Here is a 57,671-nt window from a genome sequence, read left to right on the forward strand (position 1 = left end):
TTAATAATTCCTCAAATTCTTCAAACTCTGCTTGATTAAATTCCTCAGTTTGCGGGTCAATTTTCTGCCATTTCCAACCACCATTCTCATCAGGAGTCATCACATAAGCTTCTTGACCAATTGACAATTTTAATCTCTTATTTATTTCATCATCAATTGCTAACCCTATCGAGTCCAATACAAATTTTAGATAAGGAGCTATCACTGCTCTGGCAAAGTATTCACTGCTTTTGGCATAAGCAGAACTCAATTGTAAATGTCGTTCATCAAACATAAGACTATTAGTTGATAATTTTTAATCTTTATACCGATATTTTAATGCCACCTATTGGCGATGAGTTCAGTTTTTCTTGATACCATTGAGATAAAGATTTTTGCACAGCCTGAGAACAGGATCTTTGGAGGATTTCATATTGTTTCCAATCAGCTCCCACGCAGGCTAAATCAATAAGTTTACCTGACGGAGTAACGCGATTAAAGATAATATGTAAATGAAGACAATCAGGTGTAATTTCCAAAAAGCTAATAAACTGTAAATCATTCCAACCAATACCATGAACATATTGATTTAAAATTTGTTGGCAAGATTCTTCTGTCAGAGGCTGATGAAGATTTTTTAAAGTAATTATGGTATAAATGCCAACTTTTTTAAGTTTTGGCCTTCGATAAGAGAGAGCTTGAAAACTGGCAATGATTTCGGAAGTCTCAGCATGAATATCTAAAAAGCTGACTGAGCAAGTCTTTCGATTCCATGCTATTTCTTCAAGGATACTAAAACTCTCAATAGCAGATTCTTCAATAATCATTCGCATAAGGAAAAGTTCTCAATGAAAGGGAAATAGGGAATAAGGAACTTTTAACAGGGATAATGGAAACGAGGATTTATACCCATCTACAATTCACTACTGGCTCTTTTAAATAAAAACATTTAATTCAACATCTATCAATGAACTAACCTCAGACATATCCAAAGGCAAAGAGTTATTAGAAACTTCTGGAGTATTTTGAGATAAAGGGAACCGATTGTTAATATTAGCAATTCGGATATCTAAGTCTTGCTGAGTTGGAAATTTTTGAGTACTTTTTCGAGCTAAAAGACTGACAACGTTAGCCCATCGCTGCTGGTTATATTCTTCAATATCTCGAATAGCTTGAGGTATTTTGAGAGATTTTAGCAAAGGAACCGACCCCTCATTTTTATTAGAATAAGCAGGATTAATGAAGACACATTTACCTGGAGGCAACTTCAAAAACTGGGCTGACTCAAAGAGTTTTTTAGTTTTTTCCTGCTCACTAGTAGTAGTGTTTGCTTTTCCCCCGCCTGTAGAACGGCTTTTATGCTTGTACTTGATTTCCTCGTCGCCCAAGAAACTGGAGAATAATTGTGCAGACTCATTTTCACCAGGATTGAAAACAAACTTAGTCCCGCAAGCCCCAAGAATAGTCTTAGCAACTTCCTTTCCATAATTTTTCTCAAGCTGCCCCATATTCTGCCAGCCCAGGATACCGCAGAACCCCTCAGAGCGTGATTCGTTCAGCCATTTGAATAAGTCTGGTAAGTACAGAGAAGGCAGTTCATCGAGTGCAACTATAAGAGGATCAAGACGCTTTTTAGCAATGTTCCGAGCAATTGTCATGTGTAAAATGCTGGTGAGCAAAGGGCTAACTGCGTCCCGACGTTCTCTGTCTAGCCCGAAGATAATCATCTGTTTACCCTTGATTGATAAGGGAAGAGTAGTCTTACCAATGAAACAACCAATAGTATTTTTGGCCATGAAGCGAGTGAACATGATGCTAGCGGTAGATACAATGCCAGCAACAGTTTTTTCACTTGCGGCGGAACTGAACAACTGACCAAAGGCAATTTTAATCCAAGGATTGAGATTAGCTGCCATCAATCTTTGCACCATAAGTTCAGAAGAAAGGATGGCGGCACTAGTCATAACATCAGCGCATTCGCCAAACTCTTTAGTCAGCATCAAGATAGCTTGTGTCAACTGATCCCCTGCTGGAGCAAAGAAACCATCTTCATTACTATTACTAAGAATGCGGAAGTTTTTATTAATTACAGTAGCGATTTGCCTAGCTGTTTCAGCATCACTACTGTCTCGTAAAAAGTCCAATGGATTACAAACTTCCGATTCTGGAAATCCTGGGGCGAAAATGTGAACATCATAGCCCTTACCCTTAGCGTAAGCAGCTATTTTGGCTTGAGAGGGATACTTAAAATCATAAGCAATTATCGGAAATCCTTGGTCAATGGCAGAGTAAATTGCGGGGTTAATAGCACTGAAAGTTTTACCACTACCGGGAGCGCCAATTGCCGCCGTTCCTCGTTGAACATCAGGAATATAAAAAGTAGTGCCAGCGCCACTTTCTTGTTTAGCACCCTTGCATTTATGCTTACCTATGTAAAGTGCAGCACTATCACATTTGGGTGAATTTATTTGTTGTAGTGCCTTTTTCTTGGCAGCAGCAGTTTCTTTAGTACCTCCCCAGTAACTAGTAGCAATCTTCTTTTTATTACTGCCATCGCCAAAAAATACTCTCATTAAAATGTAAGCAGCTAACATACTTATAATTGCTAATCCACTTGGTTTAAATAAATGATGAGTGTACTTACCAATGTCACTATGTGGATTTTGTAACTGTTCAAAATGAAATGGTTGGTTGTTTGTAGAAGTAGTCAAATTATTGCTCATCACGCAAAAATTCAGGAATTAAGAATAGTTAATTAGGAACAGTAGAGGGACTACCAAAAATAATTGGGTCTTTTTCGTGATAATTGATAAACGGAACTGGCCCAATAAAGTAGGGAGTACAAGTCCGACCAACAAAAGGAATAGTCTTGCAGAAACGGAAAAACATAGCAGTGTTAACGGAACCGCTTGATTCATCTATATCCCAAACAACTTGTTTAAATGATTTACCAAAGGGATGACGACCTGTTGGCTCAAGACCACCATTAGCTACAGCTAAAATTCCATAGCCACCTTTTACTTTTTGGACTTTACCCGAAATCCATTGCGCTCCAGTGGTCTGCCCAAAACCTGAAGCTTCAAAGTGGACGCAATTATTTTGATTGCAAGGGACATTAAAACCCTCTTGATAACTGCCAGAAATGCTGCGAATCCGGTTAGCTTCTATATCTCCCAATGGCAAATCTACTTGACCAACGAAAGAAAGATCCGGCTCTGGCACATTAGGAAAATTATTCCAAGATAAATCCTTCAATCCGGGGATGTCTGAAATTAGAGTATCTTGCCAATTAGCAAATTCATCAAATGATGAGTTTTCAATCCCCGGAATCGATGTCAGCTTGTATTTAGACAAATCAATTTCATTGCCGAGAGGGATATTATCTAAATTGTAATAGTTAGCAACATTACCAATTCTTTGATTAGTGCTGATACCCATTTGGCGAAAAAAGTCAGCTATTGGTGCTACACTGCTGGCTGATTGATTAGCTAATTCAGGTATAGCTTTGACTAAATCGCTAAGGGTTTGAGTTTTGATGATTCCAAAATCGTCAAGTTTTAAACCATCTAAATCAATAGCTAATGCCTGAGATATCCTCGAAAGGGTAAGCTTTTCAATATTCAGATTGGCATCTTCAAAATCCCCAAGCTCCATAAAATCGCCAATACTTTGTCCAGCTTGCCAATTTCTAGTCTGATTACCTCGGTCAGTTGGGTAAGTCACATTACCAGATTCAGATACAATCATGTCTTGAAACTTCATTTTTGACCAGTCTGGAATCAAGCCATTGTTGCTACTGACAAATGGGACTTGTGCTGAGGCTTTGGGCAGCAGAAATCCAATTACCTGATTCATAATTCCATACTGACAAAAACTGTGAATAAACAATCCTCCTAGCAATCCAAACAGTATTAAATAGCGAATCATGTCAAAAGTAATTTTGGGCGAACGATTTGATAATTTCATATTTGTCCCTCTGTCCCGTTTTTTTGTCCAAGCTCGACTAATTTGTTAACTAATTTAAGTGAGACACCAGCCTGATCAGCAGCAATAGGCATTTGCTCTCCAGCTTGAAAATGAGTCAAGAATTGCTCAATCCGATTGTGAAGTTCATCAGATGAAGAGAGCAAACCATTACTAATCGCTACTCTCATCCCCGATCTGATTTGTTTTATGGTGTTGATAGTTTGTACTAAGGGCGATAATCTCGGTCGAGCTACTAGAGAAAATGGCTTGTCGTTAATAATTGACACTTGACTATATTCAGGACGGGAATTAGATGGGGTAACTTGAAAGTGGTAAACTTTGCGCGAGCCAGAAGCAGTTTGAGTAATCACTGTAAGCAAAGTTGCACTTGTTTGCGGCAGTCCTGGAACCGGAAGCTTTTTAATCCGGCGTAAGTGAAGTAATCCAGCACTACTGTTTTGACAGTTCTGGTCGATTCCCTCTAAACAACCATCAGTGTCAATCAGAACTTGCGAGGGATCGTCAATCCACACCCGCTTCACCATCTCATTGACTTCATAAAATGAAATTGATACGCCTGAGCCATTCCAGACCTTAATTTTTTGCAGCTTGGCAGTGCTGCCACTAACCTGAGATTGCTTTATAGTGCGGACTGTACTTTGAGCATAGGTTTTGACTGGAACTAGACACATTGCCAAAAAAGCAGCAACCCCAAGCTGGAGCGCTGTCATGAGTTTTAACTTCTTCATGGCAACTCCAGAGAACGATTCACCAAAAACGTAATCTTCGTCCCCTGTGGGATATACCAAACATTGGGACGAGCGGTCATTTCTTGGTTAGAAGTTTCTGCACGACGAGCAATGATGTCACTAAGCTTGCCAAAAGCACCTTGTAAGAATGCCCCGCCAATATTGCGCTGGCTGTTTGAAGTCGTGCTAGAGCTAAATGTCCCTGTAGCAGAATTAATTACACTGCTACTGGAATCAGATTGATTCAGGATTGTTCCTACTTGGCCCAAACCACTGACTAATCCCACAGTCAAGTCAGAACCTCCCCCTTTCTTATCTTGGAACTGTTTAGCTAACAACGGTTTCCCACCTTCTCCTAATACAGAAATTGCACCGCTACTAATTGGGTACTCAGTGTTATCTTTGATAATGCTCGTGACTTGCACACTTACATAAGAGCCACCATTAACCTGTAGGGGTTCAACGGCCAATAAAGTGCCTTTATGAATTGCCACATTTCCATAGTTGTCATGTAAATCAGCCGTTAATCTAGCAACATAGCGTTTACTATCATCTGGAGCCTGCTGTTGTTGGAAGCGAGTATTTTCGCTTTGCTGCTTGACCACTGGAGTCACTAAAACACCATTTGCGAATTCCCCAACGACTAAATAGCGAGTTTTACGCTGTTGCAGAATTTGGTTTTCTTGAGACAAGTAATTACCATCTGCTATTTGTTTATCAGATTTAGAATCGGCTAACCAACGAGGGCGAATTTTCTCAATTTCTGTGGATGTACTGTTAGAGAAGTTAGGGCGTGTTTGCTGTGTTGTATAAGCACTATTGGGTGGCTGTACTTTAATTTCTGTTGTATTCGGTGTTTGAAAGGATGTCGCCTCTGTTGATATCTGCTGGTTATTTGAAGTAGGTGTATAAGCGATTTTTCCGTAAGATCCTAAGCTGCGAAGTCGATTAAATTCAGCTATCACGTCTGTTGGCGTTTCTGTTTTCGGCGTAACAGTCCTAAAAGGATTACTAATTCTTGGCAATGTTTGATTACGAGGTGGTGATGAAATAGTCGGGTTAGTTCTACTCGGAACGTAATATCGTCTAGGGCTATAACTTTGTGTTTGTGCAACAGGTGTAGCTGTTGGTGTTGGTGGTGAATCTGCAACACTCACAGGTTTATTATTAACTTTAACTTCCTGCTTACTCTGATTAATCTTATTTAATTCATCTTCTTGCTGATTCAGCGCTAACTTAGCGTAAACATCCCCATCTGTTTGCTCAACTTGTTCTTTAGTTTCTGAAGACTTTGGTTCTTCAATAGTTTTAGTAGTATCGCGGCTATCAGGATTAAAAATCCCATTCAACAGCCAAAATATAGCTAGGAAGGTCAATCCAAAAGGGAGTGCTATGACCAACAATCTTGACCAGGGAGAAGTAATTACTGTATGTTTAGTTGTGACTGATGGATTATCTAATTCTTGCTCTGACGTAATTTCCCTTGGGCTGGAATCTGAACTCATTGCTGAAGATTTTAAATCATCATCTATTTGGAGAAAATCATCTACAGTTGATGAGCTATTAATATGAGTATTTGTCATTGTCTGTTAGCCAAATTTAAATCGACGATTTGCGTAATTTCTAATCCAGCTTGCCTGACTTGATATATTTTCTTTGCCAGAGCAGTAGTATCATTAGGGATGTTTTGCGGTGTACTAATGGCTTCTACAGTAATAGTTTTGTTAAAGGGTATACCTTTGCCTGCATTATCAACTCTTGTAAAAGTAACGAGAGTAGCTACTAAATCTACTGACCATTGACCATCTTTAATTTTGCGAGGTGATGAAATGAAGCGGGGAATCAAAGATACTTGTGTATCACCGTTAAATACCCCTGCTGGGGTCATTTGAGCTAGCTTACGCAAAAATGCTGTCCGAAAATCATGCTTTTCACTGATTGCATAAGCAGCTTCATAAGAAGAAGTAGTTACTCTGCCATTAGAACGTTCAGTTCTACCTACATCTATACCAGCATCTTGTTTAGTAATGGGTTCTCCTTTTTCATTAAAAGTTTGAACAAGTCCATCCCAGTTAAACATCTTGATAAATGTGTTAGAAATAAACTTTTTAATAACTTCATCTGAGCGTTCATTCGGCTCTACTGCTTGTGCAACGACTGATTCTCCTGATGACAATTGTACTAGCGCTAACTGCTTTTTACCTAAACTACTGACTGCCCCATAATTAAGGATTTGTAGTAATAAAGAGAACAAAGCCATCGAAAACCCAGCCAGTGAAATTATTCCGATTCTAGTTGGGACAGATTTGTTATATTGCAGAAGCTGTAACGGCTCTGGTTTCGCCTTTGTACCATTCTTTGTATTAAACATTGTCGGTTTGTTGAAGAGGGAACAGGGAACAGGGAACAGTAACAAAGTTCATGATTGTAGCTTTTTAATAAGAGCAATAATCATTCGACTCTCTTCTCGAAGTAAAAAACTAATCGGCTCTACCTATTCCCTCTATCTACTGAATTTTGATACTAGACTGCCACCAGATGTTGCTATAGCTTTAGTAGCATCAATAGCGATTGTGCTATAGGTTTCAGCCGCTTTGTTGATTTGTTGAAGTACAGCTAAACCACCACCAGCCGCTAATCCAGTTGCTAAGAAAGGAGCAAAAATCCCAATTGTAAAAAGAAAGAATAGAGGTTGATCTGCTCTAGAAGTAGCAATCAATTGTCCGGCTAATCCGGCAATTACGTTGAAACAAAGTTTTGCCATTCCTACAGCGAAATAACCCGTAAGCCAAGTAAAAATTGCTTTTCCACCATAAGGTAACAAAGAACCACCTACAGCTAAAGGGCCGAGAAGTGCTGTTAACAACATCGTTAGTTCAATCGCCCATTGGTAAGCTCCGTTCAACCCAATCAGTACAATCGAAACAATTTCGATGACCGAAGAACCAATATAAGCACTGAAAGGGGAAAGTATTACTTGTATAGGATTAGCCCCACCTTTAATTGCCTCTATTGGAGCTTGAATAATTCTGTCTATTTTTTGAATGACCCACGAAAACGGGCCGCTTTCACCAGTAAAATAACTCGGATAGTCTTGTTGAAGTCTATTCTTAGCGTCCGATAAACATTTAACAGATTCTTCTGGACTCAAAGACGAGGTTTTGCAATTTTCTATTTCTTTCGCAATAGCTCCACGCACCGCTTCTACACCCAAAGCTTTTTGATATGCAGCTCTTAAATCAATACCTTTTGCTGTACGTGTTAGCATGTATTGGTTTGTATTGTTAATGTAATTTCTGATTCCGAGAGTACCTGCTCCTAAAGCTTTGCCATTATTTGCTAGGAGTACTATAACTATCAACACCCAAATAAAATCTGTGTATGCACGTTGTTCATCACCTAAGAGCATTTTCTTTGTCCACTCAACCATGAAAAAAACAAATGTTGCAACGGCGAATAATACACCGACTTTGCACATAGCAGCATATAAATCACCTGTGATAGTTTCTTCCCAAGTCTGATTAAAACCTTGAGCAATAAAATCTGCTGTATTACTTGCTTGTTCAAGTAAATCTGCACCAGCAAACTGAGATTGAGCGAATAAGTAATTTTTTGAAAGCATAAGGGTGAATTGATGATAAGGAATCAGGAAGATGTTAAGAGTTTCCTCTCCTGGTTAATTTTCTTGCGTTGGATCTAAACGAGATATACCGATAAGTTCATGAGTCAAAGAAAGAGTACCTAATTCATTCAAATCTTGTTTTTTGCGTGCATTTGCTGTGTTTTCTGCGACTTGAGTCAGCATGAGATTGGAGTATGAATTATCCTGCCTTGCTTGCAATGAATCAGTGCGCTGTTGTGCCAACATGGAAACCACCAGGCCATTTTGAGCGGCGATCGCTTTCAGGACATTTTGAGAAGCATCCATGTCTTGAGCCTGGTCAGCAATGGTTTTTGCGTCTTGAGCTATTTGTGTTGTTTTCTCTATTTTTTGAGACGTATCTGCTTGCCCAGTTTTACCTACAACACTGATGATTGAAGCTCTTGTGAGTTCTCGCTCTAAATCTTGCCCCTTTTCCTTAGCGACTGGTAAAGAGTAAGTATCAGCAATCCGATTTTTGAGTTCATCGCTACTAGCAATCGGATCTGGCGCTCCCATCTCTCCGACAGTATTATCAATTGCAGCTTGAGCATCTTCCTTAATCCCAGCCCAACTCTGATCTATTTGCGATTTTGTCCAAGTTTGGATCTGACTTACTTCACCTTTAATATCATCAATTATAGAGCTAAAAAAATCACTAATGACTAATCCATAACTGGGTGTAGCTAGTAATAAACTTACTACAGTAGCAGAAAGTAGTACAGCAACTTTTTGACGATTCTTCATGGTTATGCTACCTTTGTTTTTTGTAATTGAAACATCAGTTTTTTAGCTTCCTCAGATAATTCTTCTGACCGAATCATTTCGATATAATCCTCAGTAAACCTGACCATTCCTAACAAAGGATTATCTTGATAATTTTTCAGAAAAAGAGTCCGCAATTCTTGCTCATGGGGATTGTTAGCAACAGATGCCAGTAAACAGTGTGCAGGATAATAACGGCAGAAAGTGAGCTTACCGTTATCATCAAGCAACCATTGAGAGTAAATCCCCGATTTTTGAGGATAGAAAGCTTCTGTACTGTTAACCCGAATGATTTCGGCAGGATATTTAAATCTATCTATGAAGGGGTCTACTGCTGAGGTTTGTATCCTCCCGACTAATCTAGTCCCAATATTTGCAAAAATCTTAGATGCTGCCTTGCTTTGATAAATACTCTCTGGCTCTTGGGCAGATAGGATTACGCGAATTCCCGCTTTTGCACCATTTGCACACAATCTACCAATCAAATCTGCAATTGATTCAAATTGAAATAAGATTGGTGCTTCATCGAGGAAGAAGATACTGACTTTCGATGCTAACGCTCGTCTGAGTGCAGCAGCATAAGCGCTCAGAGCTAAGATGGCTGCATCCGCTTCACTTGATAAATTTCTTAATGCAAAAACAAGTAATTTTGCATCAGTTCTAAAACTAGAAGGGCGAGAAATGGACTGTCCAACTCTTGTGCTTAACCAGTAATTAAGTCTCAGTCGAATTTGTTCTAAAGCTTCCATGATGTCTCGACTGTTACTGGCAATAGAATCTAATTTAATAAAGGCTGGGGAACAGTATTTGTAAAAGTCTTGCAGTGTTGGAGTCTCTGCCCATGCCTTAGTTCCCACTCCTGATAAGAGCGCTAACTTATAGCGCATTTTGATTTCATCATCGTTGAAAAATATTTTTAATGTTAAAGCAATGATTGACTCAATATTGGTAATCATCCCAGGACTAACCCCAACCATGCTAGTTCCAATCACCATTGTCATCAGCACCGATTTCAAAAATTCCTTGAAATCATTCAATCTTTCATTGATAATTTCTGGTTCTAGCCCTTGCAAATTCGGTAACTCAAAAAGATTGTTGTATTCTTTAGAAATATCAAAGTAAGCCCCGTCTTTCCCCAACAAATTAGTGTAGTCAGTGAAGGTAGATGTACCATCTGGTTTGGGGTAATCTAAAGCGACAACTGGGATATCTTGGGCAAGTGCTGGTGTAAGAATTCCAGCTACCAGTACTGATTTCCCCGAACGAGTTGCACCGAAAACAGCTAGATTCTTGTGATTTTGGTACAAGTCTAGATATACAGGTGTTCCGCCCTCTTCTGCAATTAACTCAAACCCAGTCCGATCTCCTGTGGCTGTGCAAATCAATGGCATCAGCCCTGGTGCTTCCGAACTAAAATATGGCAGTCTGCGGTTAAAAGGCTTGGTTAACAGTGGTTCCCAAACAAATGGACAACACTGCAACCATGTCTTCCAAGCGTATTCTATTTCTCGGTCAACTGCCGCCGGACGCAAGAAGTAACTCGCAAGATAACGGCAAGCTTCATCTAAAGAGCGTGTTGATTGACGGTGTACCAGAAAAACTACAGCCGTGTGTACGACAACATTTCCTTTGTAAATCGTCTTTTGGGCTTCTACTGCTGACTCAATATTCAGTCCCGACTTGACATCAATATTACCTTTATCACTGGATAATGTCGTAGAAGTAATCGATTGTTTAGTTAGCCTTTGCAGATTAGTTTTTGTGATTCCTTGGTTAGCTTTCGTAACTTGACAGATGATTTCAGTATCGAAAATACTATCTCTAGATATCAGTGACCAGAGATATCTTAGTTGTCCCTGTTCGTCTATCCAGCCCCCTGGTTTTTGACTAAAATTCAGCGCTCCAATATATTTATCTTGGATTTTTACCCATTGACGATCCAAAAATGGTAAAGACTGCTCATCTTCTAGTAAATGATGCCGGATGTGAAAATCACTTGTTTGGGTTTCAATTAGTCCATTTATTTCATCTATTTTTAAGGGATTTGGGATTGCTGTTGGTGGAGAATGGTTAAATTGCTGCCAGATTACCGTCCAGAGTTCTTCAGGACTCAAAGCTTTAATCCCTAATTTCATCTTATTACTAAGCAAATTCTCCCATGATTGAAAACCATCATTAAATGAATTTTGCAGAATATTTTCAATCTTGGTATTATTAATGTAGTGAATCTCTCCAGTAAATTTGTACCATAATTTCTCCAATTGTTTAATAATAGACTCAACAAAATCTTGATTTCGTGACTCATCAGAAGCAACAGTATAAGTACACCATAACCTCAAGAATTTGTTTTTTCGGATTCCACTTTTGGTTAATCCTTTGATTCGTAATCTTTCACTACGAATCAAGAGTTTAAGTTGTTCGACTGAACAAGTATTCTCAATTTGCTTAAGTTCTTGTTGCCGTTCATAATCCGAAGTAAATGAACCAAAATGTATGGTCATTGATTCTTGCTCTGGGATTTCCTTAAGTCCGGCTTCTATCCCCTCGAATATCGGTAATATTTGTTCATTGGCTAAATTCGGATGAATCCCTAAACAATCAAAACAAAATTTAATCTGAATAGATTCGCCTCTTTTGAGAATCAATGCACCTATGCCTTTTCTCCCGCCTAAATTCAAGTTGCAAATCCCTGCTAAATGAATAATGTCCTCAAAGGGAGTCAAGACTTTAGCAAACTCAATTTGCTCTTTTTCTAATTTTTTCTTACCTAATTTGTCTGGATATTTAGATTGTTTCGGAGTTTTCATTATGAAGGTACAAATTATCTACGATTGGTGGATGATTCAAATTATTTACTGTTACAAAACAGGGAACTCTTAACTCTTAAGTGGGAACGATAGAAAATGAGAAATTCAAGAAGAATTCAGGAGCAGAGCCGGAGATGCTACGAAGCACCGCTTTTTCGGTCTATTACATTCCTGAATTATGATCCAACTCTTGGAGAAGCTACGCCCTAAGCGTAGCTATGCCGCAGGCTTTACGACAAGCTCAGGGCATCGCCCCTGACGGAGTGAATTTTGACTCTCAACCTACTTCTTTAATTCTGGGGATTCCTCTGTTCCCTGTTACCTTTTAATTCTGATTTTTGTATTCTTTTTCAATGTTTTAAAAGGCATATAACCTCTACTAATTCGTGGTACGCCGATAAATTTTCCCAAAAAATCTTTATTCGTAGAAACTACCCACCATGTTGCCCATCCCCAAGCAATACTTAATCCAGTTGCTAACCATCCAGCTTGAAATGTATAAGAAACAACAAATACATTCACTACTCCTATTACTGACCAAGGAAAAATTTGGTCGGCGGGAAATGGGCCTAATCTGGGTCTGTCTCCCAAAATTCTATTTACAGTCCGAAATTTATTTTCATTTTTCATGATCTCAAACTATTTCAGCATGAAAAGACTGTATTAAATCAGTTATCAGTTATCACAGTTTCAGTCAAATAGTTTGACCCTAACTGTTACCTACTAATGAGTGAGAAATGGGGGACTCTGACGATGCAGATAAATACATCACTCTCTACTGATAACTGTTTACTGTTGGTTATGCCGCACCTCCACCAACAATCAAGCCAGTAACTAAATCTCCTACAAAAACTGAAAGGACAATAATTAATGGAGTTCTGGCTAATGTTTGCCAATCTTCATCGTTGCGGGCCGCTTGAACAACCCGGACTAGGCTGATGCCTACGTAGAGTAAGAACAGACCCCTTAATACGTTGAAGAACAATGCTACAACTGCTTGTGTTTGTCCGTTCCCAGCATTACCAAAGGTATTAGTCATCCAGGTTTGAGCAGTGTTAAAAAACTGTGCATCGGCTGGCGAGGAAGCAAAGTCAAGTAGACAAACAACCGTCAAAATCGTAAACAACACCGCATAAAGATTGACTCCATACTTGCGTTGTATCTGCTCAAAATTAGTCAACAGAGCTTGAGATTGCTTTGGTAGTGCTATAGCGATCGCCGTAGCAATCATCAATCCACCTAAGAGGATGTTATGGACTGACATCGACACGATCATTGCCGCACCCGTCGCTCCCATTAGTACTAGTGTACTATTTGTTATCGTGCTGTTCTTTTTTTCTGAAGCCAGTACAGCAGCAGTATCGGTATTAACAAACCTTTCAGTCTCGTTGCCGTAAGTATGCATTTCGTTCTCCTAAAACGATACGCATATTATTCGGGTTTTCACCCACAAAACCTACAAACCAAAGTACTAAAAAAAACCGTACCTTTGCCTACATAGAATATTTAATACAATCTATTTTACAGCAAATCTAGCAAGTAGACTGCTTATATAGATGTTATAGCTGTTTATTATCAGTATTTAAAATTATATAGGTATACAATTTTATATTCATTGATGAAATTTAGAGAAATAAGCGCCAGATTGCCTATTGACTTTTTTCCCTTTGTTGGTTTTCTCATCAGTATGGAACCGATAACGGCTGGATGTTGAGCTTGTCGCCGACTTGAATTTTAACAGTACTAGAGGGCAGTTCTAAAACCTGAGTAGCAACACTACCCTTGTAAATTGGACAAGGATTTTTTGCACAGGGTGGAGCCTTGTAAATAACTGTCGTCACCACATTGTCTTTTATAAAAATGATGTCCAAAGGAATTTTAACCCCCTCCATCCAGAAGGGGACAGCTTTATACTCCTTGCCCAAATTAAACAACATCCCGCGATCGCTGGGCAAATGATTGCGAAACTTCAACCCCTTCTTTAATTCAACAGGTGTGGTGGCTACTTCCAACTTGAATGTGCGATTGTTGTAGGTGAGCATCTGCGTTATGGGTAAATGCTGGGGACGAGTTTGCAAGTAAGCGATAGTTGTTGAAGCGACAATAATTGATATTCCCGCAATTGGGCCAAGAATATTTAACAGTTTGTAAGCCGCAGCATATAAGTCGATGGTTGTGGGAATTTTGACTAATTGCATAATTTAACCAAAAATATTGACATTGCCGACACTATATACACTTGAGTCAAGGGGACTGGACGGTAAACCTTGTAAATCAGCTTTGTTTCGCATACCCTCAATCCGTTCAGCTTCCCGGATTGCCAGAGGATTCATATTATTTCTTGCTGACAATAATGCTTCAAGTCTAATTTCTAGCGGCGGCAGTTCACCCATAGGTGGAACATCGTCTGTGAACATCAGGCAAAAAGTAGAGATAGCCGCCCTTTCCACAATTGCTTGGATTTCCGCACCTACACAGCGATGGGTCGCTTTGAGCAGTCTACGCCATTCTTCATCACTGAACCCATCTCTATCACGGAACCGATAATCAAATCTGGCAAGGTGAATTTTAAAAATTGAGTGTCGCTCCCCATTATTGGGTAAATCCACCTTAAAAATGTCGTCAAATCTCCCGCTTCTGGTCAGTTCTGGTGGTAGCCATTCAATGTTGTTGGCAGAAGCAATAATTAATACATCACTAGTCCTTTCTTGCATCCAGGTTAACAGCATCCCCGCTAGTCTTCGTGATAAATCATCATCTCCCGCAAATCCCTTATCGAAGTCGTCAAAGTATAATATTATACGATTAATCCTATCTGCCAGTGCCAATAATTTTTTGAGTTTGTATTCCGCCATGTTGCCGTAACTGCGAAAGTTACCCCACTCTACGATCATTAATGGTATTCCCATCTGCTGGGAACAAGCTTTAGCTGAGTGAGATTTACCTGTGCCTGGTGGCCCGATTAATAACACTCCCTTGGGTAATCGCAAATTATAAGCTCTCGCCAGTGGTGAGAGCAGCCGCTTGTATTTCTTAAATGCTTCTTGCATCAGTTCTAAACCCCCGACTGCAATTGTCACTGGTTGCAAGAATTCTATGTTGTAAACTCGCTTAAGTAAGTTGATTTTGTAGGCAGACAGTTTTTTAACCAACTCTTGACCATGACTTTCACTATCTAGCCTACTCACGCTTTTGATCAGAAACTCAATATCTGCTATATACATCCCTACAGATGCTTGAGCTATTTCCTTGATTTCCTCTTCGCTTACCTCTGTGGGAAGTATTGATGCTAAGTAATCGCTGATTTCCTCCTCTGTTGGCAGTTGTTGAACTATTGTCGGCGCAAGTGCTGCAATGTCAGATGACAGACTGGCATTTGACCCCAGTAATAGGGCTGTTTTGTTTGAACTGGTGTTATAAAGCTTTAAATTAATCAAGGCAGACTTGATCCACTCGCTAGTCAAAAAGAAATCAGGATCGCTTGTTCCTGTACCAATCCAGGGAAATATACCCTCTACTATCAAAATTCCTTCTAAGTGGGTAGTTTTCCAGAACCGCAAAATCTCAAAATAATCTTCTCGCCTATTTTTAGCGTTGGCTTGATATTCAGCTACTGGCAAAAGGTTTAAGTCTTGCCCATTGCAAAGCAACTGATGCAGATGGTCATCTTCCAGTGTCCACAAATAACAGTTAATATTCTGGTAAGCACACATCCTCGCCAGATTTGTTAAAAATCTAAGCCTCTCTTGCAGTGGAGATTCTACCGCAATCAAAGGATTTTTTAGTTTTATCAGCTCAAATACTTGCTCTATCAGCCCAGTATTCATCAGTTTTTTAGGTGAAGTTCATCCAGATCATAAAAGTTGTGAAAAATTCTTTCTACAGATAAAAGTATTGAAAAATACAGTACTTTTACCTCTTGCTTTTTGACTACAATATGCCATTCTTTCTTAACTTATCCGCATTGTCTAAGTGAGCAATTTTACTTAAATTCACTGCTATATGATCAGTAAACTGCAAGTTATATTAGTATTTAAATCTCAATTGTTTTTCATATTTACTATTTGCTATATCTATCCATAAATCAAGCAAATATATTTAATGAAATTGATTTTTAACCTTAATTAACTGCTAAAATAGTGACAAAATATTATGCTGAGTTGGGTGTTTTTATGAGATTCAATCTTAACAAAAACCAGATTTATGTACTTGCTTTCCTGTTAAGTTTGGGAGTGTCTTCATGCCAATCACCAGAACAAAAAGCTGCTTCTGCTCAAAAAGCAGTAGAAGCAGAGCGAGAGCAAAAGTTCAAACAGTTTGTCGAGAGTACGCCTGATTTATACAAAGTAACTTGGAAAGTTTGTGGGAATGCTGGCGTAGATTTAAATAGAAAAATAAATTTGGGCTGTGATGAAACTAAAGATATTCCTACTCAAGGTTTCCAAACACCCATTTATGTATGGGGCCCTGCTGGAGAAATAAAGTTTATCACTAAGCCTAGCTTCTTTGCTGATATTTCATCGGACTCAACTCTTTTTGTCAAATCTAGGGGATGTCTTGCATCAGGTACTGCTAAACAAGAGCAATTATATGTTGTCAGAGAATTTCCACTAAAGAAAGGCAGTAATCCTCAACCTAAAGATGCGAAAATAGAAATCGTGCCAAAACAGGAAAAAGAGAATATATTGCGAGATGCTGTCGCAAATGCACAAATAGAAAATGCAACTCTTACAAATTTTGGTGTATCCTCCAATGGACTAATTCCTACAGGGAAAGCTTGTCAATCATTTGATGAGTGGAAGAAAGCTAATTAGGAACTCTCTTTCAGTTTAACTAATATTGGGGTCAAGTCCGAATGGCACGAAGAAAACGTGAAACCTCGTCTGGGCTATCTTGATTGGGGGTAGGGTTGCAGCTTCGTGTGTTTAAGAAAATTGAATTTTAATTCTACCACTTGGGACTTTACCACCCGCCTGCTCCACTGCCTGCTTCCACGCTTCTATTTGAACTTCCGGCTCTAACGGAATCAAAGGTCGTAGCTGATATTCGTTGATTGGTAAAACTTGTCCTTCACTAGAGTCTGGGGTAGATGTGTCCGCTCCTGAATCATTTTGTGTCCTATTAGGACACATTTTCATGAGATTATCTACGACTACCGTACTTTCCATTAACCTGTACGGATAACGACGCTCAAAACCAAAACGTTCTCGACAGTAGTCCTCAAAGGTTTTGTGCGTGCTACGATAAAGCTTTCTGTCTCGTAATTCCACCAACGCCTTCCCTGCAAGGTAAAATGCTTTTTCTACTTGTCGTTCTAGGTGTAAGCGATCGCTCGACTCATCCTCAGTCAACTCCGGCACTTCGACTGAGCTTACGGTAATTGTAGCTGTAGCTGGGTTTTCTTCAAGGTCTTGGTTATTTAGTGGTGTGCCGTCGCTGGATGCAGAGATGGTGGCTTTTTTGCCTTTGCGAGGTAGTTTGTTCACCAATCCACCTCTGCCTGAACAGTAGTTGAAAGAATATGAAGTTGTGCCATGATGAAGATGTAACTATATTAAAAAATTTATTCCCCAAACCTTTTGCTGAGGTTGGGGTTTTTTGTTCGCTTGTTATATATTTGCATCTGTGGGAATCACTCTTGTTGCTTAGTCAGATGAATGCATTGTGTCGATACAGGCAAACAAAGCGCAGGTCAACTCACTGTCCAACTTACAAACAGCGATCACCTACAGTGGGCGGTTACGCCATCGCCTGGGCGTGGGCGCTTAAGCCGGGAGCATCCAACCAGACTACTGCTTAACTTACACTTTTAACATCTATGGGTATTCCAGCAACACAGTTAAAGATCGGCCAATCGGTGAAGTATCTGATCGGTAAAGAGAAGCGGCATGAGTGCGGCAATAACCGATATCAGCAAATCATCTCTTAGTCTCAAAAATACTCATATTGTTACTTTGACCTTTGATGATGATTCATTGCCAAACCACTTAAAAACACAACAACTAACTGTTTATGACGAATTGCTTGAAGGTTGTGAAATAATCACATTTTAAAAAATTAAAATTGGCAACAGCAGAGCGCACATTCGCCGCGATAAGTTGAAATTAATCAAAATACTAACTTGCTGGCTGATAGAATCCCGTATTTTGGTTAAATTCCCATCCCAACCCTGCTCTATCCTTGTTCTTACACCATGCTACAAAAAGCGGTGGGGGAAGATTAATTCGCTCCTTGCGTACAGTTTCCTCACTTACACCAAGCCTCTTGGCCAAACCTTCTTCAGTTAACGGTTGCATTCGCGGACTTTGCCCAGGATAGGATGAATTGTTGTAGTACGATTTTTGGCCCCGCTTTTGTTGGTTGTTGAGATAGTCTTGAATTTTAATGATCGCCTCAGCCAACTGTGTCATTCGAGCTGCCATTCTCTCCACTTTTTGTTCTAAATTGGCGAGATTATCAATTGCTGTGGTTTGGTTGCTATTAGATTCATTTGAAAACTCTGACTCGAGCTTATCAAGTCTTTCGCAAATAGCTCTTATCGTTTCATTAGTCGGACTGCTGTGATTTTTATTACTCTCAACCAAGTACTTCTCTACACTTGCCTTAATCTTTGAATCTAGGCGTTCGTCTAAATCGTTACCACCTATTGCATCAACCTGATCTTGGGAATCGCCTAAGTAGAGTTCGATAAATTCGAGCAGCGTGGCTGTTGCTGTTGTGCCTTTCGAGTTGCAACAGGCGATAAACTGCTCCCACTTCCTTTGGTCACAGTTGAAAGATGCTAATTTTTTTTTCCGCCCTGTATTGCTCATGGAAAGCGTATCATCTAGGTAAACTTGGACTGCTCACGCTTATTAAATCGTGTAATTCATCATGATGAATTACCTTGATAGTATCATCGCCAAATGTGTCAGCGCATCTTCAAGCAATGGTTTTTGTAAAGAGATGCTACTGCCAACGGCTACCATTGGCGATCAAAAATTATCTCAGGCTTAAACACTTGCAGGATTGCTTTATCTAATTTTTGCTCATCGAAACAGTGCTGAGTACCTAGTTAGATTGCTGAGTAAGAAAGCAATAATTGCATACAGTACAGTAAGTCTGTACACCTACGGGGATCTTGCTACGCATAGCGTCTCTAAAAGTTGCCCCTGCTTTTAAGCCCTGGTGTCCATTAAAGAATTAGTTGTCAGTTTTAAATAATTAGTGTCCAAACGCATCGGAGAAAAGTTTGAGTTTTTGGGGAGCAAGTTTTACCCGTCCGTTTTTTGAAGAATTTTTTATAGAGGAATCAAACCACTCTCAAAAAATAAACTTAAAATGACTCTATAGTTTTATGGCGTGATAGCGATTAAATAGCGGGCTATTCCGATAAGGGGAGACCGCAAAAAAAAGATACCAGCCGTGTTTCGAGTTTATTCGTTGTGTAGCGTGGATCTTGGTTGTGACGGCTGGTATCTTTTTTCAAGGCTTGTGCCTAAGCTTGATTTGGCATGAAAGCAACAGAAGCAGGGAAGAATTTTGTACAAGTTTCTTAAAATAAGCACCTTTGCCCGTTTTCTTTAACCCAAACCTACACCTGTCATATTTGTGTAGTTAATTAACTGTTAAGAGTATGCTCTTTAAATTCTTATATCACTTATTAACTATAAAGCCATTTTTAGTTTATTTTTTTCACCTATCTTTAGGTTTTTCAATATAGGGGCATTGGCTATAGCCGAATGGCACTAAGAAAAGCTGAAACCTCTTTGCTGGCAGGGTGTGGGAGGATGGGGAGGCAATTCAGCATTTGTTGATATGCAGTTATTCAATTTCTCCTCTTTCTCCCCACACTTCCCACACTCAAAAAGCAAGTTATATCAGGGCTTTGCGATTAACTTAGTGCCATTGGGCTATAGCCCAATGGCATGAAGAAAGGTAGTGGCTAGGTAAACTGGGACGAAGAGTGATTGAGTCAACCGATCGCTCATCATGATAAAGGTGATTATTGCTTGTGCAGCACGAGCGATGGCAGTCCCAAATGGCAATCGGCTTTTTCTCCAGTGCGCTTAAATGGCAGGGGAATAGTACAGCATTAGTACACCGTTCTGGCTACAGGTGACGGGGGTATTCTGTTGCTGACCGAAGAGGCGGAGGGGCAGGGGGCAGGGGGAGCAATAGAAAGCCCCGAAGCCGTGAAGCGGAGCTGAACATGGGTATCAAGCCCCGCCCTTCCTCTCTCGTTCTCGATTGGTCGGAGTACAAGATCCGTTACTACTTCCCCCCAGCTAATAGCTCCCCGCTCCCCTGCCTCTTTTGACAAACTGCCACAATTTTCACTTTGTCCGTGAACAGGGAAAGGGAAACGGTAGAGAAACTAGTACACATTGCAGTACAGTTCCACACTTTTTTCACCGAAATAAATCCTGGGACGGGAGCATCGGCGATAATGATTAACTATCGGGGGTTCGGGGCTGTGAAAATTGACCGTCACGGGAAGGCAAAGGTTTTGTCGGCAGAAGAAATCCAGCGTCTGTTTACTTTGGGGTTAACCACAGAGCGAGACAGAACCCTAATAGGCGTGATGCTGTACACGGGTTGCCGCGTCAATGAAGCAGTTACCCTAAAAATTAAAGATGTTTATAACAGCAAGGGACGGATCAGAGCAGAGCTGATCATCCGTAAAGGGAATACAAAGGGAAAGTTAGCTACCCGCAGCATTCCGATTTTGTCAGAACTAAGGTGCTTCCTAGCTACTTACAAACCGACAAACTCCCGTGACGGTTTTTTGTTTCCTGGTCGATGGGGGCGCGGTCACTTGCACTCAGAATATGCAAGCCTAATCTTCCGACAAGCTTGCGAACGTGCGGACATCGAAGGAGCAAGCACACACAGTTGCCGCAGAACTGCACTTACTTTCATGAGCAATGCCGGAATTCCATTGCGAGTTATTCAAGAAATCAGTGGACATCGCAGCTTAGAGCAACTGCAAAATTATCTGGAGGTGGAACCATCCCAAGTCCGGGGTGCGATCGCGGCGTTATCGATGCTATCACCGCCATCCATTAGCAGCAACAATCAAGACATGCAAAATGCGGATAACACGAAGTTATCAACGGAGTCATAGATCAGGAAATATGATTTAGTTGATCTAGACAGGACTGAGAGTAAATAAAGGCTATAAGGATTTTCCCAAAAAGCCATTTACAATTCCATAGGCAACACCTCAAGCGATAGCCATTGATAAAAATGAGGCACAGATTGCTCTTTATTTACGTAGCTCAGTCGAGGCTTTGCCGCCTTCGACATCGCCGACTTTATCCCTCCATAGGCAACACTTCTTCCAAGAGCCATTCATAAAATTCAGGAACTTGAGCTTCCACAAGTCGCAGTTCATTTGCCGCGATCGCTTCAAGTTCCAGTACTGTCTCCCAGCGCAAATCCCCAGTCCATCGTTTAAGAATGCCTTTGATTGCGTCCACTCCACGAGAAATACCAGAGCGAAGTATTTCTACACAGTGGAGTAGCGTAACGCGATCTGTCGGAGGCGACTCAAATTCGGTAGTATCCTCCCCCTGGCAATGGGAGTTCCCTATAGCATTAGGGGGGGGTGTGGATACGGCCTGCTGATTGGGGTTTACACTATATGCAGCAGGGGTTTTGGGGGCATAATAGGTTCGATTTTCTTTTTGATTGCGCTTCGTTTCACGATGAGCAATTACATGCATTGCAAATTCTAATTCCTCTTTAGATAAAGAGAAAAGTTTCACCTGTTGACCGCGCTTACCCTGCTTACGGAAGGTCAACTTTAACCCCAGCTGCTCGACTAAAGTGCCCAGCAACCAAATAGGTTTACAGTCTAGGGGAATAGTAAACCCAAGAATTGCTTTGACGTGAGCAGCACAATGTATAGCGATCTCCGTCATCTTGAGCAAAGTGGGGTCATCGGCGGTAACTTCATCACCCTTCATTAAAGAAGTGAGAATTTGATGCAGTCCCAGGTTAAATCTAGCCAGCCACCGTGCGGAATAATTGCCCCAGTCGATGCACAAAGGTAGATTGTCGCGCTCGGTGCGGTCTTTTTGGGTGACAATTGTTGGTGGGGTAGGATAAGTTTGCCCAGTTTTGGGGTCAGTAAACGATTCTTCGGGTGGGGCTAAAATGGCTTCAAGTCCAGCGATCGCTCTAATTAAGCGGCCACCTTTATCCATTTCTACGAGTGATTCGGTTACTTCAATGCCGTAAGAATCAGAAATGCGGAATTTTTCGCATTCAAAAATTTCATTAGGGTCAAGGTAATCTTTGCTCTGACGGGCACGGTACTCGCTCAAAGTAATATTCTTAGCCCTGGCAACAGCCGAATTGTGGGCACTATCCAAAGCTTGTGCTGCTGCTTTAAGACTTTCAAGAGATTGAGGATCTGAATCACTGCCCACATATATAAAGGTATTGCCCATTTCGGTGAGGAGCGATCGCAAATCATCACGCAGATTATTGAGAGAATAGTGGCGGTTAGCCATAATTTGGCAGTAAGCCTCAAGCGCCCAATCTTTCTCTGCGCCCCGCTTACCCGTTTCTCTGTCAATCCGCAACAGAAAAGCGGTCATTTCATTGGTTTGGAGCAAGCGCTCTTTAATCTTGGTAGCATTGGTATCCTTGTAACCAAAGGGAGGACGCGGGGCCACCCAAATATGAAACGGAACTTTTGGACGATAACGGTACAGTTGTTGGGCACACTCAGTAGCGGTTTGGCTTACGCCGTGAAACACGCCAAACACTAAGTCAAAATGATACTCAGAAATATCGACACCAGTCCCCAGGCTAGGGGAAGTGAACAAGGCATCAAAGTTTTTGACGGCGTTGGTGATATCTTTGATGAAAGCGACATTTTCATCACTGCCAGAATTGTCAGAGTGAACCGACCAGATACGCCATTTTTTTTGTGTATGTGATTTTTCGGAGTTAGATTCTTCGTAGTTGATTGTAAAGGATTTGTCGAGTTTTTTGATGAAACGCTTACTGTCACTTGCAACCATGACTTTCTCACCAAGCATCAGCGCTGCCGAGATTTGGGCGACTATGGCGCTCTCATTATCCCCCTCGTACCAATAAATTGTGCGTGAACCGTTTCGCCACTCGTTTTTAATGATGTACGGGACTTCACCTTTTGGTCGCATTGCAAGAAAGAAGTTTACCGTTAAATCGTCCATGTGTGCATCAGCGATGACGACCAGTGGCGCATTGTATACTATATATTCCAGTACCTCCAAAATGGCGGCGCGATGTTGTTTGCAAGTATTACTGTGCAGCAGGTGGGTAAGGTATTGGCAGGCTTCATCTATAAATATGCAACCGTAGGTGAGAGACTGGGTATTGAGTTTATGCAAGCTGTCAATAGTAATACTAAGGGCTTGGGCCTGGGCTAAACCTGTGTAACCCAAGTCTGAATACATCGCCGTCCGCAAGCGTTCGGCAAGATTTTTCAACAAGTTAACCCGATGTCCATTGTTGAGAAATCTGGCATCAGGATTTTGGTCACGCCACCAGCGCATAAGTTCAGTTTTACCAGTGCCCATGTCGCTCCAGAGTACGACTAGTCCTGATTTTGGGAAATTGAAGGTAGGAGATTTCTTCGATTTGTCTGAATCAACTCCGCCAGAATCCGTAGACTCCTTCTTTGGAGGATGTCCTTTTATAGATGGCGTGAAAAGTTGTTCCTTTTCAAGCTCATAAAGCTCAGGCACTCTCAAGCATTCTTCTTCAAGTTCAGGAATGCACAAAGCCTCAGAGAGATACTTGACATTAACAGTGACATCTGGTTTGTACTTGCTAAGTCCCCATTTCTTAGCTCGATACGAGCGCTGGTAATCGGCAAGTGATTTGGCATCATCTATAATTGCAGTTAGCAGAGCATTGGCATCTTCACCCCTGGCTACCACGAAATCATCTACACCTTTTTCTGGCCCCGGCAACAGCGCAACTTCACAAAAGCAACCTGCCGATTCGATTGCTTTTGCAGTGCGAACAGTGGCTTGAAACACCGACCACCTGGTTTTAGAAGAAGTTTCGTAGTCAAAAAGAATTATGAACTTGCGCCCCGCCTGAGTCATTGGTACTAAGTCAGGATGCAACCGTTCATCAAAATCTTGTTTGCCTACACGCCCATTCCAAATTCCCGGAAGTGCGATCGCTACAAACCCTAAAGAGAGCAAGCAAGCGGCTTTCTTCTCCCCTTCGCATAAGATAACTGGAATCTCGGGATGCTGTTTCACCCACTCCCAAAATATTAGTGGATTGAGTTGATCCAGTAAGCGCAATGCTAAAAGTGAATGATAGCGCTTAATTAAATAACGTTTTGCTATTTTGTCCCAGATGGGGTTAGCGACATCAAAGTAGGTAACGCGGTTGGGGGTTTTGGGGGGCGACTCGTATTTGACGGGTTTCCCTTTTTGCCAATCAATACGAGGGAAGTTCGGCTTAATCCGCCCCCACTCCATTGGTTGCCAGTTTTTGAATGGGTCAAGTGACTGAATCCACGTCCCACCTAGTAATAGGTGCTGATACATTTTTATGTATCCATCCGTGACTCGACCTGCATTTTTTCGAGGGATTTTGTTGGAGATAAACAGGTAGTCATAAATTGTTTCTCCCTCGATGTGGAAGAAGTTGCGCTCAATCAATGCCGGATGAATGGCGCTGCCCACCGCTAATTCATGATACTCGGCGGCAGTGAGATAATTGGGGTATTCACAAGTGTTATCTGGCAACACTTGATCCCCAACGCCCATCTCTTCTGGGCATTGGTTATTTTGCACGGTAGATTCCTCCGATAACTTTATTGTCAAGTTTCAGAGGGGGTCGATTAAATCAATTCGCAATTACCAACTCGCAATTCGCAGTTATATTTACGCCCGTACTTCCTCCTCATAGACGAAGTAGAGTAAAAGAGCCTGAATTCATTAATTATTCAATTACTCTGCAATTGCGAATTGCGTAGACGCGCTTTGTGCTGTTTTCCGTAGGGTTTTACGAATTGCCTATGACGCTGCTTTTACAAAAATTTACATATCTTAAATATAAATTTTTTGTCAAAATACTACCAATGGTCAGCAAAAGCTGGCCGTGCGTATTGCTTTAGAGTATAATGGCAATAGCAAAGCAGCGTGGGTATCTTTTGCCAAGTCAGTGGTTTCAAGTCGCCAAACTTTAAGTGCCACTTTCCTTGTCAGCCGAGATCAACCCCGCCCTAAAATATGTTGTTTGATTTCACCGTAAGGCAAAGCGTACTCCCTAGTGCGTTTTGCCTAAATTTTTATGTACAGTCTGCGTTCCTCCTTTTTGCGTAGTTGACAAGCTTGATCTTACAAAACTTCGCGCCTTTTCGCATATAGTAAGATTTAAATCTGAGTTATACTACCTCCTGTTTTGTTAAACTTAGTAAAATTACCCTATTTTATAAGGGTTTTTCTCAAGCCAACCCTAGTAGTAGGTTAGAAGCTTCATCTTCAGATTGGCGAGGAAAACTTTTTGCTTAGGCTCGTGCAGCGCAAGCCAATGATCGGCTGGATTCAAAGCTACTTGTGTAGAAAAAAACAGTTTTTGCAGTAAAGTCTCTACATAATTATTTGTTGTTAAAATTTTAGTAGCTAGATTTTTGTTTTTTCTTAAGAGCATAAATACTTCTCTAAAATGCGTTAGCTAATGAGGGGAAAGAGTTTTGTGACTTTACTAGACCCAAGGGATCAGTATTAATGTATTTTTTGACTACAGGTTGCAAAGTAAAGGCGATTTCTTTAGTGTTTGGGTCTTTAATGCTTTCAATTAAAGATAGTTGTTCTAACTTTTCTAAAGCTTTAATAATTGCCGAAGTAGAAGCCGATATATTCTTAGAAGAATTGAGCTGTATTAAGAGGTCACTAAAACTAATCGGTGCAGGGTCTAGGGATAATTTTTGAGCTAAATAAATCATAATATAACGTTCGGTTTGCTCCAAAGATTCACCAAAAGTTTCATCTAACATTGATTGAAACTCATCAGTAATAAAAGTAGTTTTATTTTTAAAAAATATTTCTGTACTGCCAGAAAAGAAATGTTTAATCTTTTGAACTACTGTGGCTAATTCTGAGGGATTACTACGATAGGTTTTAATTAAATCAAGACAATCGTTTTTGTTTGTTAAACCTTGATCCGATAAAAAATTTAGAGCAGCATCTGTATCTAAACCGTCTACCCGAAAATAGAGGATAGATCGGTCATCTTTGCTCATAGCATAAATTTCATTAGGTAAAGCTCGGCAAGTCAGTAATAAACAACTCTTATGCTCTTCCTCTAACAGCCGACGCATGAATATTTTATAGTCTAATCTTTGTTCTAAATTAGGAGTTTTAAACAGAACCTCAAAACCATCCAGTACGAGTAAACAACGATGAGATTGTAAATGCTTAATTAAGGCGGTAATCAGAGCTTGAGTATATTCAGGTAAGTTGAGAGAAGTATCTGGTTGAATTAAATCAATTAGTTCGCTCAATAAATCTTGAAGGCGTACTGAGTGAGTTACTGATTTCCAAACCAGGAAATCAAAATGTTGAGTAGAGTCTAAGCTAAGTTCTGCTAAGAGTTTTGCGGACAAAGCAGTTTTACCAACCCCAGGAACACCTGCTAAAGATATGCATCGGTGGTTGTTAATTAATTTCTTTAAGTGGTAGAGTTCTTGTTGCCTACCGTAAAAATTGGATAGTTTAGAGCTAGGAAGTTGACCTTTAATAAACTGGCTATCAAATAAAGGAAGTTCTAAGTGGGGATTAGATTGATAATAGTTTATAACAACTTCTGTGAGCAGAGTTCGTACTTTCCTCTTTAAGACCTGTTGTCCTTTGGTTACTGTTTCAGAAAGCAAGTTCCACAGTTGAGGAGCTATACGACGCTGTAAATAGCCAGCCTTATAGCCAGACTGCTGCCCTATCTCAGAAAAATCTTGGTTTTCCCATGCACCCTTGAGGACGGCAATCTCAGGTTTAGTCAAGGAGCGATTTTTTTCAGTAAAAATTATATTGTTGACTACAGTTAGAGCTTGGTAAAAGGATACGGTTGGGGAAGACTGTAGTAACTCCAGAGACTGTTGCTCTTGTGTAAAAAAGGATGAAGAAAGAGAATTCTGAAAATTTACCCCATGCTCAATGCTCAAATCCATAAAAGAAGTTTTCCTTTTGGTACGTGAGTTCCGCAAGAAACGTTTGTAAAATCAAATCAACTCGCTATTTAATTCTTATGACTCTGAGTCACTTATAATAGTATCAGCTTTTTAGATTATAAGTGTATCTCCTAAAAGATTAAATGAGTGTTTTCATGCAAAACAAAGTCACCCAGATTAGCTAACTATTGTTCAAGCCTTATTAAATGGGGGTTTTGATAGGATCTTGTAAATGTAAAAATATAATTTTTAATGCAAAGTGACTTTAAGTCACAAAAAAACTTTACTTTAATGCATCAAATGTGAACAAAAGCAATAGTCATAAGAAATATTTTTATAATGTTGTCAATAACGAAATATTGCTCAAATGCTAATTCTTTAATAAAAAGTTAAGACAAGATGTCGTGTTACTGTATAAATCCTCTGTGTGAACGACGGCAGAATCCTGATGATGCCGACAAATGCGCTTCTTGCGGTACATCTTTAGTGATCAATGAACGTGTCCGTCTAGTTAAACCATTAAGAGAATTAGATCGCAACCCGTTCACGGCAAATGAGATTTTTGAAATAGAGGATTCTGGGACGCAGTGGAGTCCTGGGCGTAAACGACGAGTCATGAAGATATTAAAATGGAATTCGCCTCAATTTGTGGAGCGATTTGAGCGCGAGGTTTTAGCCTTGCAATTAATAAATCATCCAAATATTCCGCAGACAAACGGAGATGATGACTACTTTACCGTCGAATTAGAGAACAGCCCCTTCAAATTCCGATGCTTAATCATGGATAAAATTGAAGGGGAAAATTTAGAAGATTGGATAGAAACTCATCATTCAGTTTCACAAGAGTTAGCACTAGATTGGTTAGAACAAATAGTAGCAATACTAGATTTAGTACATCATACAGAATTTTTTCATAGAGACATCAAACCAAGCAATATAATTCTAGATCCGGATGGACAATTATATTTAATAGATTTTGGGGCTGTGCGCCAGATAACAGATACATATTTAGCCAAAGTAAGCTCGACTGGAGGAACAGACAGAACTATCAGTAATTACGAAATCACCAAAGTAATTTCCCATTATTACAGCCCGCTAGAACAAGCGCATGGTCATGCGGTTCCACAGTCGGATTTTTATGCTTTAGGTCGGACTATGGTTCGGTTGGTGACGGGGGTAAAATTAAGAGAATTAGAGACAAATCATGATGTGGGGAGACTGATCTGGAGACATAAAGCACCACAGATAGATAAGCCATTGGCGGATTTTATTGATGAGTTGATGGCTCCAAATCCAGCACATCGACCACAAACAACGGGAATTATTTTGTGGCGACTGAAAAAACTGCCTAAGCAAAATAAGATTTATAGACTAACAAGGTCGAAACCCTTCATGTTCAGTGCAGCGATCGCCAGCGTTAGTTTGATAGGATTACTAGCTTATACACTTGGATTCCCAGTTTATGCAAATAATTTAGTAGTACAAGGGCAAAAGCTAGAACAAGAAAATAATACAGAACAAGCGCAAAAGCTATTTGACCAAGCAGTAAAAATCCGCCCGGAATTAAGTAATCAAATTTCCAAATTCTACTTTGATATAGCAGGAAGAGTTAAAGAAAATTTAGAATTAGAAAAGAAATATTATAACTTAGCGGCTAAATATAATCCGAATGATATAGATTCATATAATAATCTAGCATTGACTTGTCAATTTTTGAGAGATATAGATTGTGTAAATAAAAGTTACCAACAGCTTTTTAGGCTAGAGCCTAACTCCTGGACAGGACACTACAATTTAGCTAACTTTTATGAAACTCAAGAAAAATATGATTTAGCTCAAGAACAATATAACTTAGCAATTAAATCTGGTCAGGAGCAGGCATTAATTGCTGTGAATAATTTGTCTAGGTTGAATAATTTGCAAGGAAATTATACTCAAGCTCAAAAACTAGCAATAGAAGGATTGAATAAAGCCCCATCTAGTGATAAACAGTTAAGAGCAGCATTGTATAAAAATTTAGCCTGGGCGAAACTGACGCAAAAAGATTATCAAGGAGCGGATAAAGATTTGCAAACAGCATTTAAGTTAGATTCGCAAAGAGTTGATGTGTATTGCTTGTTATCGAAAGCGAAAGAAGCGTTAGGAGATATAAATTCTGCAAGTGGTTACGGTGAAATATGTTTATTGGCAAGGATGGATACGTGGTTGCCAGAAGTACAAAAATGGCGAGAGGAATTAATAGAGAGAATATTTAAAAAGAAATAAATTTTAGTACTTTGAAAAACAGTTTGTAGAAGAACAAGTATATAAATCCCATGTTCAAGAGAATTCAGATTGGAGCCATCATATTAGGATTAATATTAGTTAACGTCACTGAAAGTCGTGTGTGGGGACAGGAGGTAGTGAGGGCAAATCGGCAATCTAAAGTCTCTTGCGAACCTATAGCGAAAGTGATAAGCGGAGATAGTCGTTATCAACCTTCAAAAAAATTATGTAGTGAGGATAGAGTTGTTGCAGCTAATGGTGGAAAGGTAAAAATCTTCTGTTACCCAAGAGGAAAAATCCTAGACATTCCTAGTGATGTTGTCGGGAAACAATGCTTGCCATTAAAAGTAAACGAAGGTAGAGGATGCAACGTTTTACAAGGAAGAAGCTGTGTCATCCCTAAAGGGCCGGATGAAGAGAACAAACCTACAAAGATGACACCTTATGGCGCAGTAATCAATCAAGAGCGCCCGACAATATCTTGGTCTAAACCAAAGGGAGCGACTGATTACATTGTGCGTATGCGAGGAAATGGAGGCATTAGCTGGGAGGTGGCAGTCAAAGGAGAAAGTTTAACCTATCCGCCCCAAGAGCCAGCATTGAAACCAGGTCAAGCATACACTTTAGATATAGTTGCCATGCGGGGCGATAGAGTAATAGATGGCAGTAACTCGTTGTTATTGCTGTTAGCTACAGACAATATACAAGAAGTAGAAAAGACAATTAACGTTCTCAAGAACCTTCAACAGCCGCTTGATGAATTGGCGATTGATATGGATGCAGTATATGAGTCATACAATTTAGTCAACGAATCGATAAAAGTGTTAGACGCTAGAGCTAAAGCAGGTTCAACGAACCCAACGATTTATAGATTATTAGGCGATCGCTACTTAATAGCTAATTTTCCTCAACAAGCTAATGAAGCGTATTTAACAGCTAAGAAATTAGCCCAACAAGCAAATAATACTGTAGAGTTAGCTTTAGCAGAAGCTGGTATAAAGATTGCAGCACACACAAAGGTCAAGGAGCAAACGAGTTATCCGCCAACGAGAATAAATGCGCTCCAATAATATGGGTGAAAATATTTGTCACTTTTTAATAAACTGAGTTGTGCTGATCTTAATGCTTCGGCTTTGGTAAGTCCAGATTTCAGTCCTTCATAAAATTTAGTCATCAGTTGAGCAGTAGAATCAGCATCAACTAGCCATAGACTGGCTAAAACACTACGCGCTCCAGCTTGTGCAGCTATGCCAGCAATACCCAAAAAGGAGCGTCTATCACCTTTGGCAGTTTGGCAAGCACTCAACACCAGTAAATCAAGGTTGCTTTTATTTTGTAGTAAAGCTTTTAAATCATTAACCATCAGGGGAGTATCCCATGCTAAGACAAAGGTTTGTTCAATGTCCGAGCTAAATTGAGCATGGCTACTTAAATGAATAGCCCAAAAAGAATTGTTTTCAATATCTTTACTAAATCGTTCATGGGTAAATTCGCTATCAAGTAATGTAATGGCAGAGGGATTAGCTTTCTTAATATTCTCAATCTCTAACCTGACTTGAGGTAAAGGACGTAAATCTCTAGGGACGATAGGATTACTAAAACTAGGGCCAATCTGAGAAACGCCACTAGCTAACGTTGCAGCTGGTTTGAGCAGCGATTGCCGCAATTGTTTAGCACTAGAACCTACAGAAATAATGTATGTTTCTAATAAATATTGTTGCCCATCATATAACATATCTAGGGGCAGATTTTGAAAATAACTATCTAGGACGAAACCTATTTTGCCTGATGAGGGTAAATATTGTTTGATAGGTTGAATCAAAAGCTGATAAACTGCTTGCGAATAAGTGAGAAAATTATAACCTTTAGTATCAACGAATTCTAAATTCTGGATAATATTGAATAAATTAGTCAGAGGTTCACCAATTATATCTAAATCTATTGTGTGACGATAGATATTTTGAGAAGTTTTAACAAGCACCTCTACTCGGTCATCTAATTTAATGAGGTAAACAATATAATCCAAATCTTTTAATCCGCGATCCAATCTTGCATCTAGGGCATTTTCAGCAAATTTACCACAACGCAAGAAATTCTCTACTTCAGCAAATTTAAGTTGTTCTTGAATTTTAATAGCTTGTCTATTGTAGTTTTTATTAGAATTATTCTTGTTAAGTAATAATGATATGTATTCGCGGTAAAGTGGCTCTACTTTTTCTGTAAAAGCAAATTGAATATCAGAGTTAAACAGTAAAACATCACCACGTACTTTATCAAGATTTTTTATAGCAGTAGAATAAAAATTATTAGCTTGCTCGATTTTACCAGATGTTTGATAAAGCCGAGCTAGTTCCCATTGCCATTGATAAACGATATCCCAAGCCTGTACTGATTGAGCGTATAACATCCCATCATGATACGAACTCTCAGCTTTTGATAATTCTCCACCAGCAGCGTAAATTTCACCTAAAGTACTATTAGCATAAGCAATTGCTCTAAAATTATTTAACTTCTTGGCACTAGCTAATGCTTCCTGTGATAAGGATAAGGCTATAGATTGTAAATTGTTATCTGTGAATTGTTTCACTTTCAAGTTATTACTTTGGGTAATTTTTAGTAAGTTATGAGATAATTTAAGTTTGCTATAAATTGAATCAACCTTGGATAACGTTTCAATTTGTTTCAAATTGGTGAGAATATCATTTATTAGTCTAGAAACAGAATTACTTAAAGGTAAGTATTGTGACAATTGTATTGATGTATTATCTATGAGTAATTTTAACCAGTTTAGTTTAGCTTGTAGAGAAACTGTACTTGGGCTATTACTGAGTTTTTCGTATACTTTCTGGGCAGCATCGAATTTAGACTTGGCTAAAATAAGTGCTTTCTTTTGAGCAGTAAAGTCATCAGTGAGTTGATATTTACTCTTGGCTTGATTGTAAAGTATTACTTCTGTATTAGCTAAATTGAGTAATAAGTTATCTTGAATATCTTTCTTTTGTAATTGTGCAGCGAAGGGTAAACAGTATTGCAGAATAGTATAAGAAACTTCCGGTTCGCCCATAGCTCGCAAAACATTAGCTAAATTAGAAAAACCAATAATTTGTAATTTTTGGATAGGTTGTTTTTGAAATATTTCTTTTAAATCAGATAAGATTTGAGAAGAATTAGTTTGTTCTTTTAACGCATGAGGGCAAATTCTATTTTCTAGTGCTAAAGCCTGAGTAAGAACTTGGCAAGCGTTAGCATAAGAGCCTAGTGCTTGAAGTGCCAAACTCTGGTTAATTAAACTGCCATTCATCCCCTGCTTGTTATTTAATTGTTCATAAGCTCGATAAGCTGATTGCCATGCTTTCAAAGCAGCTTCGGACTGTCCGTTGTCTAATTGTAAAAATCCTTGCTGTGTGAGAGATTGCGCTATTTCTAAGTTCGGGGGAGTTGCTAATATTGCTCCATTGTTAAACACTACTATTAGCGTAAATGTTAAACTTAAAAATAGGTACTTAATTCTTTTAAAATAGTTGATAGTTAAGTGAAAAATAAACTCCATTTTCTTGCCATGTGTTTGAGTTTGAGTTAGTTTCATTTAGAGGAATGCCCCAATCAAGACGGGCATTGAAGCGATCGCTTCGATATTGGAGAGCTAGACCAATAGAGGTTAAACTACCATCAGGGCTAAAAGTATCAGAACTATTGTTCCAGCTTGTGCCAAAGTCAATGAAGGGAGCAACCTGTAATTCTTGCGTAGTCGTTTTCCAGGCCGGAATGCGTAGTTCTGTAGATAAGAGAAATCCATTGTCAGATATAAAAGTATCCTGCCTGTAACCTCTGACATTGCTGATCCCTCCAAGACTAATTTGCTCGAAAGCGGGTAAAGGTCTATCCGCCCATTGGAGGCGTGAGCGGATAGCAACAGAAGTGTTACTATTTCCTAAACGCTTCAACCATAAAGCCTCGCCTACCCAACTAAAAAATCGCCCATCAGGAGGGTTGGCATTGATGGTAGCATCTAGTGCATCTAAACCTAAACTAAAAGTTGAACGAGCGTAAAAAGACTGATTAAGGCTGCGATTTGCCCAATCTTGGAAAAACCTGAGTGCAAAAATCCTTGTGCGCCCCGAAGCATCTGCGCCCGCCGAGATAGGAAAAGGAGTATTTTGCAATGATGATTCGCTTTCTAGCCGCGAAACAGTCAGCCCCAATGCCAATTCTTGTGCCGAGTTAGCCGATGCCTGCCGAATCAGAGGTTGGCGCAAAGTCATTTCATAGACCCCTGCATCGGCTACTATATCAAGGGCGTTAAGCGGTCGCTCAATGATATTGTTGGAAATATTTGCGTAAACAAGGCTGATAGTACCATTGTTTGGGTTGATAGGTACAGAATAACCAAGGGTGATAGCATTACTGCCATCTGTATTTCTGTAACCAATGCTTAGTCCGTCTCCCAATCCCAGGATGTTATTGTGCGAGATATCAATGCGACGCTGGAAAGTTCCGATGACTGGAGATCGGTAGTTGTCTAGACCAATATTAACCTTAAATTCCTGTTGGGGCTGTACATTAATATCCAAAATAGCTTGGCTTGGTTTGCTTCCCTCTTTCAATGAAGCAGTAATTTTCTCAATTAATGGGTCTTGTTGAAGTAATTGTAGTGCTGGCAATAAGCGTTTACTGTTGAGAATCGGTTGTGGAATACGTGCGCGGATATAGTTGTGTAGTCTGTTGCCGCCGACAATATTGATTTTTTCTATTCGTCCCTCAACAATTGAGACAGTAACTATAGCATTGTCAACCTTGAGAGATTGATTTTGGGCAACACCAATGTATGCACCAGAGTTGATATACCCTTGCTCTACATAATAATCAGTAACCTTATCACTAATTTTTGATAAATCAGTAAAAGTGATTTCCTGACTAATGAATTCTGATAATACTTTCTCTAACTCCTGATTATTAAAGACTGTATTTCCTTGAAATCGAAAACCTTGAACTTTGATTTTAACGAAATTGTTTGGTTTAAGGGTTCTTTGAGGAATCAAAGGAGTAGAGGATGCTGGAAGCGTTAATGGTGGCGGTGCTGGAGGTAAAGGAGTGGGTGACAGGGGTGTTTGTTGTATAGTTGGCGGATTTTTTTGATGAAGGCCACCTGACTCAAGTTCTGCCAAGGAAAAATGACTTGCCGTTAAATACGCTAGTAAATGTAAACTCAATATTTAACCCCCTACATCTGGTACTCTCTTGATGCAAGAAGATTTCAATGGCGAACTGTACGCACCCATATCGTCACTTGGATCTGGGGTAATCACAAAGTTAACAGTCCCATCCCCGTTATTGCGCCACCCTTGGGCTACCACTATATTTTCCGTATTATCAGTTTGAGTAGATTGGGGTAATTGTTGAGAAGAGATGGGTACTGATGAGTCTGTCCACCCCAGTGTAGTGCTAGATAAATCATCAAGACTAGCGGGAAGTCCTCCTTTAGCAGAGATAGTTAGTTCACTCGGCAAGTTAGGAGGTTCTGGCGAGCAAGTGTTAAACGGTTGTGGAGACTGAAAGACAGTATTTCTAATCCCAGAGTTAGCAATATCTATTTGAGTAGTGTTAATCTGTACTGAGCCGTTAACTCCTCTTTCTGAAGTAGCTTTTATTTGGCTATCTGGCGAGGCAAATAAACCTGGGGTATTGATTTTGATGTTCCCACCCCTACCCTCAAAGGCATTGGCTGTAATTTGGCTGTTACTTTGCAATATTAATGCACCTGTTTCAATACCAATATTGCCCCCATTGCCCGTACTGCCGTTTGTACCTGCGGTTGCAGATATAAAGCTATTATTCAGTTGAACATTTTCTGCTTTCAAATTGATGTTACCACCTTCTCCAACAGCAGTTGTCGCTGTAATTCCCCCTTGATTTGTAATATCGATTTTGTCTGTATTGATATTAATAGTACCTGCGTCACCGGAGCCTTGATTTATTACACTAAGCTGTCCAAAATTAGAAATGGTTAACTTTTGAGTATCAATAGTTAAACTTCCCGCTCTACCTGTTGGCTCTGGAGGTAATCTTAATCCGGTTCTGAGGCGTTCATTTAGTATAGGTGCTGAAGAAGATATAGCACTTAATGTGTCTAAGTATTTTCCTGATATTGTAATTGCTTCTGAGGATCTAATAAATAAATTACCAGCATCGCCGGAAGCGAAAGTACTAGTACTAACAGTACCTCCATCTTGTAATAATAAATTTGAACTATTAATTTCTAAATTACCAGCATTGCCATCTTTATAAGTAGATGATTGAATGTTACTTGCGTTACCTAAACCAGTAGATGTGCCAATTATTTCTATAGAGTTTGAATTAACTGAAACACTACCACTTTTACCTTGACCAAAAGTTGCAGAGCCTATACTACTCCCTGCCCGTAAAGAGATAAAGTTAGAATTTAGTCTTAAAACTCCAGAATCTCCACTGCCAAAAGTTGTTGTAAGCAATCCTCCATTATTTGCAACAATTTGTGCGACATTTGCAATAATGTCGCCGCCTTTCCCAGCATTGTAAGTAAATGTATTAATTCCAGACCCTTGAGAAATACTTTCAAGAGTTAAGCCTTCAAAATTTAATTGTTCAGCATTCACAATGACATTGCCACCCGCAGCACTGCTAAAAGTTGTCGTGGCAACTTGAGAAGCTTTTAAAAAGATTCTCCCACTACTAAATTCAATGTTACCACCTGTATTTTCGCTAAAATTAATATTAAAAATGCCTGTAGCAGTTGCTTGAGATTCATTTTGTATACTCAATGATTCTACAGCATTAATAAATATATTACCCAATTGTCTATCTTGAAAACTTTGTCCAATAATTAAAGAGCCTTTATCTAAAAATATATTATTTCCATAAATCTCTATAGAATTTCCTGAGCCATTAGAGCTACCATCATAAAGTAAAGAGTTATTTGATATTGTTATGTCTTTATAAACTAAGTTATTTCCAGGAGAGACTAACCATTGATTATTTTGGTTGTTTAAATTTATTACTCCCTTCTCAAGGCTAACTAATTCGAGCCGACCATTAGTATTTTTAAGAATAGCTCCATTTAAGGTAATATTATTGCCGATCAAAGCAAGAATATTATTAGGTTTAACTTCCAGGCTGTTCGCCAACTTACTAGGGTTAAGAGGGGTAAAAAAATCGTTCTGCTCAATTGTGTGTCCTTTTCCTTGAACAGTAATACTTCCAGAATTACCATTAAACTGCAAACCAATAGGAATATCCACAGTCAGCAGTGGTTGCTGTGGGTTAATAGCACTAAACTCAGAACCATTGGCAAATTCTAGAGAGTCAGCCGTAGTTGCAAATAAAGAACCACCGATATCTAATCGAGCATTAGGGCCAAAGACAATGCCACTGGGATTGATCAAGAACAAGTTAGCTGTACCATTGGCGCTAATCAGCCCATCAAGATTAGAGACGAAACCACCAGTAACTCTAGCGATAATGTTGTAAACATCCAGCCCGTTGTTGAAATGGACGCTAGTATCTGTAGGAACGGAAAAGTCCTTGAAACTGTGAAATAAATTGTTTCCTACTTGAGTACCACCTTCAATGGTTCTAAGATTTTCATTTATTTGAATATTTGTGTTGTTAGGTAAAGTTAGATCGGGAGAAATTTGTGCGTTAGCTGGAAGTGAACTCATAAGTAAAGGGAAGACTACTAATAATGCACTAGTGCTAATTTTCATCAAATTTTGAAAAACTATAGACCAAGTTTAGCTTTAGAGAACTGAAAAATTAAGTTAACTTTAAGTAAAAGTTATAACTTTATCATTAAAGCTATAAAAAAGATTTGCATATTTACAAGTAAATAGCAAGATAAGTTACTGACTTTAAATTTGATTGTGATTAAAGATAATAATTATTTATAACTTAATATTTTTTAATAGATTAAAAGATAAAAAATGACACAATTAGACTAAGACATCCAAAAGAATTTTACTGCATATCACCAACAATTTTTTTATTATCATGGGAAGAGTCAACCTATGAAATATCTCTTTAGAGATAAGTGATGCACAATTGTTTATTCATCCTCATCTGAGACGCATATATGATATATGCGTTAATTATTACAACTATCCTAAGATAGATTATTAATTAGAAAAATCATCGACCTCAACTCGCGCCACACATTAGACACCTGCCATCCGGTGACAAATTGTAATAACCAACTATCAACAGAGGTAACAATGGAAACAGCAGATGTAATTGTGATTGGAAGCGGTCAGGGTGGAATTCCACTTGCAGCTGACTTTGCATCATCAGGTCGAAACGTCGTTCTATTTGAGCGCGATGCATTGGGAGGCAGTTGCATAAACTATGGTTGCACACCTTCTAAAGCCTTTCTAGCCGCTGCCCATGCCGCAGGTCGCGCTCGACAAGCGGCAAAGTTAGGCATACACGCGCAGGTCGAGGTCGATTTTTCTGCGGTGATGGAGCGTGTGCGTAGTATTCGCAGCCAGTTTAACCAGGGTGTCAAACGGCGACTAGACAGTGCAGGGGTTAGAGTTGTCTGCGCTGAAGCTGCTTTCACCGGAGAGCGAACTGTAAGTGGAGGAGGTATGACTGTGCAGGCTGCGATCGTTGTTATCAACACAGGAACATCCTCTACCATTCCTGACATTCCTGGTTTAGCTGGAACGCCTTATCTGACCAACCGAAATTTCTTTGATTTGCAGCAGATTCCGCCCCGCTTGCTCGTGGTCGGCGGTGGCTATATTGCCTTGGAGCTAGGGCAGGGAATGGCACGTTTAGGGAGCCAAACCGAATTGATTGTGCGGGGCAATCGGCTGCTGGCTCAAGAAGAATCCGATGTCAGTGCTGTGCTTGCTGATGCCTTTGAGCAAGACGGAATTGGACTGCATTTCAATGTGACAGTTCAGCAGATTGCTTATACCAATCGTGTGTTTACCCTAACGCTGAACAATGGTGAAGTACTAGATGGAGAAGCGTTGCTGATTGCGACTGGCCGCAAACCGAATACTCAGGCATTAAATTCTGCGGTGACAGGTGTTGAATTAGATGCACAGGGTTTTATTAAAATCGACGAGCAATTTCAAACGACTTGCGCTGGGATTTATGCGATCGGGGACGCTGCCAAGCAGCCTGCTTTTACACATGTTTCTTGGGAAGACTATCGTCGCTTGAAAGCCATTCTGTGTGGCGAACATCGGACGCGCAACGATCGGGTGTTAGGCTATGCCGTTTACACAGAGCCACAAGTGGGTCGAGTGGGTATGACGTTAGAGCAGGCTCACAAACAGGGCATTACAGCCTGCGAAGTCACCCTGCCAATGGCTCACATTGCCCGTAGCATTGAGTGGGGGCACGATCTGGGTTTCTACCGCATGGTCATCGACACCCAGACGAATTTGATTTTAGGAGCAACGCTGGTTGGTTACGAAACGGCTGAACTGGTGCATGTCTTTTTGTCACTGATGGAAGCTAAAGCAACGTGGCAGGTACTTGAACAATCGGTTCACATTCACCCAACATACGGTGAGGCATTGCCCAGTCTCGCAAGGCTACTCGTTGGAGATGATATGCCAACCTGTCCGAATATGTAACAAAGCAGCAACCAATAACTACTAACTTAAAGATGGGCGATCGCTTCAAGATATCTGCAAGAGGTCGCTTTAGTAAAAACCCTTCAAATTGTTTCCCTGATTTACTTATTGGTAGTAGGAAGGAGAGCTTTTCACCCAGACATTATGGTTGTGATAAAAATCACCACGTTGTTCTAGTGTAAACCCACCTAGCAATAATCCCAACCATACTTCTACCATCGGCATTTGCAACACATGTTGCAGGTTAACTAAAGAAATCTCATCTTTGACATTTATCAAGTAGTTAGCGATGGCGCTCTGCCATTTTGGTACATCTTCATCTGATGCTAGGTTGTGAACATCTTCTAAAGTTTTTACCTCATCAAGCATTGCCAAAACATTCGCTTTTTCAACAGGTGCTGCTACAGAATTGTCCTCCTCAGTAGGAGATGAAAATTGGTGTGGGCCATGTGGTTTAAAGGTTTGTGGTGTTTGCGGTTCAATCAAATCATCTAAATCTAGGTGCATTGTTGTCCGCACTAGACCAGCAAAGAGATCGGTGCTAATAATTGGCCCCTTTGGGTTATTGCGATCGCGGGTATCTTGCAACAGCACTTCGGCACGAGACTTGAGAATATCTGCAATTTGACTGAAGGCAAGCGCTGCGGTTAATAACTGTGCCTCCAGGGGTAATTTTTCTAACTCGGCATCTAAACATTCCCACATCGGTGCTAGTGTTGATGTCGCTGGAGATTCTGACAACTCATCAAGCACATCCCAAATTGTTAATTGGCGGTATGTGGTCATCTCTAGGATTGTGGATGTAGAGGACAAGGACGCACTGGGCAGTAACTTGAAGCAATCTCAAACATATCCTTATATTGATAGAGCGAAACACTGTATTGTTTTGCAAAAGCCTGTAACACCTGATCTGTATAGGCGCGGATCTTGCCAGCCGTTAGTCCAAAGCAGTGAATTGGTTCTAAGCGGCAAATAGGCTGTTGTCCCAGCCACAGTTCTGCGCCCAAGGCGTGCAATGGTTTATCCCCTGATTCTTTATACAAATACAGCACTGCAAAATATGTTGCTGGTGGTTCGACTGCGATTGCATCAATTTCTGCTGAATTATTTTGGGAGCGGTGGCGATAGAATGAGCGGCGATTGTGGCAGACTTTTGGATTCCAACATCCATCCCCTGCTGTTCCATGTAAAACTTTAGCTTGGGCAGTTGGTAACTTGGCACATAGCTGACATTTGGGATCAAGTGGCTTGGGCATACCTTATTCCGCTTCTTCGCCAATCGCGCGATAGTAAGCAGCGATCGCTGCTTCTTGCTCACTGCGAAGGGTATAGCGCCGAAACGCTTTCTCGCTTTGATGTCCTGTTAATTTTCGTGCATGGCTGGGGTCAACTCCCAATAGCAATAAGTCAGTGGCGTAGGTGTGACGAAAGGAGTGAGGGTGCAAATCCTCAATGTGAGCTATTTCACCGATTTTTTCCACCGCGAAGTAAATGCCGTGATAACTCAAGCGTTCACCCTTGTATGAAGCATGGTGTGAAATCATCAATGGACTGAGGCTGGTCAAAACCTCTCCTTGCTGTGAGCGCGTAAGCAAATACTCTGCTAAAACTTCCCGACTCTCTTTTCGCAGTGGAACTAAGCGTGGTTCATTGGTTTTGGTGTCTGGTAAAAATAGCAGCTTGCCATCAAATGAGCCAACATTTAGCTGTACAACTTCCCCAGCCCGGAGTCCATGACTGAGAATGTGAACGAGTGCTGTATCCCGTTGCTTTGTTTCTCCCAATAACTCTAATGCTGACCACACCCGCTCCATTTCTTCAGGGGTCAAACTTTGCGCTGGTGGCAGTGGCACTTTTTCCAGTTTTATCCCCAGTGTGGGATTAGTAGAAATAATTTCAGGATACGTGTAACACATCCATTTGAAAAAGCTTTTGAGAGCCGCAATTCCTGCATTGATGCTGCTTTTGGAAAGCGGTTTACCTGCATCAGTCCGTATTTCATCACGGAGATATTCTTTGTATAGCGCAAGGTGACGTGGACGCAGTTCATGATAATGTAGTTCACTCCAAGCCAAAAACCTTTTGAGTTCGCGTTCATAAAGCTTGCGGCTATTGAGTGCGAGATTGTTGCTGCGTAGAAACTCTAGCACCTTTACCCACCGGATATCGGTTGGTGGTCTTCTAGTTTCTCCTGGCTGTGTGAAATGTAGAGCTTCACGATCAAGGGGAATAAGTTTGATCTCAGGTAAAGAATCTGCGCTGTAGTTCATTCAGTTATATGTAAATTATTTAATAAGTATTAAATATAATTTTCTGTTTATCTACTCATCTGGTGGTGAGGTAGTCATGACTTCTACAACGGTATGATCGTGACCGAAGCGTGCTTGCTCCCATGTAGAATAACGCTGGATTCTCCCGTGATGAGGCCCGCCTAAAACCATCGTTTCAAAAAGCAACGGGGGATCTCCAAAAGTGAGATCGAATCCCGAAAAACTAGTTGATACTTTGGCATCCCCAACTATAGTTTCGGCAACTAGATGTTGTCCGGAATCTTGTACTGAGTGTAAATAATCTTGCCACTCTGACAATGAATTAACAGCAACAGGGGTATGTTCTACGAGTTTGTAATAAAGCATGATTAACAATTTGTGGCTATCACAACAAAAAATTACCCGATTTTATACAAAATAAAGTATTTCTTTTACTACTCCATAGCTCTCTATTAACTAATACATCCTCAATCGGGATGGTGGCAAAGATTCTGCGTTTTGTATCATGTTTATTCCACAGCGAATCCCGATAATTGACGCATTTTAGGAGTATGAAAACCGATGACAATATCTTGTTTAGGTACACCCATTTCCATCAATTCTAAAGCAATATCTACTTCCGTTGTATTTTGTTGAATCCAAATTTTATTATTTTTGATATCTAGGTGCATTATTGGGCCATATATCCGTTTTTGATTGTTCCATCCAATGCTAATAATTTGATAATGGTCATACTCTGCGTCAAAAATCTGTTCGACCTCTACATCTCCATAACTAGGCTTATAATCGATATATTTAGTTAATAATTGCCTAACTTTTGTGCGGTATTCATTTAACTTATCCATTGCTCTATTTCCTCAGTTTCAACGTTATAAATAATCAATTTCAGTTTGTTTTCGTTGACTACAGTTTGAATAAAAGGCAAGTTAAAGAAATCATTATAAGTTACCAATGGGATAGCTAAATATAAATTTCTCGAAGGGTCTTCTGCACGTAATGCAGTCCGATAATTAATAAACTGTCCTAGTGCTGTATGAAATTCTGAAATTTTCGATGCACTGACAAAATTTTTAATTTCAACTGCTATTTTTTCTCCAGCTTTTTCGGCAGCAACTAGGAGTTCTGCACCTAAATCAATCTGAACATCAACTCCACCACACCGAATATTTAGTGGGTCATCTGTAACTAACCAACCATCTTTTTCCAGTGCAGACCTCACAATATTGTGGAATAAATCACGAGCCATAGTTTTAAGGAAGTCGCAAGTCGCAAGTCTCAAGTCGCAAGTAATACCAATTAGAAGTTGGAAGTTGCAGGTCGCAAGTAATTGTCTTGTTATTAAAGCTATGAAAATATATTTATTCTTTATTCGGAGTTAAACTATTAATTCTCGCTTGCCGCTTCCATCCTCCTGCCGTTGGATTTGCTGCCATTCAATCTCTCTTTAATTTTGCGAGTAGAAGCAATGAGTATCCTCACTATTTCCTTAGTTTCTTGAAGCAACGAATCAAATTTACCTTTTTCAACAACTTCAGATTCAATTAAAATTTCCAACCAGTACTCAGTTTCGCGTGCTTCCTTAAGAGCTATTTCCATTTTGTGCAAGAAGTCTTTATCAGACTGAGCCGAACGAGATTCGTGTACATTAGCACCAATACTGGTACCAGAACGTAACATTTGCTTAGAAAGGGTACGGCAAACACCCGGTTTTTCATCAAGAAAGCTACAAGCTTTGATAATTCTAATTGCAAAAGCTTTTGTTCTGTCAGTGATACTAATGCTTTTGTCTCCATTTTCACTCACTGCTTTTACCTTTTTTACTTCTGTTTACCATACTCAGTACTTCTACACTCGGTAAATTGCCCCGTCCCTTGTGCGCGGTCTTTCAACTCAGCACTCTTCATTCTTACTTGCGACTTGCGACCTCCGACTTGCGACTTCAACCATCATACCCGATCGCGGGGGGAGACAAAATAAGATACCCTTATCTTTTATCCGACATTAACTACGATTAACATACTCTCCCCCCAGACACAACACTTCCACCAACATGCGATCGCGGAGAGTGCATGTTGGCAACGGAATAGAACTATTGCGCTGCCGATGAATTTTGCTTGTCTTTGGTATCGCCTATGATGCGTAATCCAGCGATACACACTTATATGGTGCTAACTTTTAGTTATAATTAGCCGTAACTTATTATAGGCACAATTAACTATAGCTTTGACTGAGTGCAAAGATAGTTTACAAAAATTGCTCAGGCGGTTGCCATAATATTGGTTTAGCGAAGAGACAGAGGGGCAGGCATCTGAAGAATGCATTCGGGAAAACCTTTCTCCCTGATCAGGTGCCTGTCCCTCAATCTCTAAGATTCGGATCATGGATAACTGCAACCGCCTTGATGCAGAACCGTCTGGGAATACAAATTGTCTGCTTTAATTACAAAAATCATCTACCCGAATATCCCGCCAGACATCAGAAACCTGCCAGCCGGAATTGCCCACAGATTGTACTGGAGGATTGTCAAGGAATGGAACATAGTCAGGAACTTTAGGCTCTGAAATCGCTACTGGTTTCTCCTCAACCTCAACCATAGGGGCTAGAGAATTGACAGTATTAGCTTCAAGAAGTTGGTCTTCTGCCTCCTCGATTAACTTCATCTGTCTCAGGGTAAGCTTGTCAGATTTTTTGATAATTTTCTTTGTATGTATCTCATTAGAAGTATTCATTGGCTGTTCCCTTGAAGGCATTGGCTTAAAATTTGGATGAGTAAAGTTGGGAGAAGTTAGGTATAAATAATTTGCACAGAATTAACAAGGTACACCAAATCTATGGGAAATACGAGTCTCTTGCTGAAGAATTTACCAATTGAGTACAAATCTGTTTTCGGGTTGATGTCCCAGCATAATCTGTTGCACAGATGCAAGTATTAAGCGATCGCTTCATCATCATGGCTGTACTTCAAGCTTGTACTTCAAGATTGTTTTGCGGTATCGTTTGGTTTACTGAAATCAGCGAACTCCCCCGGAGCAAAGACTTCTTTATTGTTATCAGGTTTGCGAAGTGGATCAGGGTTGTATGCAGTGGGGAGCCGCATATAAACGTATTCACATCTCACCCCATCAAATTTAGTATCGGTGGTAATGCCCCAATCTTGAATGTATGCTCCAGTAAGGTTAGCGCCCGTCAAGTCGGTTCCGTTAAGCTGTGCTTGTACTAGCTTTGCTCTGGATAAATCTACATCTTGTAAATTCGCTTGACTGAGGTTTGCACCAATAAAACTGGCATCTATCAAATTAGCTCCTTTAAAGTTAATTCCGCTTAGGTTTTCACGATCAAAATTACTGTCCTGTCCAACACCTGTCTCTAACACGCTTACCACTTGTGCTTTTTGAAGGTAAGTTGTTCCAGGGCGAACAAAGTCGAGTTTTTTAGTTTTGTTGAAACAGGTACGAATTAGAATGGCTTTTCTAAAATCTGTACTTTTTAGTGTGGCGGCTGTGAAATTAACATCAGTTAAATCAGAAGAGCGAAAGCTGGTACCACCAATAGCTGCAAAAGCAATAGCAATGTTCCGAATCCAAGAGTATTTTTCATCTCCTTCCATTGCTCTGCGACCAATGTTAGCACTAAATAAAATTCCGGCGACGGCTAAGATGAAGGCTAAGACGAAGGCTCCGAGGAAGGCGAAGGCGAAGGATAATGAGGCGACGATTCTGGTTCCGCCTCCGAGGAAGGCGAAGGCAAAGAATCCGAGTCCATTGAAGACGAAGGCTAAGGCTCCAGCTCCGGCGTTGGCAATAGCTAAGGCGATGGCAACAGCTAAGGCGAAGTCTCCGGCGACAGCTAAGGGGCCAGCGAAAGCTAAAGCGCAGGCATTGGCTAAAGTGACGGCTAAGGCTAAGGCTAAGACGCAGGTGAAGGCTAAGGCTCCGGCTCCGGTTAAGGCTAAGGTAACGGCAACGGCAACAGCTAAGGCTAAGACGACGGTGACGGCTAAGGCTGATTTTAATCCTTGGTCAAGGATAACTATAAATAAAACAATCACTACTATTAAGGAAGTCCAGCCGACAACCTGATTTAGTGGATGTGGACTGTCAAATATAAAAGCTATGAATAATCCAGTGAAGGCTGAGAAAAATCCTGAAATTCCAGATAGCACCCAAGAAACACAAACTAAAAAAATAGCCCAACGCTTTTGTAGTCCTGCCTTAGCACCTGTGAAGTTTGCACCATTTAGATTAGCCCCTGTAAAATCTGCACTCTTGATATCTGTGCCACTAAAATTTGCCCCCTCAAGGTTTTGTCCTTTGAAGGAGCGCCCACGAAGATTTTGACCAAAAAAGTCCTGGTGCATGGTTGGGTACTGGATGTCAATTTACTTTTGCTACAGTCATACCAATATTGATTCCATAATTTCAACGTTTGAAAGCGCTTTTATTTTTATATTGCCTCCGGCAAGAGGTAGATGCACGAACAATTCTTTTTTATCCAAAGTCCAAAAAATACTCTCGTGTATAGGTTTTTATTGGGAAATTAGCCATGTTTCAAATATCACGCGGACTGCGTTCTGCTTTGAGAATTCTAGTTGGTCTAATTTGGATGTTTTCAGCGTTTTGCTTTTTACTATTGACTCGCATACCAGTGCTGCTTCCTTGGTTGGCTGTTCTGCCTGACTGGTTGGCTAGGATTGCTATATCTTTTGTGGTTAGTCCAGGGTTTATAATTCTAAGTTGCATTCTCGTTGCGTTGAGCAGTTTATTACTTTGGCATCGATTTTCTAATAAATGGGCAACTATCTTTGCAATCCTTATCCCATTCCTACTCTTCATTGGAACTGTTCTATTTGGTGACATCGATACTCAGGGAACACAACGATACGTCACTGATGCGGCTCAACGCGGTGATGTGAGGAGTACTCGTGAACAGATATTAGTTCGGGGTGGATCGCTTAATCAATTAAAGGCATTGATTTATGTGGGGACAAATGTAAATGTGCGCGATCCACAAGGTCGTTCTGCGCTTTACTGGGCTGGACGGACTGGAGGAGAACCAGAAAGAATTAAGCTACTGCTTCAAGCAGGGGCTAAACCTGATGGAAGGGCACTGGTAAATGCTGCCTTTTGGGGAAGCTTAGATGGCATCAAACTAATGTTTGAAGCGACCCCTGATGATGGGAAAGCGCTAGTAACAGAGGTGGGCAATCAAGCGCTGGAGGCAAACAAGACCCACACGAGAGCAAGTGCTTCAGATCGGGCACAAATTGCTCAGATGTTAATAGCACGAGGAGCAAAGTCGAATGACCAGAAGTAACAGAGGCAAGTGTTCTCTTTAGATTTTCTTTACAAATCAGCGCTCCCTAATAAGTAGCAATTAGCGTTGCTTAAAGCCAATCTTGAGCTAGGGGAGCTTCCGCTTGCGAACGGTTAACCGTCAGATATAGTTGGATTACCCATCGCTATTGGCTCAATGTGGTTCAGTTAAGAAAGTTCCTTTGTCAAGGCAAGGGAACAGTTACGAAAAAGCAGGCTGATTTCAACTGTATTGGTTTATCGCCCAGAGGCACAGGAAATTAGTACAATTTTTTAATACTGGAGTTTTCATTTTTGAAAAAGTATTTGAGCCAAAGTCTACCTATAGTACCAAGCCGGAAACTGAAGATTACGATCCTAACAGTAGGTTCAAGGGGAGACTTGCAACCATACTGCGCTTTGGCTATTGGCTTGAAACGTGCGGGGCATGAAGTAACCGTAGCAACCCATGAGAACTTTGAGCCATTTGTGAGGAAGTTCGATTTAAAGTTTGCAGCGATCGCTGGCAATATGGAAGAGTTTTTGCAATCCAAGCAAGGGCAGCGATTGATTGCGGGAGAAAAGTTGAAAAAAGAAGAAGGAGATAAGCTTTTACTTCAACAGTTAGAATCAGCTTGGAGTGCGTGTGTTGGAAGTGAGGTGATTATCTACACACCGTTAGCTACCTTTGGATATCACATTGCAGAGAAATTAGGCGTACCTTGCTTTTTTGCATCAGTTCTACCGTTGACTCCCACAGGGATGTTTGGGTTTTTGAGATTTGCTCAAATAACTAAAAACCCGCTAAAGAAATTAATCAACTATGGCAGCTACTTACTAGTAGAGTTTTTGCACTGGCAAAGATATCGTCCACTGCTCAATCACTTCAGAACAGAAACTTTGAAATTGCCGCCCTTACCATATTTGGGCAGACGCTTTAGACAGAAGACTCCGGCGAATGTATCACGAATCCCTGTCTTGTATGGATTTAGCTCACACGTAATCCCAAAACCTCGTGACTGGCCTGCATGGGTGTATGTAACTGGTTTCTGGTTTATTGACCAAGCCTCTGAATACGAGCCACCTATGGAACTAGAGGATTTTCTTGGGCGAAAGCAATTACCTTTGTGTTTTGGATTTGGGAGCATGACGATGCCCAATCCAGAATATCTCACACATTACATCGTGGAAGCTCTAAAGAAAACCCATCAAGGCGGGATTATATTATCAGGATGGGGTAATGTTGGAAGAACAGTGAATATAAAAGATTCGCTACGAGTGTTTGTGATCAAGGAAGTTCCCCATGATTGGCTGTTTCCCCAAGTGCCAGCAGTAGTCCATCACGGAGGAGCTAGTACAACGGCGGCAGTGTTACGTGCAGGGACACCATCAATTACTGTACCTTTTTTTGCAGATCAGCCAGTTTGGGGTGAAAAGCTAACTCGGTTGGGAGTCAGCCCTGCGCCGATACCGTACAAGAAACTGTCAGATAAAACTTTAGCAGCAGCGATTGAAATCGTACTGGGCGATGAGGTGATGCGGAAGAAAGCACAAGAGTTGGGTGAGAAAATCAGGGGTGAAGATGGTGTGGCGAAGGCTGTTGAAGCATTCCATCGGCATTTGGGGTTGATTGGGTGAGAAATCCCACACAATTAAAATACATCATCACACTTACAACAGCAGTCAATGTCCCAAGTTAAAGTTGATACCGTACTCTGTGTCAACGGCAGTGTCCTAATGGTTTTTTACACGCCAGGGCATTGCTGGGAATTCCGTATCATCAGCCGCACGGGTGGGATATTCGGGGAACAAAAGATTTATTACACGGCGGAGGCAGCGTTGCGGATGGGGTTGGAGTGGCTGAAGGATGAAGAGTGAGAAGTGTTGATACGACCCAAGGTCAGCACTAATGGCAAGAGACAATCGCTTTTTGTGAAGTGAATTGCTTGAAATTGTACAGTGATTTTTTATTTGTTGCTCCAGTAACTATGTGGAGGCGAATTAATAGAAAAGAAAAGTTGGCGATCGCTACAATCAATATTTCAAGTATTTATACAGAGGTATTAATACTTGCTATTGTATAAAATAAATTTTAGCGAAAAGGTAATAAATACAACTTTATATACTCTACTGAGGTGAAGAAGTCAGTAGAGTATTTTCGTGAGAATCACTGCCCTTGAAAAATCGTCTTGTCTTGTTGCAACCCAACAAAACCTCGTTCTAACAACCATAAATTGAAAACTGCGGCTGCCGTCTCAAGAAATGTAATCGCACTTCTTGAAACATCTATAAGTTGTGCTTCTCTCAATTGTAATCGTTGCCATTAGGAGCAGACAGTTGAATCATCTCAGTAAAACGTGAATACTTAACCGCATCCGTAGGAGGATAATCTGCCGACACAGCAATTAACCCAATTTTTATATCCTCGAAATAAATCACGCCCCCAATACGTCCTTCGATTTGAAAAGCTCCATGAAATAAATGATATGGAGCTATGTAAATCAGCAAACAGTCACTAATCTTTATTGCCCTAGCAAACATCTGCTGACAAGTTTTTTGGAGGACAGCATCTAGGTATTCATTATAAGCAGGCTCACCCATGTCAGTGAATTCCGGCAGATCCGCAAAATGATCCATATAAAATAGCCAGATATCGGACAAGTCTGCATCATTCGTCAGTTTTTGCTTAAGTTCTTGCAATCGGTCGATATTCATATTATGGATATTTAGAAGATAGGGCAAACAGACAGTACTGTTAAAAAATTATCAATTATTTTTGCGTTAATGGGGGAGAAAGAATTGTCACCAAAGGGTTCTACTAAATAGTGGGGGACTTAAATCACGGGATAAATAGACCATTGATAACTGTTCAAATAGGCTAGATAGCAAGTTGAGATAAGCTTATGTTGTCCTTAAGAATTTCTATCTCGACTGGAAAAAGTACTTTATCTTTCATTTGTTGTAGCTCATGTAGGGCATAGGGCGGCCGCATCATGTCAATAAAAACAGTGCATTCTCAATAGATGCAAAAATAATCTCATTAAGGCTTGTTTATTAACAAAATTTTGGCGTAGCAAAGCCCAATGCAGGCATCGCTTTAAGGCTTGAAAAATAAATCAAATGAGAAATACTTAGTTTTTCATTGCTTTTAACCTTGGTTGTGATCAAGAGTAATTTAGATGCGGCCGCCCTGCCCTGGAGCATCTTTACGCTGCTTACTCTTCAACTTAACAAGCGTGCCATTCGTTACCGTACCTTTTTTGCTGATCAGCCAGTTTGGGGTGAAAAGTTAACTCGGTTGGGAGTCAGCCCACAACCGATACCCTACCACTCTAAAAGAAAAACCTAAAAATATACCCAGAAATACAAAATCGACTAACAACAAACGAAATTAAGCAGATTGGAAGTTTGCGTGTTTTTGCTCAAAAAAGCATTAATACATTTAGGTTAATGTTTTAAACAGTTTCGTTACGTATGAATAGACGTAATATAACTAATAAAATACTGGAGTAATGCGGAATTTTTCTAATCAATTTTAAGAGAGTGTTCTGATTTGAAACATTGATTTTTTCATTTTCTGAAATATGCAGCAAGCAAATGTCTAATTCTTCAAAGAACTGTGACTTTTCAACATCGAGAACTATAGGTAAATCTTTTCTGATAGAGTTGTTGACCTTTGTTATTGTAGACACGTAGTATTCACGAGCATCTAGCCCAAGTAATGCAAGAAGGTTTTCATTACTTTTATGCTTGAAGTATGTCATACTAAAAATCAGCACCAAGAAGAACTTACAGACTAATCTTGCCTTCAATCCACTAGAAAGTTGTAGTTGGGATTTAATAATTACACCAAAAAAATCTCCATGTCGATTCTCATCTTCACTCCAGGATTTATAGAAGCTAAAAAGAGGATAAATGGAGTATTCAGGATGAGATTCTAAATGCTCGAAAATGGTTATGTAATAACAGCTAGAAATTCTCTCAGACAGATAGGTAGAGTAGATAAACCATGAAAAAGGTAGAAAAATATACTTTCTATGTTCTTTCTTTAGAAAATCTAATCTAGGTTTAATATGAAAATCTAAGAGGGCTTTATTTAGAAAACTAGCGTGACGGGCTTCATCACGAGACATCAGGGAGAATCCACTTGAAAGGACGCTGTTTGTTTCCTTAAGTTTATATGATAATTCTTTGTATAGGATAAATCCTGAGTACTCAGCAGCACTGTACATTTCCAGAAGTTTAATTATGAGTTCTCGTGCCTCACCTTGAATGTGATCCCAAGACTGATCAAATCTCTGGTCACGTATGTACTTGTCTTTAGTGTAGTCGTTCTTTAGATTGGCGATAGCAGTACTAAAGTCCCCTTGAAAACTTGAGGTATCAGTACTAGAAAGTTTCCTGATGTTAGTTGTATAAAATCCTGGGGAAATGAGGGTTTCTTTCGCTAAAACCTCAGTCTTTGACTGTGTGTTTTCAACATATCCCATATTCTAGATCCTCTATTAAATGTCAGTCTAGATGCTACTTCAAGAGAAGAATTTTAGCAATTCCTGAGTCTCAGATCAGGAATTTGATTGGAAGTGTTGCAGTCTAACGGTAAAGGTGAGCGGCAGCAGATTACCTCTAACTCGTTATCAGGACACCTAATACCAATTCAAAATTCAAATTGGCGATCGCAGGAGTGTTCACAGCAAGCTCTATGCTTACTGTGTGTATTTTTTATCGTTTCTGCTGGAAAGTGATATAACCTCTTTATGCAAAAAAACAACACATTTTTCACTTTGTTAACCTATCTTTTACCTAGACTTACCCTTTAGAGATTGTTAGCCTGGTTTCAGTATTTGACAGTCCCGCTTCATCAATAGAGACTCATCGCTTCTGCTGACAACTTCAAAGCCGAAACGCTTATATAGGCTCACTGCTGGATTGTCGATCGAGACACTGAGAGAGATGGATGACTGTCCACAAGGTGACTCCAATAAATGTGTAAGTAACTGGGTGCCAATGCCTTGACCGCGATATTCAGGAAAAACCGCAATCCCTAATTCCGGTGTGTCATCATCTACATAGCCATAACCTTTATTATTTCTCGTTAGTAACCGCAACCAAACTGCGCCAACAGGTTTTTCTGTCAGGAAATCAATAACCATGAAGCCACAATCGCCATCACTGCCCCAGTCCTGGACATAACGGGCGAGTTCAGGCAAATAAATTACTTCACGTGGCAAAGGAGCTTGACCTTCAGGGAGATACAAAGCCTGATACAACATCTCCCATAGAAACGGCTCATCCTCTTCTTTAAGTGCTTGAATAATCCAAACCATAATTTTCGCCTTGCATCACATTTTTGAGAGGAAGGCTAACTATTTATTATGCGGAAATTTTTTATATAAATACCTCAAATCGGGTGATTATACAGAATTTTTCTATTAAACGTTGCCTGCTGCATCCACTGTCTGATTTGCTTGAGATGGTTGAGTCATCATGACCATAGAGATCACAGATGCAAACAGTGCAGGGCTAGAAAATAAAGTGAGAAAAAATTTGTTCATTTATTCAAAAAAGTTTGTGACTGCTCACACCTTTAAATTATTACTGAGTAATTTCTATATAAATATAGTTGATATCTCAGTAGATAAAAATAGTAATGGGAATTTTACCAGAGTTTGTTTATGTTTATAACGTCTAGAGAGCGTAGAGCTAGCGAGGCTTTACAGGGGCGCACGACTCACGCTCATGCACTGATGCTACTAATTTGTCCTTGAAAGTGGTTTTCGCCAAGACTGTATTAGCAATCCAATTGCCATACCAATGCCGACAATAGCAGTAAAGTAGAATAAACCAATGAACCGGATATAAATCGGTGGTGCGATTCCTTCAACTTCAACTGACTGCGCCACTTTCACCGATGGAAATTGACGGTTAGATCCAGGTTTGGGAGTTGCTTCTACCTCGACTTTGTGGGGTGAGCCATCAAAAAATTGCTCCTGCCATATTAACTTGCCCTGTTGGTCGGGAATACCTTTGTAGGCAAAGACTGTTAAATTATCTTCAAGAGCGATCGCCTTCACTTGTAAAACTACATCCGTCAGAGGCTGTCCTGTTGCAGTATCCTTGACCTGCAACGCTAAATCCGCAAGTTTTCCTACAGTCGCGTTTTTATCGCCTTCAATGCGGACTTCCACCCCATGCGATTTTTGGGTTGATGGTGCAATGGCTTCAGTACTGCTATTGTGTTTGCTGCCGTGAGCCTCTGCGACTTCTGCACTAATGTTAATAAACAATAGGGTGACTATAGCTACCACTGTCAACGCACTTAACAATAGACGGACTGACTGCGGCGCAATTTCTCCTTGTCGCAGTTGTTCTTGTCCGCCAATAACCCAACCGCCTAATAATCCTACTGACAGTAAAATAGCTGCAATAACAGCAGTATATTTATATTTGACTGGATTTTCCCGGACATTCAGATTCAAGGTTTGCTCATAAGGAGCGAAAGCATTTGCTACTAAGGGTGAGACATTCACGCGCAGTTGGTAATTGCCACGGATGGGTAATATCTGCTGAATTTCTAGCTTTCCATCAGGTGCGCCGGCATCCATTTCCAGCAATTTTGTTCCCTCGATAAAGGGAAAATCTGTTGCCAACCAAGGAGTTGGCGGCGGTGTCAGAATTTGTAAGCTAATTTTGGCATTTTCTAACGGTTTACCCACAGCATCAACAGCTTGTAGTGTCAGGGTAACGGGAGATTGTGGTTTTTCTGTTCCTGCTTCAAAAGGATGAATACGTTCTAGTGGTGGATTGGTGGAGAGTAGCACTCTGGGTGGAGGAGTTTGGGAAAATCCTACAAAGGAGTAAAGAATTGACAACGCGATGCAAACAGCGCCAATCATCCCAAACAGTCGATATTTTTTCATAAAACTCAACTCTAAGTGTAGAAACCTGTATCTTTGGTGACTGGTACTTTGATAGCGGTAGGTGAAACTTACCTTACTTGATTCAGCGTCTATTTATCAGCAGTGGAGGAATTCCAGTCAAAAATTTAGTAATTAATTAGACATGAGATGAAATTAAAGTTAAGCGATGTAGAGATTGAAAAGAAAATATCTCTACATCGCCTAAAATTCTTTTCCAGCAAAGGCATTAGTGCGAAAAGAGCGGCATTACTTTCTCAAGTGTCAAAGCATTACCGAATTCACCTAAAACATCTGGGAATTCTGACAATTTTAGTGACACGCAACACCTAAAGTGTGGTGACGCGCTGAGTGTGCTGTGTTATGAGCTGCCGGATAAGTAGAGAACAACACAGTCCAGATAATCAAAGAAGATAACAGCATATAAAGCGTTACCTGCACAGGCTTGGATAGGGTAACACCTGCGGTCTTTTGTAACACTGAAGTAGAAGAAAAAACAGTCATTTTGAACCTGCTATGAATAATTGGGATAATTTATCAATCAAAGGATATTTTGCCACTTGATTGCAAAAAGATATACCATAAACTTTGTATTTGACAAGTGTATAGAAAATGTGTTTTATCCCAGATTAGCCACTTGTTTTTTTAACTATTTTTATCATCAGTTTATACGCTATCTTCTAGGATGGTGAATATCAACGGAGTAAGGATGAGAGTGGCGTATCAATTTGTGTTGATGAGGATGGGTATGTGGTTCGCACTCTAGTATTCCTTGGGGATGGTTATGCTGATGATGTTCATTGTGAACATGTGAGTGTTCGTGCCACATATTTTCATGGACGTGTTCATATTCATTTACTGGAGGCTTTAGGGTAAGTTGTACCACAACCAGCAGTGCTAAACCAACCAAACTGCCATATAGGAATTCACCTTCAGGAAATTTGCTTCCCAGCCACCCAGCCAGAGGATAAGAAATTGCCCACCACAAATGACTCCAAGCAAAGTGTGCGCCGTAAACACGTCCTTGGACATCACGGGGAATGCGATCGGCAATCAATGTTTGGGTGGGTAAGTTTACACAGTTTTGTCCAAAACCAGCCAGTAGCCACAAAATCATCAATACACTCAAAGAAGCATAATTTGCAGGTAGTAGGGACAAAGTTATCAAAACCGCACCGAACAACACAAAGGCAGTTCTGGTAAAGCGTTGACTGATTACAGCAAAAGCTACTGCTGAAAGCGTTGCACCGATACCAAAAGCAGCCATTACCCAGCCGTACTGCACATTTCCTAGTTTCAGTGTCCCTTGGACATAGCCAACGGTATTGACCAAAATCTGCGCTCCGGCAATGGATGCAACTAACTGCATGAAGAGTGCGTATCGAATGGGTGCATCACTAAGAAGGCGGGTTGTACCGTCTTTAATGTCTCGCCAAGTTCTACCACTCGTACTTGATGACTGTTGATTCGACTCTACTCTTAACTGACCAGGTAGAGTAAAAATCAATACTGCCGCCACAAGGAAAGTTACGGCATCCAAAAAGAAAACTTGTCTTGCACCAATGAAAGCGGCGACACTTCCAGCGATACCAGGGCCAAGTACACCAAGTAATTGGTAGGTGGCACTGGAAAGAGCGATCGCACCTGCATAATCATTCTTACCAGTTACTAGAGGAATTGTGGCTTGGTAAGTCGGGGTGAAGAAGGCATTGAAGACGTTAAGAGCAAATACTAAGGCATACACTTGCCAAAGGAGCGTCACAAAAGGTAACAGACTGACAATCACCATCCGTATACAATGCGTTACCACCAGTATCGACTTGCGATCAACACGGTCAGCTAAAGCTCCCGCTAAGGGAGACAGCAAGACAAACGCAGTAATCCGCAACGTCAACGCAGAGGCAAGTACAACCGCACTCTTATCTCCAGCTAACTCGAAAGCAAGTAGAGCCAAACCTACCCAAGTCAGCGCATCCCCTAATAAATTGGTGGTTTGAGCCGCGTAAAGCCGCGCAAACACAGGGTTTCTCAAACTGTCAAAGAGATGAAGCCTGTTCATCATACTCCGATTGGTTTTTTAAAGTTAATTTATCCCTATTTCATAGGGGGATATGTTTTTAAGATTATTCATAGCTTAGTTTCAAAGATATCCCATAGGGGGGTATTTAATAATTTGTCATCTTGCCATGCTTTGAAAATGTCTCAGCTAATCGTCATTTAAATTGCATCTTTGCGTCCTAGCGTCTTTCTAACGATCTGAATTATGCAACTTAAAAGCACATCAGCTTAGGACGAGTCCTAGACAAACCTCATGTGTTGCGATGCGATCACGCCTTCCTTGAAGACTTGCAATCTAATCAATTCTTTCAACTTCCCGACTCCCTCAATATCACCGATTACGCTATCTATTTGAAAGAACCATAACCCGGATTTATCTCGAAAGTACTGCTGATATTTCTAAAAACAGTCCCGCATTATCAAAAAATTAACGACAACGTGAAAGCTTTGTGTTTAAAAATCGGGCATCCGGGTTTGAAATTGGTAAATCAGAAAATTCTCGGTTGGGATTATGACAAACCAAAAAGAATGAGAGCAACCCTTATAGTACGATCTGCTCCCAAAACAACTAAATTTTAATGGTGGTGTGAAAGGAAGAAAGTAGGCGTTATACCTCTTTTTTCCAATGGTTTAGTATCTATTGTCTTATAAAAAAAACCAATAAAATCTGTAAAAATCCTGTAATGTTTTTATTTCCTCCACAGAAATTTTTGGGTGATGTCTAGTTTTAGCATTGATGAAAGTTAGTTAATCCTGAAAATACTATTGCGTCGCTTGTATAGGTCACGGCCTTTTTGCAGTAAGATACTTGCTTGTTTGGTTTGTTGTCGCTGTTTATACATCGACCTCATCAATTCGTAAGTTTGGGCATTGTTCTTATCCAAGTTCATTGACGTTGTTGCGGTTTAGTTATGTTGCACGACGATAACCTTCTTTTGCCCCAGCAGTATCTCTCAAATTCACTTTGATATAATCCACAGCGTAGTAAAAATCACTATCGTTGGGGTTGATGGCAATAGCAAGACGATAAGCACCTAGCGCTGCCTGATAATTTCTTTGTTGAGCATATAAGTACCCAATGCCAGAATAAATTTTGGCATTTTTGGGAGCTATAATGGCTGCTTGTTGATAAACTGCGATTACAGCAGTGCGATCGCCAATATCTACTAATCTTCATCCCTCCTCTAGTAGTTGCTTTAACTGTGGGTTGTTAAATTCCAGGTCGGAGAATTTTTTCCGCAACTTGGGGAAACCAGCGTTGGAGAAAAAACAACAGTTTAGTTTTACCGATTTTTATCTCATAGCGATCGCGTATAAAATCGTTCCAGAATTCATCTACCAGTGCTTCAGGAGATATTTTCCCTTTACCCCGTCCTTGAGTCATGGGTGTATCAACTAAAGGTGCAATAATTTCAAACACTTTAATAGGTGTAGTTTCGAGTTGCCAACGCAAAGCTTTCGTCGCAATATGTAGTCCAGCTTTACTCGCACAGTAGACAGGCGCAGTTTGTTTAGGAACTAACCCCAAGCCTGAAGAAACATTGACAATAGCCGCTTTTGGCTTTGTGAGTAGATGAGGTAAGATGAGTTTAATCAATTGCAACGGAGCAATTAAATTAGTTTGCAACTCTGTCTCGATTAACTCTGTTGCGATCTCTGGATTGACAAAATCATAGTTGTATTGAATCCCTGCATTATTAATAAGAATATTCACATTTGGGTAGCGGTTGACTAGCTTTTGCAGAGCATTAAAATCGTTTAAGTCCGCAACTTCAGTGATCACATCAGGGAAAATTTCTTTGACATCAGCTAACTTCTGTGCATTACGTCCAGTAATAATCACTGTATTTTGCGCTTGCAGAAATTTCCGTGCCAGTGCTAACCCAATTCCTGATGAACCCCCAGTAATTAAAACTGTATTCCCTTTCGTGAGCATTGTAGATTTCTCCACTGATAACTTTACAGCAACCGCAGCCAGAAGGATTTGAGCCACACTCAACCCCTCTGGCAGCAGCAAATAGTCAGACAATGATAATCATTCTTGACAAAGTGTAACCGACCCTTGTACTATCACTTCCAGTAAAATCCTAACTTTATAGGACTTTTAGCCCATTTCGTTGCTTTACCGACCAATATTTTTACTTTTTAAAGTAAAAATTAACACCAAGTTCCATA

At 40.3% G+C, this 57,671-nt stretch carries 49 protein-coding genes and 1 pseudogene (1 of these 50 only partly in view); 9 read left to right on the top strand and 41 right to left on the bottom strand.

Annotated features, from left to right (window positions below; all coding sequences use genetic code 11):
* The 14 genes from ABF638_RS01565 to ABF638_RS01630 all read right to left on the bottom strand — a co-directional run.
* Nucleotides 1-274 carry the 5' portion of a DUF3854 domain-containing protein gene (locus ABF638_RS01565; RefSeq protein WP_435019650.1) on the bottom strand. Its footprint begins 3,302 nt before the window's first position, so only the first 274 of its 3,576 coding nucleotides appear in the window; it begins with the start codon at nt 272-274; its stop codon lies off the left edge, out of view.
* A gap of 28 nt (nt 275-302) precedes the next feature.
* On the bottom strand, nt 303-806 hold the full coding sequence (locus ABF638_RS01570) for a relaxase/mobilization nuclease domain-containing protein (RefSeq protein WP_435019652.1): 504 nt from the start codon (nt 804-806) through the stop codon (nt 303-305).
* Nucleotides 807-914: 108 nt separating this feature from the next.
* Entirely contained in the window at nt 915-2,702 is a 1,788-nt protein-coding gene (locus tag ABF638_RS01575) for a type IV secretory system conjugative DNA transfer family protein (RefSeq protein ID WP_435019654.1), read from the bottom strand.
* Between the two features lie 28 nt (nt 2,703-2,730).
* Nucleotides 2,731-3,945 (bottom strand): hypothetical protein, encoded by a 1,215-nt coding sequence (locus ABF638_RS01580; protein WP_435019656.1) that lies wholly within the window; start codon nt 3,943-3,945, stop codon nt 2,731-2,733.
* Entirely contained in the window at nt 3,942-4,694 is a 753-nt protein-coding gene (locus tag ABF638_RS01585; RefSeq protein ID WP_435019658.1) for a hypothetical protein, read from the bottom strand. The genes ABF638_RS01580 and ABF638_RS01585 overlap by 4 nt, the downstream gene beginning before the upstream one ends.
* Entirely contained in the window at nt 4,691-6,277 is a 1,587-nt protein-coding gene (locus ABF638_RS01590) for a TrbI/VirB10 family protein (RefSeq protein WP_435019660.1), read from the bottom strand. The genes ABF638_RS01585 and ABF638_RS01590 overlap by 4 nt, the downstream gene beginning before the upstream one ends.
* Complete coding sequence (locus ABF638_RS01595) at nt 6,274-7,065, bottom strand: hypothetical protein (RefSeq protein ID WP_069074533.1); 792 nt, start codon at nt 7,063-7,065, stop codon at nt 6,274-6,276. Before ABF638_RS01595 ends, ABF638_RS01590 begins: the two co-directional genes overlap by 4 nt.
* Nucleotides 7,066-7,197: 132 nt before the next feature.
* Nucleotides 7,198-8,316 carry a hypothetical protein gene (locus tag ABF638_RS01600; RefSeq protein WP_435019663.1) on the bottom strand — a complete coding sequence of 373 codons (1,119 nt, stop codon included), beginning with the start codon at nt 8,314-8,316 and terminating at the stop codon, nt 7,198-7,200.
* A 54-nt stretch (nt 8,317-8,370) separates the two neighbouring features.
* A complete protein-coding gene (locus ABF638_RS01605; RefSeq protein WP_435019665.1) occupies nt 8,371-9,081 on the bottom strand; it encodes a hypothetical protein in 711 nt (236 codons plus the stop codon).
* Nucleotides 9,082-9,083: 2 nt separating this feature from the next.
* Nucleotides 9,084-11,906: a hypothetical protein gene (locus tag ABF638_RS01610; RefSeq protein ID WP_435019667.1), complete on the bottom strand. Its 2,823-nt coding sequence runs from the start codon at nt 11,904-11,906 to the stop codon at nt 9,084-9,086.
* Nucleotides 11,907-12,224: 318 nt separating this feature from the next.
* Nucleotides 12,225-12,536, bottom strand: coding sequence for a hypothetical protein (locus ABF638_RS01615; protein WP_435019669.1), 312 nt, complete (start codon nt 12,534-12,536; stop codon nt 12,225-12,227).
* Between the two features lie 169 nt (nt 12,537-12,705).
* Nucleotides 12,706-13,311: a hypothetical protein gene (locus ABF638_RS01620; RefSeq protein ID WP_435019671.1), complete on the bottom strand. Its 606-nt coding sequence runs from the start codon at nt 13,309-13,311 to the stop codon at nt 12,706-12,708.
* 277 nt (nt 13,312-13,588) lie between these two features.
* Complete coding sequence (locus ABF638_RS01625; RefSeq protein WP_435019673.1) at nt 13,589-14,104, bottom strand: DUF192 domain-containing protein; 516 nt, start codon at nt 14,102-14,104, stop codon at nt 13,589-13,591.
* Nucleotides 14,105-14,107: 3 nt separating this feature from the next.
* The gene (locus ABF638_RS01630; protein WP_435019675.1) at nt 14,108-15,733 is read right to left on the bottom strand and encodes an ATP-binding protein; all 1,626 of its coding nucleotides are present in this window, start codon (nt 15,731-15,733) and stop codon (nt 14,108-14,110) included.
* A gap of 345 nt (nt 15,734-16,078) precedes the next feature.
* Between ABF638_RS01630 and ABF638_RS01635 the strand changes: the two genes are divergently transcribed.
* On the top strand, nt 16,079-16,720 hold the full coding sequence (locus tag ABF638_RS01635; protein WP_435019677.1) for a hypothetical protein: 642 nt from the start codon (nt 16,079-16,081) through the stop codon (nt 16,718-16,720).
* Between the two features lie 111 nt (nt 16,721-16,831).
* On the opposite strand, the gene ABF638_RS01640 is transcribed toward ABF638_RS01635, so the two are convergent.
* The gene (locus ABF638_RS01640; protein WP_435019679.1) at nt 16,832-17,392 is read right to left on the bottom strand and encodes a hypothetical protein; all 561 of its coding nucleotides are present in this window, start codon (nt 17,390-17,392) and stop codon (nt 16,832-16,834) included.
* A gap of 402 nt (nt 17,393-17,794) precedes the next feature.
* On the opposite strand from ABF638_RS01640, the gene ABF638_RS01645 reads away from it, so the two are divergent.
* Nucleotides 17,795-17,959 (top strand): hypothetical protein, encoded by a 165-nt coding sequence (locus ABF638_RS01645; protein WP_181154566.1) that lies wholly within the window; start codon nt 17,795-17,797, stop codon nt 17,957-17,959.
* A gap of 63 nt (nt 17,960-18,022) precedes the next feature.
* On the opposite strand, the gene ABF638_RS01650 is transcribed toward ABF638_RS01645, so the two are convergent.
* Entirely contained in the window at nt 18,023-18,718 is a 696-nt protein-coding gene (locus tag ABF638_RS01650; protein ID WP_435019681.1) for a hypothetical protein, read from the bottom strand.
* 1,080 nt (nt 18,719-19,798) lie between these two features.
* A complete protein-coding gene (locus ABF638_RS01655; protein WP_267894960.1) occupies nt 19,799-19,933 on the bottom strand; it encodes a hypothetical protein in 135 nt (44 codons plus the stop codon).
* Between the two features lie 428 nt (nt 19,934-20,361).
* On the opposite strand from ABF638_RS01655, the gene ABF638_RS01660 reads away from it, so the two are divergent.
* Nucleotides 20,362-21,012, top strand: coding sequence for a tyrosine-type recombinase/integrase (locus ABF638_RS01660; RefSeq protein WP_435019773.1), 651 nt, complete (start codon nt 20,362-20,364; stop codon nt 21,010-21,012).
* Nucleotides 21,013-21,202: 190 nt separating this feature from the next.
* On the opposite strand, the gene ABF638_RS01665 is transcribed toward ABF638_RS01660, so the two are convergent.
* Both ABF638_RS01665 and ABF638_RS01670 read right to left on the bottom strand, forming a co-directional pair.
* On the bottom strand, nt 21,203-24,700 hold the full coding sequence (locus ABF638_RS01665) for a plasmid replication protein, CyRepA1 family (protein WP_435019684.1): 3,498 nt from the start codon (nt 24,698-24,700) through the stop codon (nt 21,203-21,205).
* Between the two features lie 869 nt (nt 24,701-25,569).
* Complete coding sequence (locus ABF638_RS01670) at nt 25,570-27,075, bottom strand: NB-ARC domain-containing protein (protein ID WP_435019686.1); 1,506 nt, start codon at nt 27,073-27,075, stop codon at nt 25,570-25,572.
* Between the two features lie 399 nt (nt 27,076-27,474).
* On the opposite strand from ABF638_RS01670, the gene ABF638_RS01675 reads away from it, so the two are divergent.
* Together ABF638_RS01675 and ABF638_RS01680 are read left to right on the top strand one after the other, a co-directional pair.
* Nucleotides 27,475-29,340: a protein kinase domain-containing protein gene (locus tag ABF638_RS01675; protein ID WP_435019688.1), complete on the top strand. Its 1,866-nt coding sequence runs from the start codon at nt 27,475-27,477 to the stop codon at nt 29,338-29,340.
* 50 nt (nt 29,341-29,390) lie between these two features.
* Nucleotides 29,391-30,410, top strand: coding sequence for a hypothetical protein (locus ABF638_RS01680; RefSeq protein WP_012413309.1), 1,020 nt, complete (start codon nt 29,391-29,393; stop codon nt 30,408-30,410).
* On the opposite strand, the gene ABF638_RS01685 is transcribed toward ABF638_RS01680, so the two are convergent.
* From ABF638_RS01685 to ABF638_RS01695, 3 genes are read right to left on the bottom strand one after another with little or no spacing between them, the layout of a single operon-like run.
* The gene (locus ABF638_RS01685) at nt 30,377-32,926 is read right to left on the bottom strand and encodes a CHAT domain-containing protein (RefSeq protein ID WP_435019690.1); all 2,550 of its coding nucleotides are present in this window, start codon (nt 32,924-32,926) and stop codon (nt 30,377-30,379) included. The two genes, ABF638_RS01680 and ABF638_RS01685, sit on opposite strands and share 34 nt — an antisense overlap.
* On the bottom strand, nt 32,853-34,550 hold the full coding sequence (locus tag ABF638_RS01690; RefSeq protein ID WP_420758222.1) for a ShlB/FhaC/HecB family hemolysin secretion/activation protein: 1,698 nt from the start codon (nt 34,548-34,550) through the stop codon (nt 32,853-32,855). Before ABF638_RS01690 ends, ABF638_RS01685 begins: the two co-directional genes overlap by 74 nt.
* Before the next feature lie 3 nt (nt 34,551-34,553).
* Nucleotides 34,554-37,034 carry a filamentous hemagglutinin N-terminal domain-containing protein gene (locus ABF638_RS01695; protein WP_435019691.1) on the bottom strand — a complete coding sequence of 827 codons (2,481 nt, stop codon included), beginning with the start codon at nt 37,032-37,034 and terminating at the stop codon, nt 34,554-34,556.
* Between the two features lie 549 nt (nt 37,035-37,583).
* Between ABF638_RS01695 and ABF638_RS01700 the strand changes: the two genes are divergently transcribed.
* Nucleotides 37,584-38,960, top strand: coding sequence for a dihydrolipoyl dehydrogenase family protein (locus ABF638_RS01700; protein WP_435019693.1), 1,377 nt, complete (start codon nt 37,584-37,586; stop codon nt 38,958-38,960).
* Between the two features lie 105 nt (nt 38,961-39,065).
* Here ABF638_RS01700 and ABF638_RS01705 read toward each other — a convergent pair whose 3' ends face one another.
* From ABF638_RS01705 to ABF638_RS01745, 9 genes are all read right to left on the bottom strand, one after another.
* Nucleotides 39,066-39,746, bottom strand: coding sequence for a hypothetical protein (locus ABF638_RS01705; RefSeq protein ID WP_435019695.1), 681 nt, complete (start codon nt 39,744-39,746; stop codon nt 39,066-39,068).
* A gap of 2 nt (nt 39,747-39,748) precedes the next feature.
* On the bottom strand, nt 39,749-40,216 hold the full coding sequence (locus ABF638_RS01710) for a hypothetical protein (RefSeq protein WP_435019696.1): 468 nt from the start codon (nt 40,214-40,216) through the stop codon (nt 39,749-39,751).
* 3 nt (nt 40,217-40,219) lie between these two features.
* Nucleotides 40,220-41,230, bottom strand: coding sequence for a tyrosine-type recombinase/integrase (locus tag ABF638_RS01715; protein ID WP_435019698.1), 1,011 nt, complete (start codon nt 41,228-41,230; stop codon nt 40,220-40,222).
* Between the two features lie 51 nt (nt 41,231-41,281).
* A complete protein-coding gene (locus ABF638_RS01720) occupies nt 41,282-41,596 on the bottom strand; it encodes a hypothetical protein (protein WP_435019700.1) in 315 nt (104 codons plus the stop codon).
* 143 nt (nt 41,597-41,739) lie between these two features.
* Nucleotides 41,740-42,075, bottom strand: coding sequence for a XisI protein (locus ABF638_RS01725; protein ID WP_190936671.1), 336 nt, complete (start codon nt 42,073-42,075; stop codon nt 41,740-41,742).
* Nucleotides 42,063-42,476: a XisH family protein gene (locus tag ABF638_RS01730; RefSeq protein ID WP_190936670.1), complete on the bottom strand. Its 414-nt coding sequence runs from the start codon at nt 42,474-42,476 to the stop codon at nt 42,063-42,065. Before ABF638_RS01730 ends, ABF638_RS01725 begins: the two co-directional genes overlap by 13 nt.
* A gap of 137 nt (nt 42,477-42,613) precedes the next feature.
* Entirely contained in the window at nt 42,614-43,033 is a 420-nt protein-coding gene (locus ABF638_RS01735) for a four helix bundle protein (protein WP_435019703.1), read from the bottom strand.
* Between the two features lie 632 nt (nt 43,034-43,665).
* Complete coding sequence (locus ABF638_RS01740) at nt 43,666-43,959, bottom strand: hypothetical protein (RefSeq protein WP_435019705.1); 294 nt, start codon at nt 43,957-43,959, stop codon at nt 43,666-43,668.
* 245 nt (nt 43,960-44,204) lie between these two features.
* On the bottom strand, nt 44,205-45,587 hold the full coding sequence (locus tag ABF638_RS01745; protein WP_435019707.1) for a pentapeptide repeat-containing protein: 1,383 nt from the start codon (nt 45,585-45,587) through the stop codon (nt 44,205-44,207).
* A 185-nt stretch (nt 45,588-45,772) separates the two neighbouring features.
* Here ABF638_RS01745 and ABF638_RS01750 point away from each other — a divergent pair, with 185 nt between their 5' ends.
* Together ABF638_RS01750 and ABF638_RS01755 are read left to right on the top strand one after the other, a co-directional pair.
* On the top strand, nt 45,773-46,543 hold the full coding sequence (locus ABF638_RS01750; protein ID WP_435019709.1) for an ankyrin repeat domain-containing protein: 771 nt from the start codon (nt 45,773-45,775) through the stop codon (nt 46,541-46,543).
* A 305-nt stretch (nt 46,544-46,848) separates the two neighbouring features.
* Nucleotides 46,849-48,159 (top strand): glycosyltransferase, encoded by a 1,311-nt coding sequence (locus ABF638_RS01755; RefSeq protein WP_435019775.1) that lies wholly within the window; start codon nt 46,849-46,851, stop codon nt 48,157-48,159.
* Nucleotides 48,160-48,688: 529 nt separating this feature from the next.
* Here the strand turns inward: ABF638_RS01755 and ABF638_RS01760 are convergent.
* The 6 genes from ABF638_RS01760 to ABF638_RS01785 form a co-directional block, all read right to left on the bottom strand.
* Nucleotides 48,689-48,829: a hypothetical protein gene (locus ABF638_RS01760; RefSeq protein ID WP_435019711.1), complete on the bottom strand. Its 141-nt coding sequence runs from the start codon at nt 48,827-48,829 to the stop codon at nt 48,689-48,691.
* Nucleotides 48,826-49,236 (bottom strand): hypothetical protein, encoded by a 411-nt coding sequence (locus ABF638_RS01765; protein ID WP_435019713.1) that lies wholly within the window; start codon nt 49,234-49,236, stop codon nt 48,826-48,828. Before ABF638_RS01765 ends, ABF638_RS01760 begins: the two co-directional genes overlap by 4 nt.
* Before the next feature lie 740 nt (nt 49,237-49,976).
* Nucleotides 49,977-51,011 carry a magnesium-protoporphyrin IX monomethyl ester (oxidative) cyclase gene (acsF, locus tag ABF638_RS01770; protein ID WP_435019715.1) on the bottom strand — a complete coding sequence of 345 codons (1,035 nt, stop codon included), beginning with the start codon at nt 51,009-51,011 and terminating at the stop codon, nt 49,977-49,979.
* 336 nt (nt 51,012-51,347) lie between these two features.
* Nucleotides 51,348-51,848, bottom strand: coding sequence for a GNAT family N-acetyltransferase (locus ABF638_RS01775; RefSeq protein ID WP_435019717.1), 501 nt, complete (start codon nt 51,846-51,848; stop codon nt 51,348-51,350).
* Nucleotides 51,849-51,953: 105 nt separating this feature from the next.
* A complete protein-coding gene (locus ABF638_RS01780) occupies nt 51,954-52,076 on the bottom strand; it encodes a hypothetical protein (protein WP_435019719.1) in 123 nt (40 codons plus the stop codon).
* A 198-nt stretch (nt 52,077-52,274) separates the two neighbouring features.
* Complete coding sequence (locus ABF638_RS01785) at nt 52,275-53,441, bottom strand: hypothetical protein (protein WP_435019721.1); 1,167 nt, start codon at nt 53,439-53,441, stop codon at nt 52,275-52,277.
* Between the two features lie 147 nt (nt 53,442-53,588).
* On the opposite strand from ABF638_RS01785, the gene ABF638_RS01790 reads away from it, so the two are divergent.
* Nucleotides 53,589-53,771, top strand: a complete 183-nt coding sequence (locus ABF638_RS01790; protein WP_435019723.1) for a hypothetical protein — start codon at nt 53,589-53,591, stop codon at nt 53,769-53,771.
* Here ABF638_RS01790 and ABF638_RS01795 read toward each other — a convergent pair.
* From ABF638_RS01795 to ABF638_RS01810, 4 genes and pseudogenes are all read right to left on the bottom strand, one after another.
* The gene (locus tag ABF638_RS01795) at nt 53,751-53,942 is read right to left on the bottom strand and encodes a CbtB domain-containing protein (RefSeq protein ID WP_190895214.1); all 192 of its coding nucleotides are present in this window, start codon (nt 53,940-53,942) and stop codon (nt 53,751-53,753) included. The two genes, ABF638_RS01790 and ABF638_RS01795, sit on opposite strands and share 21 nt — an antisense overlap.
* Before the next feature lie 169 nt (nt 53,943-54,111).
* Nucleotides 54,112-55,497, bottom strand: coding sequence for an MFS transporter (locus ABF638_RS01800; RefSeq protein ID WP_435019777.1), 1,386 nt, complete (start codon nt 55,495-55,497; stop codon nt 54,112-54,114).
* Nucleotides 55,498-56,239: 742 nt separating this feature from the next.
* Nucleotides 56,240-56,738 (bottom strand): annotated as a pseudogene (locus ABF638_RS01805) (tetratricopeptide repeat protein).
* On the bottom strand, nt 56,707-57,432 hold the full coding sequence (locus tag ABF638_RS01810; protein WP_435019779.1) for an SDR family oxidoreductase: 726 nt from the start codon (nt 57,430-57,432) through the stop codon (nt 56,707-56,709). The pseudogene ABF638_RS01805 and the gene ABF638_RS01810 overlap by 32 nt, the downstream one beginning before the upstream one ends.
* Between the last annotated feature and the right edge of the window lie 239 nt (nt 57,433-57,671).

The organism is Nostoc sp. CALU 1950 (genome assembly GCF_051172895.1).
In the GTDB taxonomy this organism is placed as follows: domain Bacteria; phylum Cyanobacteriota; class Cyanobacteriia; order Cyanobacteriales; family Nostocaceae; genus Nostoc; species Nostoc edaphicum_A.

Coding starts and splice junctions, on each gene's coding strand:
- ABF638_RS01675 (WP_435019688.1), top strand. CDS start 27,475: ATGTCGTGTTACTGTATAAATCCTCTGTGTGAACGACGGCAGAATCCT.
- ABF638_RS01765 (WP_435019713.1), bottom strand. CDS start 49,236: ATGAATATCGACCGATTGCAAGAACTTAAGCAAAAACTGACGAATGAT.
- ABF638_RS01790 (WP_435019723.1), top strand. CDS start 53,589: ATGAAATTAAAGTTAAGCGATGTAGAGATTGAAAAGAAAATATCTCTA.
- ABF638_RS01800 (WP_435019777.1), bottom strand. CDS start 55,497: ATGAACAGGCTTCATCTCTTTGACAGTTTGAGAAACCCTGTGTTTGCG.
- ABF638_RS01750 (WP_435019709.1), top strand. CDS start 45,773: ATGTTTCAAATATCACGCGGACTGCGTTCTGCTTTGAGAATTCTAGTT.
- ABF638_RS01700 (WP_435019693.1), top strand. CDS start 37,584: ATGGAAACAGCAGATGTAATTGTGATTGGAAGCGGTCAGGGTGGAATT.
- ABF638_RS01645 (WP_181154566.1), top strand. CDS start 17,795: ATGAGTGCGGCAATAACCGATATCAGCAAATCATCTCTTAGTCTCAAA.
- ABF638_RS01695 (WP_435019691.1), bottom strand. CDS start 37,034: ATGAGTTCACTTCCAGCTAACGCACAAATTTCTCCCGATCTAACTTTA.
- ABF638_RS01615 (WP_435019669.1), bottom strand. CDS start 12,536: ATGAAAAATGAAAATAAATTTCGGACTGTAAATAGAATTTTGGGAGAC.
- acsF (WP_435019715.1), bottom strand. CDS start 51,011: ATGGGATATGTTGAAAACACACAGTCAAAGACTGAGGTTTTAGCGAAA.
- ABF638_RS01730 (WP_190936670.1), bottom strand. CDS start 42,476: ATGGCTCGTGATTTATTCCACAATATTGTGAGGTCTGCACTGGAAAAA.
- ABF638_RS01600 (WP_435019663.1), bottom strand. CDS start 8,316: ATGCTTTCAAAAAATTACTTATTCGCTCAATCTCAGTTTGCTGGTGCA.
- ABF638_RS01580 (WP_435019656.1), bottom strand. CDS start 3,945: ATGAAATTATCAAATCGTTCGCCCAAAATTACTTTTGACATGATTCGC.
- ABF638_RS01795 (WP_190895214.1), bottom strand. CDS start 53,942: ATGACTGTTTTTTCTTCTACTTCAGTGTTACAAAAGACCGCAGGTGTT.
- ABF638_RS01775 (WP_435019717.1), bottom strand. CDS start 51,848: ATGGTTTGGATTATTCAAGCACTTAAAGAAGAGGATGAGCCGTTTCTA.
- ABF638_RS01670 (WP_435019686.1), bottom strand. CDS start 27,075: ATGGATTTGAGCATTGAGCATGGGGTAAATTTTCAGAATTCTCTTTCT.
- ABF638_RS01625 (WP_435019673.1), bottom strand. CDS start 14,104: ATGCAATTAGTCAAAATTCCCACAACCATCGACTTATATGCTGCGGCT.
- ABF638_RS01630 (WP_435019675.1), bottom strand. CDS start 15,733: ATGAATACTGGGCTGATAGAGCAAGTATTTGAGCTGATAAAACTAAAA.
- ABF638_RS01740 (WP_435019705.1), bottom strand. CDS start 43,959: ATGAATACTTCTAATGAGATACATACAAAGAAAATTATCAAAAAATCT.
- ABF638_RS01720 (WP_435019700.1), bottom strand. CDS start 41,596: ATGCTTTATTACAAACTCGTAGAACATACCCCTGTTGCTGTTAATTCA.
- ABF638_RS01715 (WP_435019698.1), bottom strand. CDS start 41,230: ATGAACTACAGCGCAGATTCTTTACCTGAGATCAAACTTATTCCCCTT.
- ABF638_RS01570 (WP_435019652.1), bottom strand. CDS start 806: ATGATTATTGAAGAATCTGCTATTGAGAGTTTTAGTATCCTTGAAGAA.
- ABF638_RS01575 (WP_435019654.1), bottom strand. CDS start 2,702: ATGAGCAATAATTTGACTACTTCTACAAACAACCAACCATTTCATTTT.
- ABF638_RS01785 (WP_435019721.1), bottom strand. CDS start 53,441: ATGAAAAAATATCGACTGTTTGGGATGATTGGCGCTGTTTGCATCGCG.
- ABF638_RS01650 (WP_435019681.1), bottom strand. CDS start 18,718: ATGAGCAATACAGGGCGGAAAAAAAAATTAGCATCTTTCAACTGTGAC.
- ABF638_RS01745 (WP_435019707.1), bottom strand. CDS start 45,587: ATGCACCAGGACTTTTTTGGTCAAAATCTTCGTGGGCGCTCCTTCAAA.
- ABF638_RS01590 (WP_435019660.1), bottom strand. CDS start 6,277: ATGACAAATACTCATATTAATAGCTCATCAACTGTAGATGATTTTCTC.
- ABF638_RS01585 (WP_435019658.1), bottom strand. CDS start 4,694: ATGAAGAAGTTAAAACTCATGACAGCGCTCCAGCTTGGGGTTGCTGCT.
- ABF638_RS01780 (WP_435019719.1), bottom strand. CDS start 52,076: ATGAACAAATTTTTTCTCACTTTATTTTCTAGCCCTGCACTGTTTGCA.
- ABF638_RS01595 (WP_069074533.1), bottom strand. CDS start 7,065: ATGTTTAATACAAAGAATGGTACAAAGGCGAAACCAGAGCCGTTACAG.
- ABF638_RS01685 (WP_435019690.1), bottom strand. CDS start 32,926: ATGAAACTAACTCAAACTCAAACACATGGCAAGAAAATGGAGTTTATT.
- ABF638_RS01620 (WP_435019671.1), bottom strand. CDS start 13,311: ATGCATACTTACGGCAACGAGACTGAAAGGTTTGTTAATACCGATACT.
- ABF638_RS01610 (WP_435019667.1), bottom strand. CDS start 11,906: ATGAAAACTCCGAAACAATCTAAATATCCAGACAAATTAGGTAAGAAA.
- ABF638_RS01725 (WP_190936671.1), bottom strand. CDS start 42,075: ATGGATAAGTTAAATGAATACCGCACAAAAGTTAGGCAATTATTAACT.
- ABF638_RS01710 (WP_435019696.1), bottom strand. CDS start 40,216: ATGCCCAAGCCACTTGATCCCAAATGTCAGCTATGTGCCAAGTTACCA.
- ABF638_RS01605 (WP_435019665.1), bottom strand. CDS start 9,081: ATGAAGAATCGTCAAAAAGTTGCTGTACTACTTTCTGCTACTGTAGTA.
- ABF638_RS01810 (WP_435019779.1), bottom strand. CDS start 57,432: ATGCTCACGAAAGGGAATACAGTTTTAATTACTGGGGGTTCATCAGGA.
- ABF638_RS01680 (WP_012413309.1), top strand. CDS start 29,391: ATGTTCAAGAGAATTCAGATTGGAGCCATCATATTAGGATTAATATTA.
- ABF638_RS01635 (WP_435019677.1), top strand. CDS start 16,079: ATGAGATTCAATCTTAACAAAAACCAGATTTATGTACTTGCTTTCCTG.
- ABF638_RS01705 (WP_435019695.1), bottom strand. CDS start 39,746: ATGACCACATACCGCCAATTAACAATTTGGGATGTGCTTGATGAGTTG.